This is a genomic window from Winogradskyella sp. (assembly GCF_025210595.1).
Taxonomy (GTDB): domain Bacteria; phylum Bacteroidota; class Bacteroidia; order Flavobacteriales; family Flavobacteriaceae; genus Winogradskyella.
Map to the genome: position 1 here is coordinate 1 of NZ_JAOARH010000067.1, position 57,671 is coordinate 57,671.

58 protein-coding genes (1 of these 58 running past the window's edge) are annotated in these 57,671 nt (G+C 31.1%); 31 read left to right on the forward strand and 27 right to left on the reverse strand.

All coding sequences use genetic code 11. The features are described from left to right. Positions 1-71: 71 nt before the first annotated feature. Entirely contained in the window at positions 72-2,543 is a 2,472-nt protein-coding gene (locus tag N4A42_RS07145; protein ID WP_294071940.1) for a zinc-dependent metalloprotease, read from the reverse strand. 134 nt (positions 2,544-2,677) lie between these two features. Here N4A42_RS07145 and N4A42_RS07150 point away from each other — a divergent pair, with 134 nt between their 5' ends. Both N4A42_RS07150 and N4A42_RS07155 read left to right on the forward strand, forming a co-directional pair. After that, a complete protein-coding gene (locus tag N4A42_RS07150) occupies positions 2,678-2,971 on the forward strand; it encodes a DUF3817 domain-containing protein (protein WP_294071943.1) in 294 nt (97 codons plus the stop codon). After that, the gene (locus N4A42_RS07155; RefSeq protein ID WP_294071946.1) at positions 2,964-4,205 is read left to right on the forward strand and encodes a mechanosensitive ion channel domain-containing protein; all 1,242 of its coding nucleotides are present in this window, start codon (positions 2,964-2,966) and stop codon (positions 4,203-4,205) included. The genes N4A42_RS07150 and N4A42_RS07155 overlap by 8 nt, the downstream gene beginning before the upstream one ends. Positions 4,206-4,608: 403 nt before the next feature. Here the strand turns inward: N4A42_RS07155 and N4A42_RS07160 are convergent, their stop codons facing one another. Beyond that, positions 4,609-6,609: a dehydrogenase E1 component subunit alpha/beta gene (locus tag N4A42_RS07160; RefSeq protein ID WP_294071949.1), complete on the reverse strand. Its 2,001-nt coding sequence runs from the start codon at positions 6,607-6,609 to the stop codon at positions 4,609-4,611. Between the two features lie 184 nt (positions 6,610-6,793). Here N4A42_RS07160 and N4A42_RS07165 point away from each other — a divergent pair, with 184 nt between their 5' ends. From N4A42_RS07165 to N4A42_RS07185, 5 genes are all read left to right on the forward strand, one after another. Continuing rightward, complete coding sequence (locus N4A42_RS07165) at positions 6,794-7,744, forward strand: 2-oxoglutarate and iron-dependent oxygenase domain-containing protein (RefSeq protein ID WP_294071952.1); 951 nt, start codon at positions 6,794-6,796, stop codon at positions 7,742-7,744. A 76-nt stretch (positions 7,745-7,820) separates the two neighbouring features. Next, on the forward strand, positions 7,821-8,150 hold the full coding sequence (locus N4A42_RS07170; RefSeq protein WP_294071955.1) for a translation initiation factor: 330 nt from the start codon (positions 7,821-7,823) through the stop codon (positions 8,148-8,150). Positions 8,151-8,153: 3 nt separating this feature from the next. Then, positions 8,154-9,095, forward strand: a complete 942-nt coding sequence (locus tag N4A42_RS07175) for a DUF1835 domain-containing protein (protein WP_294071958.1) — start codon at positions 8,154-8,156, stop codon at positions 9,093-9,095. Continuing rightward, positions 9,085-9,957, forward strand: a complete 873-nt coding sequence (locus tag N4A42_RS07180; RefSeq protein WP_294071961.1) for a nucleoside phosphorylase — start codon at positions 9,085-9,087, stop codon at positions 9,955-9,957. The genes N4A42_RS07175 and N4A42_RS07180 overlap by 11 nt, the downstream gene beginning before the upstream one ends. 90 nt (positions 9,958-10,047) lie before the next feature. Further along, complete coding sequence (locus N4A42_RS07185; protein WP_294072137.1) at positions 10,048-10,902, forward strand: substrate-binding domain-containing protein; 855 nt, start codon at positions 10,048-10,050, stop codon at positions 10,900-10,902. Positions 10,903-11,259: 357 nt separating this feature from the next. Here N4A42_RS07185 and N4A42_RS07190 read toward each other — a convergent pair whose 3' ends face one another. Further along, entirely contained in the window at positions 11,260-11,934 is a 675-nt protein-coding gene (locus N4A42_RS07190; RefSeq protein WP_294072138.1) for a uracil-DNA glycosylase, read from the reverse strand. Between the two features lie 139 nt (positions 11,935-12,073). On the opposite strand from N4A42_RS07190, the gene N4A42_RS07195 reads away from it, so the two are divergent. From N4A42_RS07195 to N4A42_RS07205, 3 genes are all read left to right on the forward strand, one after another. Further along, positions 12,074-14,239, forward strand: coding sequence for a DNA mismatch repair protein MutS (locus tag N4A42_RS07195; RefSeq protein ID WP_294071964.1), 2,166 nt, complete (start codon positions 12,074-12,076; stop codon positions 14,237-14,239). Positions 14,240-14,299: 60 nt separating this feature from the next. Next, positions 14,300-14,722 carry a thiol-disulfide oxidoreductase DCC family protein gene (locus N4A42_RS07200; RefSeq protein ID WP_294071967.1) on the forward strand — a complete coding sequence of 141 codons (423 nt, stop codon included), beginning with the start codon at positions 14,300-14,302 and terminating at the stop codon, positions 14,720-14,722. Positions 14,723-15,078: 356 nt separating this feature from the next. After that, on the forward strand, positions 15,079-16,983 hold the full coding sequence (locus tag N4A42_RS07205) for a DUF4139 domain-containing protein (RefSeq protein ID WP_294071971.1): 1,905 nt from the start codon (positions 15,079-15,081) through the stop codon (positions 16,981-16,983). Between the two features lie 267 nt (positions 16,984-17,250). Here N4A42_RS07205 and N4A42_RS07210 read toward each other — a convergent pair whose 3' ends face one another. The 7 genes from N4A42_RS07210 to aroC all read right to left on the reverse strand — a co-directional run bounded on the left by N4A42_RS07210 (position 17,251) and on the right by aroC (position 23,969). Beyond that, on the reverse strand, positions 17,251-18,411 hold the full coding sequence (locus N4A42_RS07210) for a flavohemoglobin expression-modulating QEGLA motif protein (protein ID WP_294071974.1): 1,161 nt from the start codon (positions 18,409-18,411) through the stop codon (positions 17,251-17,253). Next, complete coding sequence (locus tag N4A42_RS07215) at positions 18,411-19,241, reverse strand: N-formylglutamate amidohydrolase (protein ID WP_294071977.1); 831 nt, start codon at positions 19,239-19,241, stop codon at positions 18,411-18,413. The genes N4A42_RS07210 and N4A42_RS07215 overlap by 1 nt, the downstream gene beginning before the upstream one ends. Beyond that, complete coding sequence (locus N4A42_RS07220; protein ID WP_294071979.1) at positions 19,241-19,576, reverse strand: hypothetical protein; 336 nt, start codon at positions 19,574-19,576, stop codon at positions 19,241-19,243. Before N4A42_RS07220 ends, N4A42_RS07215 begins: the two co-directional genes overlap by 1 nt. A 1-nt stretch (position 19,577) precedes the next feature. Next, positions 19,578-20,384 (reverse strand): sulfurtransferase, encoded by an 807-nt coding sequence (locus tag N4A42_RS07225; RefSeq protein ID WP_294071982.1) that lies wholly within the window; start codon positions 20,382-20,384, stop codon positions 19,578-19,580. A gap of 8 nt (positions 20,385-20,392) precedes the next feature. Next, positions 20,393-21,430 carry a glutathione synthase gene (gshB, locus tag N4A42_RS07230; protein WP_294071984.1) on the reverse strand — a complete coding sequence of 346 codons (1,038 nt, stop codon included), beginning with the start codon at positions 21,428-21,430 and terminating at the stop codon, positions 20,393-20,395. Between the two features lie 66 nt (positions 21,431-21,496). Continuing rightward, positions 21,497-22,822: a dicarboxylate/amino acid:cation symporter gene (locus tag N4A42_RS07235; protein WP_294071989.1), complete on the reverse strand. Its 1,326-nt coding sequence runs from the start codon at positions 22,820-22,822 to the stop codon at positions 21,497-21,499. Positions 22,823-22,898: 76 nt separating this feature from the next. Further along, entirely contained in the window at positions 22,899-23,969 is a 1,071-nt protein-coding gene (aroC, locus tag N4A42_RS07240; protein WP_294071992.1) for a chorismate synthase, read from the reverse strand. Between the two features lie 208 nt (positions 23,970-24,177). Here aroC and N4A42_RS07245 point away from each other — a divergent pair, with 208 nt between their 5' ends. After that, positions 24,178-25,032: a UDP-2,3-diacylglucosamine diphosphatase gene (locus N4A42_RS07245; RefSeq protein ID WP_294071995.1), complete on the forward strand. Its 855-nt coding sequence runs from the start codon at positions 24,178-24,180 to the stop codon at positions 25,030-25,032. Positions 25,033-25,063: 31 nt separating this feature from the next. On the opposite strand, the gene N4A42_RS07250 is transcribed toward N4A42_RS07245, so the two are convergent. Next, positions 25,064-26,452 carry an FAD-binding oxidoreductase gene (locus tag N4A42_RS07250; RefSeq protein WP_294071999.1) on the reverse strand — a complete coding sequence of 463 codons (1,389 nt, stop codon included), beginning with the start codon at positions 26,450-26,452 and terminating at the stop codon, positions 25,064-25,066. Between the two features lie 111 nt (positions 26,453-26,563). Between N4A42_RS07250 and N4A42_RS07255 the strand changes: the two genes are divergently transcribed. The 13 genes from N4A42_RS07255 (at position 26,564) to N4A42_RS07315 (ending at position 36,454) form a co-directional block, all read left to right on the forward strand. Further along, a complete protein-coding gene (locus N4A42_RS07255; protein ID WP_294072002.1) occupies positions 26,564-27,031 on the forward strand; it encodes a hypothetical protein in 468 nt (155 codons plus the stop codon). 144 nt (positions 27,032-27,175) lie between these two features. Then, complete coding sequence (gcvT, locus tag N4A42_RS07260) at positions 27,176-28,258, forward strand: glycine cleavage system aminomethyltransferase GcvT (RefSeq protein ID WP_294072005.1); 1,083 nt, start codon at positions 27,176-27,178, stop codon at positions 28,256-28,258. A 27-nt stretch (positions 28,259-28,285) separates the two neighbouring features. Next, entirely contained in the window at positions 28,286-29,116 is an 831-nt protein-coding gene (locus N4A42_RS07265) for a sugar nucleotide-binding protein (protein WP_294072008.1), read from the forward strand. Positions 29,117-29,227: 111 nt separating this feature from the next. Beyond that, positions 29,228-29,512: a 4a-hydroxytetrahydrobiopterin dehydratase gene (locus N4A42_RS07270; RefSeq protein WP_294072013.1), complete on the forward strand. Its 285-nt coding sequence runs from the start codon at positions 29,228-29,230 to the stop codon at positions 29,510-29,512. A gap of 110 nt (positions 29,513-29,622) precedes the next feature. Beyond that, on the forward strand, positions 29,623-30,369 hold the full coding sequence (locus N4A42_RS07275; RefSeq protein WP_294072021.1) for a YebC/PmpR family DNA-binding transcriptional regulator: 747 nt from the start codon (positions 29,623-29,625) through the stop codon (positions 30,367-30,369). A 115-nt stretch (positions 30,370-30,484) separates the two neighbouring features. Next, the gene (locus N4A42_RS07280; RefSeq protein WP_294072024.1) at positions 30,485-31,033 is read left to right on the forward strand and encodes a hypothetical protein; all 549 of its coding nucleotides are present in this window, start codon (positions 30,485-30,487) and stop codon (positions 31,031-31,033) included. A 141-nt stretch (positions 31,034-31,174) separates the two neighbouring features. Continuing rightward, positions 31,175-32,020 carry a helix-turn-helix domain-containing protein gene (locus N4A42_RS07285; protein ID WP_294072027.1) on the forward strand — a complete coding sequence of 282 codons (846 nt, stop codon included), beginning with the start codon at positions 31,175-31,177 and terminating at the stop codon, positions 32,018-32,020. 71 nt (positions 32,021-32,091) lie between these two features. After that, the gene (locus N4A42_RS14555) at positions 32,092-32,493 is read left to right on the forward strand and encodes a DUF4345 domain-containing protein (protein WP_367172498.1); all 402 of its coding nucleotides are present in this window, start codon (positions 32,092-32,094) and stop codon (positions 32,491-32,493) included. Between the two features lie 11 nt (positions 32,494-32,504). Then, complete coding sequence (locus N4A42_RS07295; protein ID WP_294072041.1) at positions 32,505-33,428, forward strand: SDR family NAD(P)-dependent oxidoreductase; 924 nt, start codon at positions 32,505-32,507, stop codon at positions 33,426-33,428. A gap of 97 nt (positions 33,429-33,525) precedes the next feature. Further along, positions 33,526-34,119 carry a DUF3841 domain-containing protein gene (locus N4A42_RS07300; protein WP_294072044.1) on the forward strand — a complete coding sequence of 198 codons (594 nt, stop codon included), beginning with the start codon at positions 33,526-33,528 and terminating at the stop codon, positions 34,117-34,119. A 77-nt stretch (positions 34,120-34,196) separates the two neighbouring features. Continuing rightward, a complete protein-coding gene (locus tag N4A42_RS07305) occupies positions 34,197-34,718 on the forward strand; it encodes a hypothetical protein (protein WP_294072046.1) in 522 nt (173 codons plus the stop codon). Between the two features lie 130 nt (positions 34,719-34,848). Further along, positions 34,849-35,940 carry a heparan-alpha-glucosaminide N-acetyltransferase domain-containing protein gene (locus tag N4A42_RS07310; RefSeq protein WP_294072049.1) on the forward strand — a complete coding sequence of 364 codons (1,092 nt, stop codon included), beginning with the start codon at positions 34,849-34,851 and terminating at the stop codon, positions 35,938-35,940. 49 nt (positions 35,941-35,989) lie between these two features. Continuing rightward, positions 35,990-36,454, forward strand: coding sequence for a nuclear transport factor 2 family protein (locus N4A42_RS07315; RefSeq protein ID WP_294072052.1), 465 nt, complete (start codon positions 35,990-35,992; stop codon positions 36,452-36,454). Between the two features lie 110 nt (positions 36,455-36,564). On the opposite strand, the gene N4A42_RS07320 is transcribed toward N4A42_RS07315, so the two are convergent. From N4A42_RS07320 to N4A42_RS07340, 5 genes are read right to left on the reverse strand one after another with little or no spacing between them, the layout of a single operon-like run. Continuing rightward, positions 36,565-37,113, reverse strand: a complete 549-nt coding sequence (locus tag N4A42_RS07320) for a 1-acyl-sn-glycerol-3-phosphate acyltransferase (RefSeq protein ID WP_294072057.1) — start codon at positions 37,111-37,113, stop codon at positions 36,565-36,567. Position 37,114: 1 nt separating this feature from the next. Further along, the gene (locus tag N4A42_RS07325; RefSeq protein ID WP_294072061.1) at positions 37,115-38,197 is read right to left on the reverse strand and encodes an iron-containing alcohol dehydrogenase family protein; all 1,083 of its coding nucleotides are present in this window, start codon (positions 38,195-38,197) and stop codon (positions 37,115-37,117) included. 36 nt (positions 38,198-38,233) lie between these two features. After that, positions 38,234-38,944 carry an HAD family hydrolase gene (locus N4A42_RS07330; RefSeq protein WP_294072064.1) on the reverse strand — a complete coding sequence of 237 codons (711 nt, stop codon included), beginning with the start codon at positions 38,942-38,944 and terminating at the stop codon, positions 38,234-38,236. Then, positions 38,935-39,663 (reverse strand): 3-deoxy-manno-octulosonate cytidylyltransferase, encoded by a 729-nt coding sequence (gene kdsB, locus N4A42_RS07335; protein ID WP_294072067.1) that lies wholly within the window; start codon positions 39,661-39,663, stop codon positions 38,935-38,937. Before kdsB ends, N4A42_RS07330 begins: the two co-directional genes overlap by 10 nt. Positions 39,664-39,703: 40 nt before the next feature. Continuing rightward, positions 39,704-41,146, reverse strand: coding sequence for an AAA family ATPase (locus tag N4A42_RS07340; protein ID WP_294072070.1), 1,443 nt, complete (start codon positions 41,144-41,146; stop codon positions 39,704-39,706). Between the two features lie 123 nt (positions 41,147-41,269). On the opposite strand from N4A42_RS07340, the gene N4A42_RS07345 reads away from it, so the two are divergent. The 4 genes from N4A42_RS07345 (at position 41,270) to N4A42_RS07360 (ending at position 44,354) form a co-directional block, all read left to right on the forward strand. Beyond that, the gene (locus tag N4A42_RS07345; RefSeq protein WP_294072073.1) at positions 41,270-41,998 is read left to right on the forward strand and encodes a hypothetical protein; all 729 of its coding nucleotides are present in this window, start codon (positions 41,270-41,272) and stop codon (positions 41,996-41,998) included. A gap of 3 nt (positions 41,999-42,001) precedes the next feature. Continuing rightward, positions 42,002-42,811 carry a DUF3822 family protein gene (locus N4A42_RS07350; protein ID WP_294072076.1) on the forward strand — a complete coding sequence of 270 codons (810 nt, stop codon included), beginning with the start codon at positions 42,002-42,004 and terminating at the stop codon, positions 42,809-42,811. After that, entirely contained in the window at positions 42,811-43,344 is a 534-nt protein-coding gene (locus N4A42_RS07355) for an RsmD family RNA methyltransferase (RefSeq protein ID WP_294072079.1), read from the forward strand. Before N4A42_RS07350 ends, N4A42_RS07355 begins: the two co-directional genes overlap by 1 nt. Positions 43,345-43,571: 227 nt before the next feature. Further along, the gene (locus tag N4A42_RS07360) at positions 43,572-44,354 is read left to right on the forward strand and encodes a hypothetical protein (protein ID WP_294072081.1); all 783 of its coding nucleotides are present in this window, start codon (positions 43,572-43,574) and stop codon (positions 44,352-44,354) included. A gap of 99 nt (positions 44,355-44,453) precedes the next feature. On the opposite strand, the gene N4A42_RS07365 is transcribed toward N4A42_RS07360, so the two are convergent. Next, positions 44,454-44,951 carry a CAP domain-containing protein gene (locus N4A42_RS07365; protein WP_294072084.1) on the reverse strand — a complete coding sequence of 166 codons (498 nt, stop codon included), beginning with the start codon at positions 44,949-44,951 and terminating at the stop codon, positions 44,454-44,456. Between the two features lie 199 nt (positions 44,952-45,150). Beyond that, positions 45,151-45,801: a pyridoxamine 5'-phosphate oxidase gene (gene pdxH / locus N4A42_RS07370; protein WP_294072087.1), complete on the reverse strand. Its 651-nt coding sequence runs from the start codon at positions 45,799-45,801 to the stop codon at positions 45,151-45,153. 51 nt (positions 45,802-45,852) lie between these two features. On the opposite strand from pdxH, the gene N4A42_RS07375 reads away from it, so the two are divergent. Then, complete coding sequence (locus N4A42_RS07375; RefSeq protein ID WP_294072090.1) at positions 45,853-46,296, forward strand: hypothetical protein; 444 nt, start codon at positions 45,853-45,855, stop codon at positions 46,294-46,296. Here the strand turns inward: N4A42_RS07375 and N4A42_RS07380 are convergent. The 5 genes from N4A42_RS07380 to rpsA form a co-directional block, all read right to left on the reverse strand. After that, the gene (locus N4A42_RS07380) at positions 46,293-47,198 is read right to left on the reverse strand and encodes a ribonuclease Z (RefSeq protein ID WP_294072095.1); all 906 of its coding nucleotides are present in this window, start codon (positions 47,196-47,198) and stop codon (positions 46,293-46,295) included. The genes N4A42_RS07375 and N4A42_RS07380 overlap by 4 nt on opposite strands. A gap of 68 nt (positions 47,199-47,266) precedes the next feature. Next, positions 47,267-47,599, reverse strand: coding sequence for a ribonuclease Z (locus N4A42_RS07385; RefSeq protein WP_294072098.1), 333 nt, complete (start codon positions 47,597-47,599; stop codon positions 47,267-47,269). Between the two features lie 3 nt (positions 47,600-47,602). Next, positions 47,603-48,532: an aspartate carbamoyltransferase catalytic subunit gene (locus N4A42_RS07390; RefSeq protein WP_294072103.1), complete on the reverse strand. Its 930-nt coding sequence runs from the start codon at positions 48,530-48,532 to the stop codon at positions 47,603-47,605. A gap of 69 nt (positions 48,533-48,601) precedes the next feature. Continuing rightward, the gene (pyrR, locus tag N4A42_RS07395) at positions 48,602-49,141 is read right to left on the reverse strand and encodes a bifunctional pyr operon transcriptional regulator/uracil phosphoribosyltransferase PyrR (RefSeq protein WP_294072105.1); all 540 of its coding nucleotides are present in this window, start codon (positions 49,139-49,141) and stop codon (positions 48,602-48,604) included. Between the two features lie 124 nt (positions 49,142-49,265). Beyond that, entirely contained in the window at positions 49,266-51,101 is a 1,836-nt protein-coding gene (rpsA, locus tag N4A42_RS07400; protein WP_294072108.1) for a 30S ribosomal protein S1, read from the reverse strand. A 401-nt stretch (positions 51,102-51,502) separates the two neighbouring features. Here rpsA and N4A42_RS07405 point away from each other — a divergent pair, with 401 nt between their 5' ends. After that, positions 51,503-51,880 carry a LysM peptidoglycan-binding domain-containing protein gene (locus N4A42_RS07405; RefSeq protein ID WP_294072111.1) on the forward strand — a complete coding sequence of 126 codons (378 nt, stop codon included), beginning with the start codon at positions 51,503-51,505 and terminating at the stop codon, positions 51,878-51,880. Between the two features lie 48 nt (positions 51,881-51,928). On the opposite strand, the gene cmk is transcribed toward N4A42_RS07405, so the two are convergent. The 4 genes from cmk to lon all read right to left on the reverse strand — a co-directional run bounded on the left by cmk (position 51,929) and on the right by lon (position 57,046). After that, a complete protein-coding gene (gene cmk, locus N4A42_RS07410) occupies positions 51,929-52,612 on the reverse strand; it encodes a (d)CMP kinase (RefSeq protein WP_294072139.1) in 684 nt (227 codons plus the stop codon). A 10-nt stretch (positions 52,613-52,622) separates the two neighbouring features. After that, the gene (gene porQ, locus N4A42_RS07415) at positions 52,623-53,657 is read right to left on the reverse strand and encodes a type IX secretion system protein PorQ (protein WP_294072114.1); all 1,035 of its coding nucleotides are present in this window, start codon (positions 53,655-53,657) and stop codon (positions 52,623-52,625) included. A 73-nt stretch (positions 53,658-53,730) separates the two neighbouring features. Continuing rightward, a complete protein-coding gene (locus tag N4A42_RS07420) occupies positions 53,731-54,609 on the reverse strand; it encodes a LysM peptidoglycan-binding domain-containing protein (RefSeq protein ID WP_294072117.1) in 879 nt (292 codons plus the stop codon). Beyond that, positions 54,593-57,046, reverse strand: coding sequence for an endopeptidase La (gene lon / locus N4A42_RS07425; protein ID WP_294072120.1), 2,454 nt, complete (start codon positions 57,044-57,046; stop codon positions 54,593-54,595). The genes N4A42_RS07420 and lon overlap by 17 nt, the downstream gene beginning before the upstream one ends. Before the next feature lie 228 nt (positions 57,047-57,274). Here lon and N4A42_RS07430 point away from each other — a divergent pair, with 228 nt between their 5' ends. Continuing rightward, a protein-coding gene (locus N4A42_RS07430) for a sigma-70 family RNA polymerase sigma factor (RefSeq protein ID WP_294072123.1) crosses the window boundary here: on the forward strand, positions 57,275-57,671 show its 5' portion. Its footprint extends 155 nt past the window's final position; only the first 397 of its 552 coding nucleotides appear in the window; it begins with the start codon at positions 57,275-57,277; its stop codon lies beyond the right edge, outside the window.

Here is a 57,671-nt window from a genome sequence, read left to right on the forward strand (position 1 = left end):
GAAAAACTAAGTGTTGGTAATGCTAAACAAAAAAATACGGTTAGTGAGAGTAGTTTTTTCATGAGTAAAATTTATTTTGGGTCTAAGATAGTGTTAATTCTTTCAATACAATCGTTGTAGTGATATTTTGTATCTGTGTTTATACTTGCTCTTTTTGCAGTATTTAAAACACGTTTTAGTTGATTTAATTCACCTCTAACAATGGCTCTAACATCAGATTGATTAACATTAAAGTATTGTCTTGAGCGTCTTGGATCTAATTCTTCGGTCATAAGATATGCCATTCTATCTAAATATACACGTTGCAAATTACGTCTAAAAACAGACACATTAGATAAGTTTTTAGCTTCTGACCACAACCCTAAACGAATATCATTCAACATATCTAAAGCTGAATAGTTTTTTGCATCTATCATTTTATGATCAATAAGTCTTCCTATGCGTTCAAAGTTCAATAGGTTATTTAAATGGCGGCTTTGTAACCTTCTAATTCTATCTGTATAACCTGCATGATTTATATTTTTTAGAATATCTTTATCTACTAACCAAGTTGGAGTTGCAAAAGCATTTTTATGCAACCATTGCATAGCAGATTTCTGATAAGCTTTATCTACAGGATTGTAAACAACACCATCTTGCGATGGATTTTTTGTACCTTCTACTACTCCACCAACATGTGTTACTACATGACCAACATAACGACTCCATACACCTAACATTTCACCATATAACTCAGCTAAATCATCATAGTTATTGGTTTCATCACTTGTCCAGCTCGGTAAATTTTTAGCAACAATTTTTAAGTTTTTGAGTCCATAAGTACTTGCCAATATGCTATTGTTACCAATATCTTCGGTTTGTGCAGTTGGATCGAATCGGCTACTTTGCTTACCAAATTTATACATTGGATTTCCAGCTTTAGCCATAATCCAATTATTTAGCGTTTCTTTTTCATCATCAGCTGAGTTGGCTTCAGGTATAAAACGGTAACCATAGTTAATAGCATAATCGTCATAAGGTCCTAACTGTCTTACAAAACGAATATTGGTATCACCAGGCTGAGCTATATAATTATAACGTGCATAATCCATTATGGTTGTAGCAATACCATTCTTTTGAGTAAATGCTCCATCTCTATAACTTTCTACATCATAAGCATAGCTAGCACTCATATTGTGTGGTAAGCCTAAGGTGTGGCCTACCTCGTGTGCTATTACCATTTTCATCATTTCGCCAATCTCTTCATCTGGTGTATTTAAAGTTCTCGCAGAAGGGTTTGCTGCACCAGTTTCTAATAAATAACGATTTCTGTAAGAGCGTAGATGATTATGGTACCAAATTATATCACTCTCTATAATTTCTCCACTTCTAGGGTCAGACACACTTGGTCCCATAGCATTACGCGTGGTACTTGCCACATAACGCACTACAGAATATCTAATATCTTCTGGGCTAAATTCTGGATCTTCTTCTTTGGTTGGAGGATTTTTAGCGATAATAGCATTTTTAAATCCTGCAGCTTCAAAAGCCTTTTGCCAAAGCTCAATACCTTCCTTCATATAGGATCTAAATTTCATTGGAGTTGCAGGATCTAAGTAATAAACTATTGGTTTAATAGGTTCAACTAATTCACCACGTTTATAAGCTTCTATGTCTTTTGGAATTAACTTCCATCGCCTAATATAGGTTTTTTCATCTGCTTTAAGTTTATCACTTCCATAGTCATATTGACTTAAAGTAAACCAACCCACTCTTTCATCAAAATAACGTGGTTGCATAGGTTCTTCAGGCAATAAAATCATAGACTGATTTATTTGGACACTAATAGTTTGTGCACTGTAATTACTTGGCGGTTCAGCAGCATTATAAGTAAAGTCCTGAACTACTTCTATATTCTTCGGGTAACTCTTTACAGAATTAATAAAACTTCTAGATTTATCAAGACTTCTTACTTTGTATTGCTTTCTAAAATAAGATGGTAAACCACTTATAGACTTTACGTCAGAATTATAAAACTTAGTAACATCAACCACTATTGCAGAAGAATCTTTTGAGAATGCTACTATATCAAAAGCGTATAATGTTGGTTCGTAATTATTAGCTCTAACTGATACATGAATTGGCAAACTATCTGCAGCAATAGCACTTGAAGACTTTTCTTTGATTAAAATCTTATTTTTAAAACGCTCCCAATTAATCATCCTGGTATTAATTTTTGAGCCAGCATTAACATAACCACCACCTAAATTGGCAGGTAATTTAGACAGTCTACTTACCAAAAGCATATCTGTATTAAGATAAGATTTAGGAATTTCAAAATAATACTTATCACCTACAACGTGTACATCAAACAAACCTTTATCTGTTTTGGCATCTTTAGTGATTACCTTATCGTAGGGTTTTATCTTTCCTTTCTTCTTTTTTGGTGTTTGTGGCTTGGGTGCTTGTGTTGTTTGAGGACTTTTTGATTTTGAAATTTTATTAGCAGTAGCACAAGACCACACTAAACTTGCGCAAAGTGAAAGTAAAAGAATTTTTTTCATAAAGAAATTTATGTTTTTGATTGAAAGCCTAAAGATAACTAATAGAAATTTAGTGTGTAATTATTTCTTAAAAGCTGTTAAAAAACTATGGTTTTTCTTCATTTCTAGGTTATTTTTGCGAAAAGATATTTTGTATGTCAAAATTATTACCAACATTTAGAATTGTAGCATTATTAGAAGGTGTTTCATATATTTTGTTACTATTTATTGCTACACCTATTAAATATATTGCCGACGACCCTCAGTATGTAAGATGGCTCGGTATGCCTCATGGTCTTTTATTTATAGCCTATGTGATAATGGCTATTTTAATTAGTAGTGATATGAAATGGTCTAACAAAACACTATGGATTGTTCTTATAGCATCTATACTTCCTTTTGGAACTTTTTATATCGATAAAAAATACTTAAAAGTAGCAAATGCTTAGTATTAGGCACTATATATACGATTTACTTCTTGAGCAAGGGATTTCAGCAAATACAGCAAAATACCTTAACATGCTCATTCTTTTATTTGGACTTCTATTAATTGCATTTTTAGTTGATTTTATCACCAAACGTTTGCTCAGAAAGGTTTCAGCAAGTATTGCTAAACGCACCAAAACTAACTTTGATGACATATTAATTACTAATAAATTACCAAGAAACATTGCTCATATTATTCCGCTTATAATTCTAATAGAATTTGTGCCAGATGTTTTTTCAGACTTCACTTATATTGAAGATATAATAGAAAAAACACTAAAAATTATTGCCATAATTCTAACGCTTAGAATTATAAAAAGTTTTTTAGATGCTATTAAAGATTATTTAAAAACATTGGCTCGCTATAAGGACAAACCTATTGATAGTTATATCCAAGTCTTTATGATTTTTGCGTGGCTACTTGGTATCTTTTCAATTTTTGCGATTATCACAGGTATTTCCTTTTTAAAGTTTATGACAACACTTGGCGCTGCCTCTGCTGTTATCCTTTTAATCTTTAAAGATACTATTTTAGGTTTTGTCGCCAGTATTCAAGTCTCTATAAACGATATGGTGAGAATTGGAGATTGGATTACTTTTGAAAAATATGGTGCTGATGGTGATGTTACGGAAATTAATTTAGCAACTGTGAAAGTTCAGAATTGGGATAAAACCATAACAACCATACCAACTTATGCGCTTATATCTGATTCGTTTAAAAACTGGAGAGGTATGATTAATTCTGGCGGAAGACGTATAAAGCGATCTGTAATAATTAAAACCTCCACTATTAAGTTTTTGACTAATGACGATATAGAGCGTTTTAAAAAGATTCAATTAGTATATGATTATATTACCACAAGTTCAGAACTAATTAAAAGCTATAATTCAGAGCATGGCGCAGATAAATCTGTTTTAATAAATGGTCGTAATCTAACTAACTTTGGTGTTTTCAGAAAGTATCTTCAAACATATATGGATAATCATTCTGCCATAAATAAAGATATGACATTAATGGTTAGGCAATTAGAGCCTACTCCACAAGGTATTCCTATGGAGATATATGCTTTTAGTAGCGATATACGTTGGCAAAACTACGAATACATAATAGGTGACATCTTTGACCACGTTTTAGCTTCTGTAAAATATTTTGATTTGGAAATTTATGAGCTAGCTGTAGCTTCTTCTAATTCGTAATTTCTCTATTCTATACTTGTTTTTGCTTTTTACTTGAAATAGTTAAAAACTGTTAAACTGTAACACTTTAAAAACTAAGTGTGTAACATTTTGTTTTTATGATCGTCTATTTAGTGTAATCAATTAAAAAACAAATATCATGAGAACTTTAAACAGCAATCAATTAACAAGTACAACGACAGAAACAAGAAGTTACACTTGGAACAGCAAAAGACGTTATAGATAATAGCGTATCATTCATCAATCATTAAATCTTATCAATTATGAAAGTCTTATCAAAAATCGTCAATACATCTCACAGTTTAGATGATGACTTAGAAAACATTAAATTATGAATTGGAATAATCACCCAATAGCGTTAAAATAAAAAACCAACACTATAAAGTGTTGGTTTTTTTATTTGTTAATAATTTATCAGAGCTTTAAGAGCTTCTTCAAACTTACCTTTTGCTAGATATTGGGTTTCTAATTGAGGTGCAAAAGGTATTGGCGTTTGCATACTTGCCACACGCTTAACAGGTGCGTCTAAATACTCAAAGCATTCTTCCATAAGAATAGCAGAAATATCACTAGCTACACCTCCAAATATTGAATCTTCTTGAAGTATAATAGCTTTACCTGTCTTTTTTACAGAGTTTATAATGCTTTCTTTATCTAAAGGTTGTAGTGTTCTTAAATCAATTAAATCTGCAGATATATCAGAATTATATTCAAGCGTATCTAAAGCCCAATGTACACCAGCACCATAAGTAATTATGGTAACTTCCTCACCTTCTTTTATAAGAGACGCTTTACCAAATGGCAAAGTGTAATAATCTGAAGGTACTTCTTGACGAATACTTCTATATAAAGCTTTATGCTCAAAGAATAATACAGGGTTTGGATCGTTAACAGCAGTTGCTAACAAGCCTTTTGCGTCTGAAGGAAAAGCTGGGTAAACTACTTTTAAGCCTGGCGTTTTTGTAAACCATGCTTCATTAGTCTGTGAGTGAAAAGGACCAGCCGCTACACCTGCACCACATGGCATTCTTACAACAACATCTGCATGTTGTGACCAACGATAATGTGATTTTGCTAAATAATTTACCACAGGATTAAAACCAGAAGTTACAAAATCTGAAAACTGCATCTCTACAACTGCTTTCATACCTGCTATAGACAGTCCCATACCAGCTTCAACAATAGCAGACTCACAAATAGGTGTGTTTCTTATCCTCTCTTTACCAAATTGATCTAAAAAGCCTTCAGTAATTTTAAAAACACCACCATATTCAGCAATGTCTTGTCCCATTATTACTAAATCTTTATGCCTTTCCATAGATTGTTTTAAACCTTCAGAAATAGCATCTACCAATCTTAATTCTTTTGAATTCTTGCTTGGCGTAACTTCTTTATATTCAAAATGTTTATAAACATCATTTAACTCATTAGTTTCATTTGGAATAATATCCTCTTCTGCATAAGCAGATTTTAACGAAGCATCAATTTCTGCTTTAATTTCAGTAACATATTTTTCATCAATTTCTGCAGATAAGATTTGTTTACTAAATAAATAACTTCTAAAGTTATCTATAGGATCTTTAGTTTTCCACGCCTCCATTAAATTTTTAGGGACATACTTAGTACCACTAGCTTCTTCGTGTCCACGACGTCTAAATGTTTTAAACTCAATTAAAATTGGTCTTGGTCGTTTTCTTATGCTTTCTGCTAGTTTTTTTACTTTAGAATAGGTTTCTATAATATTGTTTCCATCTAAAATAAAAGACTCTATGCCATAACCTTTGCCTCTATCGGCAAGATGCTTACAACGATACTGCTCGCTTGTTGGTGTAGAAAGACCATAACCATTATTTTCTATACAGAAAATTACAGGTAATTGCCAAACAGAAGCCACATTTAAAGCTTCGTGAAAATCCCCTTCACTTGTACCACCTTCGCCTGTAAAAACAGCAGTAACCTGTCCATTATTTTTTAAAAGATTTGCTAAAGCAATACCATCTGCAACACCAAGTTGTGGTCCTAAATGCGAAATCATTCCTACAATATTATATTCTTGTGTTCCGAAGTGAAACGAACGATCTCTACCTTTTGTAAATCCACTTGCTTTTCCTTGCCATTGGCAGAATAAACGGTGCAATGGAATTTCTCGGGTTGTAAACACACCTAAATTTCTGTGCATTGGTAAAATGTACTCGTTAGGTTTTAATGCCATAGTAACACCAACAGAAATGGCTTCTTGGCCAATACCAGAGAACCATTTTGAGATTTTTCCTTGACGCAATAATATCAGCATTTTTTCCTCAATTAATCGAGGGCGTAACATGTTATAGTAAAGTTTAAGTAATATTTTATCGCTTAAATTGCGCTTATCGTAGCTTATATTGCTCTTAGTTATCGTTGGCATATTGTCTTAATATTATAAGGTTCAAAAGTACATGATTTTTTTTATTTGAAAGTTCCCAAAAGCCAAATAAAGTGCAACAATATTGTAAAATTTCTGCTTGTATTATCATAAATAGTTATTCAATAATTTAGCGCTATTTTCGTTACTTTTGTATATTGACTTAAATTTTAAATAAAATTTCAAAATGGATAGAATACCTAGCGTAGATTTAAAGGATTTCCTTTCTGAAGACCCAAATAGAAAACAAAAGTTTATTGATGAAATCGGTAAAGCATATCAAGATATTGGTTTTGTAGCTTTAAAAGGGCATTTTTTAGATGATGAATTAGTAGATAGACTATATGGTGAGGTTAAAAACTTTTTTAATTTACCACTAGATGTAAAAGAAGGTTATGAAATTCCAGGCATTGGAGGGCAACGCGGCTATGTTTCGTTTGGTAAAGAAAGTGCTAAAGGAAAAAAAGAAGGCGATTTAAAAGAATTTTGGCATTTTGGACAGTATGTTGAAGATGACGAAGAACGCAAAAAAGAATATCCTGAAAATGTTGAAGTAAAAGAACTTCCTAATTTTAATAAGGTAGGTAAAGAAACCTATCAAATGTTAGAAAAAACTGCAAAGTATGTTTTACGTGCTTTGGCTTTGCATTTGGGCTTAGAAGAAACATACTTTGATAATTTTATACACAACGGAAATTCTATTTTAAGACCAATACATTACCCACCAATTATTGAAGAACCAAAAGAAGCTGTAAGAGCTGCTGCGCATGGCGATATTAATCTCATTACATTATTAATGGGTGCGCAAGGTAGAGGTTTACAAGTGCAACGTCATGATGGTGAATGGTTAGATGCCATTGCAGAACCAGACGAACTTATGATAAATGTTGGTGATATGCTTTCTAGACATACAAACAACAAGTTGAAGTCTACAATACATCGTGTTGTTAATCCGCCAAGAGAACTTTGGGGAACATCTCGCTATTCTATTCCATTTTTTATGCATCCTATCAGTGAAATGAAATTAGATGTATTAGACAGTTGTGTAGATGCTGACAACCCTAAACAATTTGAAGATATTACAGCTGGTGAGTTTTTAAATGAACGTTTAGTAGAGCTTGGACTTATAAAAAAGTAATTAAGAGCAAAGTATAAAGTTTTTAATTTAGATTCAATACATTGACAGATTACTTTGCATTCATTCTAATAAACACATGGATTTACAAGACCAGTTAAAACATTTATTTCCAGATCATGTTTCTCAACCTTCAGAAGATGAAAACGTTGAAAAAAGCAGCATTTGGCTTCAAGATGATCCTATTATTTGTAAATACGAAAAACGAAAAGGTAAACCAATAACCATTTTAGAAGGTTATACAGGTGCAACCGAAGACTTCAAAAAATTAGCCAAAGAATTAAAAACCAAACTTAGTGTTGGTGGCAGTTTTAAAGATGATAAAATTATCATTCAAGGAGATTATCGTAATAAGATCATGGAGATACTAAAAGAAAAAGGCTTCAACGTAAAACGTGTAGGTGGTTAATTTATGGCTAAACAAGTCCTTCATATCACCAATGGTAATGCCCTTACGGAGTATTTAAGAGAATTAGATTTTAAAGACGACATCTTAACATGGCAGGAAATGTTGTGTGAAGGCCCAACGATACCTGCAATAGCTTCCGATAAGTTTTTTGAAATTAGAAGCAATTTCTTAAAAGAGTATTATGATATTGAAGTTGATAATTATGAGCTTCAGAAAGAATTATCTAAGCTAGATAATATTGATAAATATGACGAAATTCACCTTTGGTTTGAATATGACTTATTTTGTCATATTAACTTATTAGGTGTCTTAAACTTATTACATCAAAAAGAAAATAAAAAACCGCTTTATCTTATATGTAGTGGCAGAGTTGAAGGCGAAAAAAACCTTAAAGGCCTTGGTGAATTAACACCAGAACAATTACTAGATCATTATAATAAAAGAATTAGACTTACCAATAAAGATAAGGAATTGTCGATTACTCTATGGAGAACCTATTGTGGTAAAGATCATAATATACTTAAACCCTATATAGTTACAGAATCTAATTTTAAATATATGAGCAATTGTTTAAAAGCTCATCTTAAACGTTTTCCACACCAAAAAAGCGGCCTAAGTGTTTTAGAAGATAATATCCTTAGGATTGTGAGAGATAATGAAATAAAATCTAGGCATCATCTTTTAGGTTATAGCCTTAATTACCAAGGCTATTATGGCTTTGGCGACACCCAACACATAAGATTGATTGAAAAACTAAGCCTATTTTTTAACGAAGACGAAAAAGGCCTTAAACTCAATAGAAAAGGACATGAAGCTCTATTAAGGCAACATAATTTTGCTTCAGAAATAAATAACAACTTAGCCTATGGAGGTGTTGCTCGTTTAGGTTTTCAATTCAGTATAGATAAAAATAAACTTATAAAGACAATATTGCATGTCAATTAAAAATTCAGAATTAATATTAAATCCAGATGGTAGTGTTTATCATTTAAATCTAAAACCAGAGGATATAGCAGATACTATCATCTTTGTTGGTGATCAAGATCGTGTTGAAAAAATAACTAAACACTTTGATAGTATTGAGTTTAGTACTCAAAAACGAGAGTTTAAAACGCAAACAGGTTATTACAAAGACCGAAGAATTACAGTACTTTCTACTGGTATTGGACCAGACAATATAGATATTGTTCTAAATGAGTTAGATGCCTTAGTGAATATAGATTTAAAAACTCGTAAGCCAAAAACAGACCTTACTAGCTTAAATATTATTAGAATTGGCACATCTGGTTCCTTACAAGCAGATATACCTGTAGATGCTTTTGTTATGAGTACTCATGGTCTTGATATTAATGGTATGCTACATTTTTATCAAATAGACGGAATTAGTAATCCAGAAATAGAAGATGCATTTATAGAACACACAAATTGGGATAAAAACAAAGCAAGACCAATAATAATTAATAATAGCAAATACTTAGAAAAGTATTTTGATGGCAGTGAGGTTTTTAAAGGTATGACAGGTACAGCTGGCGGATTTTATGGTCCACAAGGTAGAGTATTGCGTTTGCCATTACATGATGCCAACTTAAATTCTAAATTAGATAATTTTAGCCATAAAGATTTTCGTATTGCAAATTTTGAAATGGAAACTTCTGTTATATATGGTTTATCAAAATTATTAGGTCATGAAGCTTTATCATTAAATGCAATTATAGCCAATAGAGCAACAGGAGATTTCAGTGAAAACCCAAAAAAAACAGTAGAAAAATTAATCATATATGCGTTAGAGCGTATTGTGAATATTTAAATAAAAACATGATAAAGCACTTAATTTAAAAAAAAAGATTAAGTGCTTTATCATATAAAAAATGAGATTGCTGCTTTAGTGGTAAATGTTATGAAAAAAGTAAATATAGGAGGTGTTCCAGAGCATTTTAATTTAGCCTGGTATTTAACCCTAAAAAATGGAGAATACAAAGCTGAAGGTATTAATTTAAGATGGCACGATTATCATGGTGGCACTGGTGCTATGTGCCAAGGTTTGCGCACAGGAGATATTGATATTGCTGTAATACTTACAGAAGGCATTATAAAAGACATTATAGCAGGAAATCCTTCTAGTATTGTGCAAACTTTTGTTGAGACACCTCTAATTTGGGGAATTCATGTTGCTGATAAATCTAGTTTTAAAACGATTGAAGATATAAAAGGGACTAGAGCAGCAATAAGCCGTTACGGTTCTGGTTCGCATTTAATGGCTTATATCAATGCTAAGAATAATGCATGGAATCTAGAGAAAGACTTAAATTTTGAAGTCATTAAAAACCTTAATGGCGCAGTTGAAGGATTAACTTATGGTGCTGCCGATTATTTTTTATGGGAAAAGTTTACCACAAAACCTTTAGTAGATGATGGTGTTTTTAGACGCATAGGAGAATGCCCATCACCTTGGCCGTGTTTTGTAATTGCTGTAAGGAATGAGTTTATAGAAAACAATGAAGAAGATCTTAAAACCATTCTAGAGACTATAAATTTAACCACTTCTGAATTTAAATCTATACCAAGTATTGATAAAACAATCTCTAACCGATACGATCAAGAACTCGAAGATGTACAAGAATGGTTATCACTAACGGAATGGTCTCAAGAACTCATAGATGAAAAAACCGTTACTAACGTACAAGAAGAACTTTTAAAACTTGATATTATACCAAAAAAGGTAGCATACTCAGAGTTAATCTATAAGGTTTAAGCCTAAAATGACGTCCATTATCAACAAAAAAGTAGATGCTTTAAATAATAAACAAACCACCCAAACATCAATAAACATAGACAAAAGGCATTAGGTTCTTTTTTACAGCATAAAAGTTATTCCTACTCTTTCTGTTGATAACTTTCAGTATTTCAAAATTTTAGTTACATTTGTTTTAACCACATCAATGCTATTAACACTAGAAAAAGATTAATATGATTTTAACAATTACTCTGATTCTATCTTTTTTAGTTGCTATTAACTTTTTATTATTAAAATTTAGTTGCAACAAAACTTCTAAAAAAGTTGAACTTGTAGATCAAAAACCACATAGAATACGGGTTAAAAAGCCTACTCCTACTCTAGTTTCCAATCAATTGCCTTCAAGCCCTCTTGCTGCAACTGGCAGTTAGTTGTACTAAAATGCTTATTACCAAACCAATACCCTCTATTGGCACTTAAAGGCGAAGGATGACCTGTTTCTAATACTGTATGCAAATCTGTATTAATGAGTTTCTTTTTCTTTTTAGCAAATCCTCCCCAAAGTAAAAAAACAATATTTTGTTTTTTTTCGCTAATAAGTTGAATCACTACGTTTGTAAACTGCTCCCAACCTTTGTTTTGGTGACTACCAGCTTGATGAGCTCTTACTGTTAATGTAGCATTTAAAAGCAACACTCCTTGATCTGCCCAAGGCATAAGATTACCACTTTTAGGATATGGAATACCTAAATCTTGCTCAATTTCTTTAAAGATGTTAATTAATGAAGGTGGATGAGTAATACCATCATTAACAGAAAAGCATAAACCATTTGCTTGACCAATACCATGATAAGGATCTTGACCAATAATAACCACTTTAATAGCATCAAATGAACAATAATTAAAAGCATTGAAAATCTCAGAACCCATAGGGAAACATTTATGATTTTTATATTCAGACTTTACAAAATCAGTTAAATTTTTAAAATATGGTTTTTCAAATTCTGTTTGTAAATGAGGTTTCCAACTAGGATGAATATTAACATTCATAAGTTCATAATTTTCATCAAAAGTAATAATTAGCATCTTATTTTCATCAATTGATATTAACCTAAATAGTTTCTATTTTCAACAAAATTTCATGTGAAAAATTTCATATACTTTTGCATCTCAAAAATCAAAACAACACGTGATACGTATTCATGAAAAAACCTTAAAAGACCTCGAGTATTTTTCGGTTTTAGAACAAATAGCAGAACATACTATAACAGCTCTAGGAAAAGAAGCTGTCTTGGCTGTGCTTCCTATTGAAGTTGAAACTCAGCTTATTCGAGAATTAGATTATGTTAATGAGTATTTATCTTCTTTTGATAATGACAATCGTATTCCTAATCATGGTTTTGAACCCATTTCTAAAGAAATAAAGCTTCTCAATATTGAAAATACATATTTAGAAGTTAAGAGTTTGCAAAAGCTCGTTAGTATTTCTTTAACTAGCAATAGCATTGTTAAATTCTTAGAAAAATTTAAGGAATACTACCCAAAACTTCAACAATATAGTGAGCATATAGAAATTACTACAGCCATCATAGAACAGGTTGATACTGTTATTGATCGCTTTGGTGATATAAAAGATGATGCCTCGCCGCAACTCTCCGAATTACGCCAAGAAATTAATAAGCTAAAAGGAAAAATAAATAGTAGTTTTTCTTCGGCTTTAAACAGATATCATGGTCTAGATTACTTAGACGACATTAGAGAATCTGTTGTAGACAATAGACGTGTTTTGGCAGTAAAAGCAATGTATAGGAGAAAAGTTAGAGGCGCAATAATGGGAGGAAGCAAAACAGGTAGCATAGTTTATATTGAGCCAGAAACAACGCTTCAGCACACCAGAGAACTTAATAATTTAGAATACGAAGAAAAAGAAGAGGTTATTAAAATCCTAAAAGAACTAACCGATTATATTCGATTATTTCTTCCGCTTTTAAATGATTACCAAGCATTTTTAACTAAAATAGATGTTATTTCTGCGAAAGCAAAATATGCAAAAAGCATGAATGCTATTTTGCCTAAACTAACCAACGAACGTAACTTATATCTTAAAGATGCCTATCATCCATTACTCTATTTAACCAATAAAGAAAAAGGTGAAACCACCTTTCCGCAAACCATAGAATTAAGTAGCGACAACAGAATAATTGTAATTTCTGGACCCAATGCTGGTGGAAAAAGTATAACACTTAAAACAGTAGGTTTATTACAAGTAATGCTGCAAAGTGGTATTTTAATTCCTGTGCATGAGCGAAGTACAGTTTGTTTATTTGATCGTGTGGTAAGTGATATTGGTGATAATCAATCTATAGAAAATCATTTAAGCACATACAGTTATCGATTAAAGCAAATGAATTACTTTTTAAAGAAAGTAAATAACAAAACACTTTTTCTAATTGATGAATTTGGTACAGGTAGCGATCCTGAACTTGGTGGAGCGCTTGCAGAAACATTCTTAGAGGTATTTTATGACCGTAAAGCATTTGGTATTATAACAACGCACTATTCTAATTTAAAATTATTAGCAAACGAATTGCCGTATATGCAAAATGCAAATATGCTATTTAATGAACGTAGTTTAGAGCCTATGTACAAGCTCGTAACAGGACAAGCTGGTAGTTCTTTTACGTTTGAAGTAGCTCAAAAAAATGGAATTCCGTATAGTTTAATCAATAAGTCTAAAAAGAAAATTGAACGCGGAAAAGTTCGGTTTGATGCTACTATAGCAAAGCTTCAAAAACAAAGAAGTCGATTAGAAAAAACGCAATTATCACTTAAAGAAAACGAAAAGAAAAAACAATCTGAAGCAGAAAAACTCGAAGAAACTAATGCTAAGATTCAAAAGAAATTAGAAAACTTTCAAGAATTATATGATAGCAACCAACGCTTAATATATCTCGGTCAAAAAGTTAATGACTTAGCTGAAAAATTTCAAAATAATAAGAAAAAGCGAGAGTTAATGGCTGAGTTATTTAGATTGGTACAAATTGAAAACTCTAAGCGAAAAAAACTTTCTACTAAGCAAAAACGTGCCGAAAAAGCTAAAGAAGCACAAATTAAAAAAGAAGCAGAAAAGAAAGTTGAAGTTATTCGTAAAAAGAAAAAAGCTGCAAAACAAAAAGAAGTTGTTGTAGAAAAGCCAAAACCAGTTTTAAAAGTGGGTGATCGTGTACGTATGCACGATGGTAGAGCTGTAGGAAGTATCGATACTATTGAAAAAGGTAAAGCCACTGTAAACTATGGCATTTTCACAACCAATGTTAATGTTGATTTATTAGAATTGGTTGAAGCTAAAAAGTAAACTTTTCTAATAACTTGTTAATAGTTTTATCAAAAAAGCTTGATATCATATCTTTGCACTGTGACAAATAACATACCCAAAAACAAACAATTAATACTTTTTGATGGTGTTTGCAATCTCTGTAACAGCAGTGTTTTATATGTTATAAAGCGAGATACTAATAATGTCTTTTTATTTGCTCCTTTACAAAGTTCAGTTGGAAAATTGATAACTAAGAAGTACAATATAGATACTAATAAAATAGATTCAATTCTACTTTACAAACCAAGCCAAGATAAAATCTATCAAAAATCTAGCGCAGCATTACATGTCGCTAAAAAACTAACATTTCCTACTAGATTAATGGTGTTATTTTTTATCGTACCAACATTTTTTAGAAATTGGGTATACGATTATGTTGCAAAGAATAGGTACAAATGGTACGGTAAAAAGGACGCTTGTATGATACCTACTCCAAAACTTAAAGCGAAATTCTTAGAATAAAAAAAGCCTTGAATACAAGTATTAAGGCTTTTTTAAATTAACAACTTACTTAAAACTAATTTTTATAGTTAAACAAAACTTATTTGTTAGGTGAGGGTAATAACAAATTGTTTAATAATATAAATTTTGTTTGTTCTAAAATAGCTCATCATTTTTTATAGAGTAAAAAAACTCGATATAAACCCATATTAATTGTTTTAAAAGTTAAAAATGTAAATAATATCATTCAGACAGCTTTTATATTTTACTAATTAAACAGCAAATTTTACTAAGTAAATTTTATAGTACACTCATTGGTGATTTGTTTCCATTATGATTAAAAATAGTTTTGAAAGTAAACAAAACACAAAACTATTATGAAAACCTTATCTCAATTACTATTCTTTATATGCACAGTATTCGCCTTTGCTCAAGAGGCAAGCAAGATTAAAAATGTTACTGTTTATCTTGATGGTGCAGAAATAACCCGAACAGCACATGTAACTTTAAATGCAGGAACTACAGAATTAACGTTCAATAAATTATCCTCTCATATAGAAGAAAGTAGTATTCAAATTTCAGGTTTAAAAAACACATCAGTATTATCCATTAACTATGGTATTAATTATTTGTCTAAACAAAAACAAAACGACTCAATAATAGCTTTAAAAGAAGTATTGAATAATCTAGATGATAAAATTCAGACCGAATACCATCTAATTTCTGGGTATAATGAAGAAATAAGTCTCATACAAAACAACAAACAATTAGGAAACGAAGCCAAAGTTGTAAGCTTAGAACAACTTAAAACCTTTGCAACCTATTATAGAACTCGTATTACTGAATTAAAAAAGGCACTACACAAGTCTAATAAAGCAATTATTGATTTTGAAAAAAGCAAAAATGACATTAAACAACAATTAGCAGAATTTAATGTTGATGACAAAGTACAAACTGGTGAAATTAAGTTAAAGCTTAATAGTGATAAGCCAGAAAATTTAGATTTAAAGATATCATACAACATAAAAAATGCTGGATGGTTTCCGATATACGATTTAAAAGCAGATAAAATTAATAGTCCTATAACTCTTGAATATAAAGCACATGTATTTCAAAATTCTGGATGCAATTGGGATGATGTAAAATTAGTTTTATCTACCAGCGACCCAAATACCAATAACGAAAAACCAATTGTTAATCCTAAATACTTAAATTTTATAAGTGCCTATAGTAATTACCAATCACATCGTGCCACAAAAAGTTATAATTATAAATACAATCCCCTAGTAAAAACTGTAACAGGTGTTATTACAACTGCTTCTGACGGATTGCCGTTACCTGGAGCATCAATAATAGAAAAAGGAACAACTAATGGCACACAAACCGATTTTGATGGTCGTTATTCCCTAAAAACCACTTCAGGAAACACTCTAGTGTATTCTTATGTTGGTTTGGATTCAGAAGAATTACCTATTCATTCTAGTATAATGAATGTGGCTTTAAATGAAGGAAATACTTTAGATGAAGTAGTTGTGGTTGGTTATTCAGTTAAATCAACATCTAACGGAATGGCAAATCGAGTACAAGGCATGATTGATAATGATTCTTATGATGATGAAGAACCTTATGAAGAACCAATTGACTACATAGCTACAGGAAATATAGTTGAAACAGGTATAGCCAACACACGCTTTAAAATTGATAAATCCTATTCCATTCCTTCAGATGGTGATGTTACTGTAATAGAAATTGACAAATTTAACTTACCTGCTAAATATGAGTATTTTGCTGCACCAATACTTAACGAAAATGTGTTCTTAACTGCTAAAATTGGAAACTGGGAGCGCTACAATTTATTACCAGCAGAAGCCAATGTTTACTTTGAAGGAAGCTATTCTGGTAAAACCAATATTAATCCTGGTGCTACCACAGATAGTTTAACAATTTCATTAGGTGTAGATCCAAATATCATTGTAAAACGAAAACAACGAAATGATTTTAAAAAGACCACTTTTATTGGTAACAATAAAGTTGTTTATAAAGGTTTTGAAATTGAAATACGAAATAATAAACCATCAGAGATAAAATTAACATTAATAGACAGAATACCTATAACACAAAATAAATCTATTAAACTTGATGATATTGAAACTGGCTCATCAGATTTCGATAAAGAAAAAGGACTCTTAAAATGGATTATAAACCTAACTTCAGGCGCAACAGAAAAAGTGAATCACTCCTACTCTGTTAAATACCCTAAAGGCAAACGTATTAATCTTTAACTCATTGAAATATTACTTTCACTTACCCTAAAAACCAATACACTCAGTATTGGTTTTTTTGGCTTTTAATTTAAAGTAACTTTGAATAAGAGCTTATTTTAAGTAATGGTTTTTAAGCTTAATAATACAACAAACCTCAAAGCAAAATGATGTTAGTTTGACCCTAACTTCTGTTAGTTAGGAATGAGTCAAATTCTATATAGAAGCATGTCTAACTTCTTTATGGTGTTCATACAAATGGATAGACTAATATTTAGCTTTGAGGTTTTATTTTAAGCTTTTCAAAATAAAATCTAAATTAGAATCTTTATTATCATTAGTGATATAAGCATCAGTAAAATACTTAGGTTTAACAGCTAACCCTAAATCTATGAGCTTATTTATTGTTGGTATATATTCTTGGCTTACTTTACCAGTCAATAAAACACCTAAATCCTTATCTGCATTTGCATATTTATAGATATTTCTAATGCCTCTAAGATATAAATGGTCTTTTGTAAAACCACCTCCTCTGTGTACACGCAAAGTAATTGCAAATGCTTCGTCTCTATTTAACTTATATTGGTTGTGTAATAGGTGAAACGTATCCGAAAAACTATAACCTTTATTTAAGCTATCTACCGCTATTACTCTAAAGGCTAATTCTTTTAAGCGTTCTATGGTTAAGCATCCGCTCATAAATTCAGAATATACCGCCAAACCTTCTTGTGTTTCTACATTGTTTGGCAAACCGTTAGAGAAAATCTTTAAAGGTTGTTCTAAGCCATTAAAAGTCGTTACCAAATGCACACCAATTTCATGATTAGCTAATACTTTAAGCTGATTTAAACTGTATTTATAGCTCTTTTTTAACACCAAAGTTTGTGTGTTATTTAAAACCATTGCAGCAGCAGAAAGGTTGTTAGATATTTTTAAGTTGTATTTAAAATCATAACGCTTAGAGAATTCATCAAAATAATCTTTTGCTTCATAGGCACTATACTTCGGAAGCATAATATCATCTTCTTCAGAATCCTCAAAACGTAAAATAAACTTAGCGTTTTCTATATCTTTTTCAGTTGGTGTTCCATAGCTTTTAAGACTATTAAAGTAAAACTTACGACCTTGGCCTATGGTTTCTATACATTCTATTAAACCAGAATACTCATAGATAATGTCTTCATATAATTGTCTTATATCTTCATCATCTATACGTTCTAAACGTTGCGAAAAAAACAAGCGATGCAATTTATAGCCATTAAATCGCATCTTGGGATATTTAAATTGTGGCTCGTAATTGTATTTTGAAGAAAAGAATTTTTTCTTTTCGGCAGCAATATTTAAAGGGTTTATGTAATTGAGTAATTCAATATTTTTAACTAATCGATTAAGATTAGCATCAATATCAAATAAATCTTGAAACTCTTGTGTGGTCTTAATTTGAGACATTAGGCTTTAAAACTCTTATAAAATTCGTTAGCGTGCTTTGGTAAAAGTGTTTGCAATTGTTGCTCTACAGCACTAACAACTTCTGGGTAATTAATCTGCTTATATTCATCACAGTACACTTTTGCAATTTCGGTTGCCAAAACTAAGGTATTCTTAAAGTTTTTAGTAATGTATTTTAAAAAATATCCATTACCTTGAAATGTATCATTAACTTTAGCTGTTTGCTTTATTTTATTAGGTAATACAATACTTTCTAACGATTGTCTCCAAGATTCAATTGAATTACCAAAACGCATATTATCTATATTAGAAGTGCCTAAATTCCAAGTTGGCACTTCCCTATCCCAACGTTGCCAATTATAACTATGCATATCATAAACTACACATACTCCAAACTTTTCTTCTAATTTTGAAATTAAAGCATGTACAACTTTATAAAAATTTAAGTGTTTTTGAAGACTTAGTTCTTTTTCTTTATCTGGTAAAGGTTGCCTCCATAATTGTTTTCCCCAAGCGGTATCAAAAACTGCATTTTCTGGATCGCGATTTAGATCATATTCAAAACGAGAGTCACAACCAGCAATAACAATAGGATGCGATATTATCATATTTTTGGTTTCAGGATCTTCTTCGTACCAACGCTCATATTCGGTATGCAAACAATTGCCCCAAAGCGATTTTCTAAACTGATGCCCATCATGTACTGCACCACAAGCATAGTGCACATATTTATCAATCTTTATTGTAAAAGAATAATCTTCAGTAACAGCATGAAACGTTTCTTCGGTTTCAATTTTAGAAATAATAGATTTTATAGAGAGACGTTGCATTATAGAGATTTAAATAAGCGTTCTAAAGATTTAAGCATATTTCTTTCATTAATACTGAAATTGCCATCAGAAAAAAACAAGGTTTTTATGTCTTTCAGAAGTGTCTCAATATCATTTTTTTGGTAATTGTGTTGTTTTAAACTGGTCATTATTTTTTGAATACTTTGATAATCATTGTCTTTATCAAACTCATTATGTATTTCTTGAAAGGTGTTCATATTAACCTTAGAAATAATGATATTTCGCTCATTGTTGTCTTCTTTAAAATCTGAATGAGCAGCAAATAATAATACATAAGCTATAAGTTGTTCTCTAGTCCAATTCTTTGTTTTCATATTAATTTATTAGAGTTCCATATTCTGTCCATGAGCCATCATAAACAACAAGATTATTAAAGCCACATTGTGTAGCTCCTAAAGCTAAAATACATGCAGTTATACCAGATCCACAACTAAATACCATCGTTGTTGTTTCACCTACTAATTTATCAAAGATTTTTAAAAGTTGATCTTTAGATTTTAGAATATTGCCATTAAATAATTCTGTATATGGTAAATTTTTAGAATTTGGAATGCTTCCTCGTCGTAAGCCTTGCCTTGGTTCATCTATTAAGCATTTAAATCTAGCTTCAGATCTAGCATCTAATATTAAAGTCTTAGAATCTTTTGAAAATTGATTAATGCCTATAAAATTGGTCATTAATTCTGGCCTAAAAACTGCCTTAAAGTTTCCTTTTGCTAGGTGTTCTTTTTTATAAGGTTCAATTGAAAAACCATGTTGTTTCCATTCGGGCAAACCACCATCTAAAACTGCTACATTATTAAAACCAAAAGTTTTAAAAACCCACCAAGCTCTAGCACTAGAATATATACCTTTATCATCATAAACCACGATAAAAGAGTCGTTATTTATTCCTAAAATTTTAGCTTCTTTTTCAAACTGTTCAATACTAGGCAATGTGCTTGGAAATCTAGCACTAGTATCGCTAAACTTATATTTTATATCAAAAAATCTGGCATTAGGTATTCTTGTTGAATTACTGTCAATAGCCTTATTGATAGTAGCATCAAGTATAACTACATTCTCAGCTTCTTTGTTAGCATATAACCATTCTACAGAAACTAATGATTTATTGAAAGACATTCAATTTATTATGCTTCTTCAACCGTTTTACGTAATCTTGCACGCCTATCAAAAGCTTGTAACTGGTCTAATACTTTACTTTCTAAAAAGTCAATCACTTTCTCTTCAACTCTAGTTTTAGATTTATAAACTTTATTGATATACGTAATACCACCTGGCGACATAACATTGACTTCTACTAACTTTCCGCCAATAACATCTATACCTACAAAATACAACCCATCTTTAACCAGTTTTGGTCCTATTTGTTTGCAAAGTGCTTTTTCTGCTTTTGTTAAGGAGTGCTTTTGAACACTACCGCCTGCTGTAACGTTAGAACGATGGTCATCAGATCCTGGAACGCGTTTCATAGCGCCTACAGGTTCACCATTAAGCATTAATATTCTTACATCACCTTGGTCAGCACCTTCAATATAATCCTGTAGAATAACATAATTGGAAGACCCATCAGAACTATTAATATAAAAATCTAGCAGTGAATTAATATTACTCATCGCAGATTTTTCTATAAGGATAACTCCAGATCCACCAAAACCATTCAATGGTTTAATAATCATTTTATCTGCTTTAGATTCCTTAATCTGCTTAATGAGATAATTTTTGTTTTTTGACACATGCGTATTAGGAATAATATTACTGTGTGCATCACCAAAAGCAGCTGTATATAATTTATTATTAGCCTCTCTCATACCTTCGAGAGAATTTATAATAAAAACATCATCCTTAACAGAATCTAAGAAGTTAAGCATTATAGGATCTAAAGGTGGGTTTGCTCTAAAGAAAATAGCATCAAAACCTGCTAAGGGTAACATCTCTTCTCTAAGCTTTGCTTTGTTATAAAATGATTTTAGTGAAGAAGGTACTTTATCCATACGACCAATAACATTACAAAACGCATTGGTAACACTATCTCTTATTGTAAGATTAGCAGGTATACATGTTGCAACGCCATGACCTCTTTTTACACATTCTTTTATTAAAGCTAAACTGGTATCATTTTCTGGGTCTATTGATTCCCAAGGATACATTATAAAACAAACATTCATTTCGGTAATTTTTGGTTAGTTCTATGAATTTGTTTAAAATTAAAAAATAAATCGATTTTTATAAATTTATTTTACTTCGTCATAATTATCGTCCCATTCTTTGGGTTTTGGATTATCATGAAGCTTTCCTATAGATTTTGCTACTATCATAGATACTGTAGCATCTCCAGTAACATTTACAACGGTTCTGCACATATCTAGAGGACGATCTACTGCAAATATTAAAGCCAATCCTATTGGTAATAATTCCGCAGGAAATCCAATAGATTCTAAAACAATAACAAGCATTACCATACCTGCACTTGGCACAGCTGCACTACCAATAGAAGCTAAAAGTGCTGTTAAAACAATAACTAATTGGTTTGTAAACGTTAATCCATCTGGCCAAATTACCTGCATAATAAATACTGCTGCAATACCTTGATAGAGGCTCGTACCATCCATATTTACGGTTGCACCAACAGGTAATACAAAACCAGATACTTCTTTGTCTACACCAAGATGTTCCTCTACACGCTCCATGGTTACAGGTAAAGTAGCAGCACTACTACTAGTAGAAAATGCTAATAATTGTGCTGGACTAATTTTGTTTAAAAACCACATTGGAGACTTTTTGGTAAAGACCTTTACAAGAATTAAATAAAAGCAAATCATTAATATTAGGCCTCCAACAACACAAAATGCATATTGTAATAGTTTGAGTAGTATTTCAGTATCATCAAAAGCTATAATAACATTTGCCATAAGTGCAAAAACGGCATAAGGTGCAAAAAGCATAATTAGATCCACCATTTTCATGACGACTTCATTGAGTGAATCAAAAATATCTATCATAGGTTTGGCCTTCTTTTCTCCAATTAAAAGCAAACAAATACCAACAAAAAGTGCAAAGAATATAACCTGAAGCATTTTAGCTTCACCCATAGCTTGAAAAATATTACTCGGAAAAATATCTACTAATGCTTGCAAAGGACCAGCATCTTGTTGTGCACTTGCTTTAGCCAATTTATCGGTTACACCAGCATCGTTGGCGTATTTCATTTTTATTTTAGCAATAGTCTCTTCTGGCATACCAGTACCTGGTTTTACTACATTAACAATAGATAAACCTATTACTATAGCCACAAGTGTTGTTCCTATATAAATAGAAATGGTTCTTAAACCCATATCTCTAATCTTTGAGATATCTTTTAGGTCTGATATACCTTTAATAAGTGAAGCCAAAATTAATGGAACTGCAATTAATTTTAGAAGATTAATAAATATTGTACCAAAAGGCGCAATCCAATCTGTTACAAACTGTTGTCCATTAACGGAGTTCATAACAAATCCAAATACGATACCGAGTACCATACCTATAATAATCTTCCAATGTAGTGCGAGTTTTTTCATAATATTTGCCGCGAATGCGTTAATCTTTTAATTTTAATTCAAGTGTTATAAATTCCTGCTTCCACAGGAATAGCGTTTACCAATCTTTAGACTCCTGTCTACGTAGAAGTGAGTAATCCGCTAAAACCAATGCAGCCATAGCTTCTACAATAGGAACAGCTCTCGGTACTACACAAGGATCGTGTCTGCCTTTACCTTGCATTTCTACAGTTTCTCCTTTATTATTTATTGTTTCTTGCCTTTGTAATGTAGTGGCTACTGGCTTAAAAGCAACTCTAAAGTATATATCCATACCATTGCTAATACCACCTTGAATACCACCAGAAAGGTTGGTTTTTGTGCTTCCGTCTTCATTAAAGGCATCATTGTGTTCGCTACCCATCATTTTGGCACCACAAAACCCACTACCATATTCAAACCCTTTTACTGCATTTATAGATAACATAGCTTTGCCTAATTCTGCATGCAACTTATCAAAAACAGGCTCTCCAAGTCCTATAGGTACATTTTGTAAAACACATGTAATTGTTCCACCTATAGTGTCACCTTGTCTTTTTACTTCTTTAACTTTAGCTATCATTTTTTCCGCTGAAGCTTCATCTGGACATCGAATTGCATTTGACTCAGTTTTATTGAAATCTAATTTCTGATAAGGCTTATCTATAAAAATATCACCAACTGAAGATGTAAAAGCATTAATCTTAACTGAACTAAGCATTTGCTTTGCAATAGCTCCTGCTACTACTCTACAAGCCGTTTCGCGTGCAGAACTTCGTCCTCCTCCTCTATAATCTCTTACACCATATTTTTTATCATAAGTATAATCGGCATGGCTTGGTCTATAAACATCTTTTATATGTGAATAATCTTTTGATTTTTGATTAGTGTTTTTAATAACAAATCCTATAGGAGTTCCTGTTGTAGTACCCTCAAAAATACCAGATAAAAATTCGACTGCATCTGATTCTTTACGCTGAGTTACAATTTTTGATTGCCCTGGTTTTCTTCTATTTAATTCATTTTGAATAGCTTCAAAATTTAATTTTAATCCAGAAGGACAACCATCAATAATTCCGCCTATTGCTTCTCCGTGCGATTCACCAAAAGTGGTGAGTTTAAATAATTTTCCGAAGGAATTTCCTGCCATTAATTCTTATTTTACGCTAATGTAAATTTATTATTACAGAAACCAAAATGCGTTTTTTGTTTTGTAAGCGCTTCTATAATATTAACCCGTTTCATCAGCACTATGCACCATAACAATATGGTAACATTCTCATTATAAATTATTAATTCTATAGTTACAGTAAGTTAACACTAATTCTAGTTATTTGTTACGACTTAATAACTTGATTTTGAAACTAAAACGTAAGGTTGAAATAGCAGTTATTTCTGATGTTCATCTTGGGACATTCGGTTGCCATGCAAAACAATTATTAACCTACCTTAACAGCATAGAGCCCAAAAAACTCATTCTTAATGGTGACATTATAGATATTTGGCAATTTAAGAAACGTTATTTTCCTAAGTCGCATTTAAGTGTTATTAAAAAAATAATGGATTTTGCGGCTAATGGCACTGAGGTTATATACATTACTGGTAACCATGATGAAATGTTAAGAAAGTTTGCTGATACCGAAATCGGCAACATTTCTATAGTTAACAAAGTAGTTTTAAATTTAGATGGAAAAAAAGCCTGGTTTTTCCATGGAGACGTTTTTGACATCTCTATACAAAATGCCAAATGGCTTGCAAAGCTTGGTGGTTGGGGCTACGATTTACTAATTCTAATTAACCGATTTGTAAATTGGTGCTTAGACAAAATGGGTAGAGAACGTTATTCGCTTTCTAAAAGAATAAAAAACAGTGTAAAAAGTGCTGTTAAGTACATTAATGATTTTGAAAATGTAGCCGCAGATCTTGCAATTGAGAATGGATATGACTATGTGATTTGTGGTCATATACATCAACCAAAAATGCTTATAAAAGAAAATAAATTTGGCAAAACAACATATTTAAACTCAGGTGATTGGGTTGAAAACTTTACTGCTTTAGAATACCAGTTTAAACGTTGGAAAGTTTATAATTACAGTAAAGATAAGCTATCTCCATTCTTTGCAGACGAAGATCTTAAAGACATGGATGTTAAAGATTTAATTGCTGCAATAACTATTGTGGAGCAACCAAAGAAAAAGAAAACTAAAGGATAAGGTTTTGAGTTTAGATTTTTCAACTACATATTTACATGTCCAACACCTTACCTCTATTCAGTAAGTTCTTTGGATCTAAAGCCATTTTAAGTTGTTTCATTAATTCAATTTCTTCTGTGGTTCGGCAAAGTTTTAAATAATCTTTTTTATGCAAACCTATGCCATGTTCTGCTGAAACAGATCCTCCTAAAGCTTTTAACGGCTTATAAACTGCTTCGTTTATTTTCAGTCTTAATTCATCTGACTCATTTTCTTTTCCAATAATAAAATGAATATTTCCATCTCCTATATGACCAAAAGGAAAAATATGTGTTACACCCTCAATTTTACTAATATTTTTAGAAATATCTGCTATAGTTATTCCTATAGCATTAATAGGTAAACTAATATCAAAATGCTGATCGAATTTACAAACAGCAACTAGAGCATCTACATTCTCACGAATATGCCAAAATCTATTCAAATCTGTTTTTGAATAAGCAGGTGCTGCATCTAATATTAAACTATCATTTAAGGCTTTTTCTAGAAGCTGTTCTAGTCGCTCCTCATCTTGCTGTTGATTGCTCCCAAGACCTTCTAACAATACATAGTAATTATATGTATCTGGTAAAGGTGATCTATCAACCGATGGGTCATTTGTTAGAGTTATGTAAGAATCTTTCCAAATTAACTCATAGCTACTTAAAGTGCCAGCTAAACCTTGATCCATGTAGCGCATAAATGCTACAACTTTATCAAATTCATTAATGCCTACAAATGCACTAACTCTACTTTTTGGCAACTCTACTAGTTTTAAAACGGCTTTTGTAACTATTCCCAATGTGCCTTCAGAGCCGATGAACAATTGTTTAAGATCGTAAGCAGAGTTGTCTTTTATTATTTTTTTTAGCGATGATAACACTGTACCATCAGCAAGAACTGTTTCTAAGCCAAGGACTAAATATCTAGTCATCCCGTAGCGGAGTACTTGTAAACCACCAGCATTAGTAGAAATTGCACCACCAATTTGAGCAGAACCTTTTGCTCCATAATTAAGTGGAAAAAGTAGCCCTTTATCTAAAACTGCTTGTTGCACATTTTCTAAAATTGCACCAGCTTCAGCAGTAATAGTTCTACTTTGCAAATCTGGTTCTTCAATTTTATTCATACGTTCCATAGAAATAACCACTTCATCTCCTGAAGTTTCAGTACTACCAACCAAGTTTGTTAATCCACCAAAAACAATAACTGGCTGACTGTTTGCATTACAAATCTTCATAATGGCTGCCACTTCTGCAGTAGACTCTGGTATTAGCAGAGCTTTTGCTATTAATGCTTTATCCATGTGCCAAATATGATGATAACGAGATTGGAGAGAATCTTCTACTAATATTTGATCGGGTCTTAAAATCTCTGAGAATGAATCTATGAGTGTTTTCATTATATAAAAATACGTGTGTCAGTATAGGTTTCAGTTATAAAATCAAATATAATTACATTTTTGGCGTTATTTTTGTCTGATTAAATGAAATCAATAAAAAACGAAATAATTATGAAAAAATTAATTTTAGCAACTTTTACAGTTTTTGCAGGATTTGCATTTATGAATGCTCAAGAAATTGCTGATAATGCCATTGGATTAAGACTAGGAGATAGTGATGGTTTTGGTGCCGAAATATCTTACCAACGTGCCCTTAAAGATAATAATAGACTTGAAGCAAATTTAGGTTGGCGAAGTGGTAAAGATTATGATGGCTTTAAGCTAACAGGATTATACCAATGGGTTTGGGAACTTGAAGGAAACTTTAATTGGTATGCTGGAGCTGGTGGTGGTTTTGGATCATATGATTTTGATGAAGATGATGAAACTTTTTTCTTTGTAGCTGGTGATATTGGTATAGAATATCGTTTTGATATTCCTTTACTATTATCATTAGATTTTAGACCAGAATTAGGGTTTGGTGATTTTAGAGATGATGTCGATTTTGATATAGCATTAGGCATTAGATATCTATTCTAAAATTGAAAAAGATAATAAACAAAAGCCACTTTATTACAAGTGGCTTTTTTATGTATTTATGCCACAAAATTTATTTAAATTAGCGCAACCAAAAATTAATTTTAATGAGATTTCCGCTTACACGGAAATGAAAATAAATTTTCAATGAAAAACACAGCCTTAACAGAAACACATATAGCCTTAAATGCCAAAATGGTACCATTTGCTGGATATAATATGCCAGTACAATACGAAGGCGTAACTATAGAACACGAAACCGTAAGAAAAGCCGTAGGTGTTTTTGATGTGTCTCATATGGGAGAATTTTTAATTGAAGGCCCAAATGCTTTAGCGCTTATCCAAAAAATATCAAGTAATGATGCGTCTAAACTAGAAATTGGTAAAGCACAATACAGTTGTTTACCAAATGATGATGGTGGTATTGTAGACGATCTTATTATTTATAAAGTAAAAGAAGAAACATATTTACTAGTTGTAAATGCAAGTAATATAGAAAAAGACTGGAACTGGATAACCTCTAAGAATAGTGTTGGTGCAGATATGCGCGATTTAAGTGAAGAATATTCATTATTAGCTATACAAGGTCCAAAAGCTGTAGAAGCAATGCAATCGTTGTCTAGTCACGATTTGTCTGCTATAAAATTTTACAACTTTGTTGTTGGTGATTTTGCAGGTATAGAGCATGTTATTATTTCTGCAACTGGTTACACTGGTAGTGGTGGTTTTGAAATTTACTGTAAGAATTCTGAAGTAAAACAAATCTGGGATAAAGTTTTAGAAGCTGGTGCAGATTTTGGTATTAAACCTATAGGATTGGCAGCAAGAGATACACTTCGTTTAGAAATGGGTTATTGTTTATATGGTAATGATATTGATGATACGACCTCTCCTATTGAAGCTGGACTAAGTTGGATTTGTAAATTCAATAAAGAATTTACTAATAGCGAAGCTTTAAAAGCCGAGAAAGAGCGTACACCAGAACGCAAATTAGTTGCCTTTAAGTTAGACGAAAGAGGAATTCCACGTCAAGGATACGATATTGTAGATAATAACGGAAACACAATTGGTAATGTTACATCTGGTACCATGAGCCCAAGTTTAGGCATTGGTATTGGTTTAGGATATGTACCAAAAGTATTCTCTAAAGTAGATAGCAAAATTAATATTCAGGTGAGAAAAAAAGCGATTCCGGCTACTGTTATTAAGCTACCATTTTATAAAGGTTAACCCCTTTTAAAAAGTGTTGATGGATTAATGAAGAAGAGTTTAATTAAACACAGAATCCTAATACTTGGTGCTAGTGGTTATATAGGCAATGCTATTTATAAAGAATTAGCGCCTTATTTTAAAACCTTTGGCACCTACAGAGTACCAAAGAAAGAGTTTGAAAACAATAAACAATTCTTTCAATACAATGTAGAAGAAGATGATGTTTATGAAATTCTTGAGGCTACAAAACCCTCTATCATTATTTCTGCATTACGAGGCGATTTTAATGCACAGGTAATTGCGCATCATCATATAGCAGAATATGCATTAGAGTTTAATTGTAAAATCATTTTTTTATCCTCAGCAAATGTTTTTGATGCTTATAGTAAATATCCAAGTTACGAGTTAGATAAAACTTTAAGTCTTAGTGTTTATGGGCATTTTAAAATTAAGATAGAAAACATGCTATTACGCTTGCCAAAAAAGCACGTAGCTATTTTGAGATTACCAATGGTTTTTGGTAATAATTGCCCAAGAATTCAAGAAATGAAAACTCTAATTTCTGAAAATGAATCGGTTGAAATTTTTCCTAACCTAATAATGAATGTTACATTAGATAAAAAGGTAACACAACAAATTCATTATATCATTAATAGAAATAAATACGGAGTTTTTCATTTGGGTAGTACAGATTTAGTACATCATGATGAATTTGTAAAACATATTTTAGAAATTATAAGCTCTAAAAAAGCACTATTAAAACACGTGTTTACTACTAATGACGATCGTTATTTGGCAGTTTTGCCAAAGTTTAATAAGCTACCAAAACACCTTCAAATTACTAGTGATGTAGTTTTAGAAGCGCTTCAAAATTAAAAACTCCTGCTAAATAATTTTTAGCCAATTCTTGTATTAAACACTTAGAGTGAATTAATTCTTTTATAGCCCATTACTATTTTGTAATTTTCAGTAAATAAATTCAATACCATGAAATTAGACGATACTATAATCGAAAAAAAACTACTTCATTTTCCGGAATGGGATTATTATGATAATGCCATTCATGTAGAACTTGAGTTCGAAAATTTTAAAGATTGTTTTAGTGCTATGAGTAGAATAGCTTTTGAGTGCGAAGCACAAAATCATCACCCAAATTGGAGCAATGTATTTAATGTTTTAAAAATATCTCTATCAACACATGATGCTGGTGGAGTTACCCAAAAAGACTTTGATTTAGCAGAAGCTATAGAGTCTATTGTAGAAGAGGAATGAATTAATTTGTATAAATTATCAAAAGAATTATATTTGAAATCATCTGACAAAACAGATGCTAAATAGTTTAATGAGATTTCCACTTATACGGAAATAAAAATACAATTTTAATGGGAAGAGCTTTTGAATTTAGAAAAGCAAGAAAAATGAAACGTTGGTCTGCCATGAGTAAAGCCTTTACTCGTATTGGTAAAGACATTGTAATGGCTGTAAAGGAAGGCGGACCAGATCCAGACAGTAACTCGCGCTTAAGAGCAGTTATTCAGAATGCCAAGTCGGTAAACATGCCTAAAGACAACATAGAACGTGCCATAAAACGTGCTAGCGATAAAAGCCAAGGCGACTATAAAGAAGTTCTTTTTGAAGGTTATGCACAGCATGGTATTGCTGTTCTTATAGAAACTGCTACAGATAACAACACACGTACCGTTGCAAATGTTAGAAGCTATTTCAATAAATGTGATGGTAGCTTAGGTACACAAGGCTCAGTGGTTTTTATGTTTGATCATACTTGTAATTTTAAGATAAAAGGAGAAGGATTAGATTTAGAAGAACTAGAATTAGAGTTGATTGACTTTGGTGTTGAAGAAATTTTTGAAGATACTGACGAAGATGCTGATGGAAACGAACAAACAAGCATTATGATTTATGCACCTTTTGAAAGTTTTGGTAACATTCAATCCTATTTAGAAGAAAATAATATTGAAATTATTTCTTCTGGCTTTGAGCGTATTCCACAAGTGACAAAAAAGCTTTCAGCAGAGCAAATGGAAGATGTAGAAAAGCTTATTGAAAAGTTAGAAGAAGATGATGATGTACAAAACGTTTATCATACTATGGAAGAAGTTACAGAATAATTTTTATATAAATATTGAATATTTATAGAGGGCTTCTGCCCTCTTTTTTTTATCAAAACATAAACATTTAACGCAACCATTGCACCGTTAACTCATCATAAAAAAAAGTAATACTATGAAAAAAAAGATTTTGGCTCTATTTTTCTGCTTAAATCTCACCTGTTTAATAAACTGCTTTGAACATTGCAAAGATTATGAGTTTTTTGATTATGAAGGTATTAAAACTGTAGTCCAAAACCCATACGTAATGGAAAATGATAGTCTTTCATTTGGTGCTAGTTATATTAATATAGAGTATTTATCAGGTGTAAAATTCAATTTTAATTTTGGAAACAAATTATATGCAACCGTTGATTGTGATAAAGGTTATGGAGGTGAAAAATATCCATTAAATAGAATTACAATAACTAGTGACTCTGACTTTAATACTGATTTTCCTGCAAATTCTGAATTAAATGAAATAATTTCAGTTAATGGAACAAACTCAAATGGTGATTATGTTATTGGTAAAATTATTGATTTTGAAGCCTCTAATGTAAATCTTAGCAATATGTACTTATCAATGAGACCAAATAATAATGAAAGCCATAAAATCACAATAGAAATAGAAAAATCAAACGGAGAAGTTTTATCAAGCACAACAGAAGAAATCATATGGGAGTAAAACTGTATGAAAAAAATGAATGAACAATCACAATTTAAAACACTCATATTGCTTAATAAAATTTATGTAACTTGCATTTATAACAGCAATAATAAACCTTCTGCTTTACTTCACGTAGTAATATCTTTGATTATAATTTGAATGAGTTTTCAAGAAAAAGTCATAACCTATAAAGAAAAAATAGTTTTCATTAAACTATCTATGCCATTTTTTAACAGAACGCTAAAAAGTTATGTCGAAGATGAAGCTTGTTTTATGTTTGTTAATAAAGGTGAAGTTGGTGTAAGAACTCCAGAAGATTATCTTACACTTAATCAAAATACTGCAATGATTGCTAAATGTCTAAACTACTTTTTTGAACCAACTAACAACCAAAAAATATCGAGAGAAGGAGTTGAGTCTGTAGGAGTATTTCTTTATCCTTCTTTAATCAAAGATTTATTTGATTTAGATATTACAACCTCAAATCACAAAAATGATTACAATGTAAAACAAGTACAAGTAGATTTAATGCTAAATAATTTTAGACAAAGTATTGACATATTGTTAGAAAACCCGGAATTGGTTGATAATAATATGATAGAAACTAAACTGAAAGAGTTTGTTCAATTGCTTGCAAAATCACAAAATGCACCTTCACAATTAGATTTTTTAGCAGCTCTATTTAAGCCTAATGAAACTGAATTTAAAAAAGTAATTAAACAAAACCTATATGCAAATCTTTCCATTAAAGAGCTTGCATTGTTAACACATTTAAGCGAATCTTCATTTAAAAGAAAATTTAAAGAAATTTTCAACGAAAGCCCAAAAAAGTATCTTACTCAAAAGAAATTAAAACAAGCTGCAGTGCTTTTAAAATCAAACTCAAATCGTATATCAGATATTGCTTATGATGTTGGCTTTGATTCCGTATCTACTTTCAATAGAAATTTTGTTACTTATTATGGCAAATCACCTTCCGAATATCGTTTGACCCAAACTGAGTAGTCTTTGGCCTAAACTGCATTTAAAACTGAATTAAGTGTCATCACCTTTGTACCAACAAAAAATACAAGGTTATGAATACTTCAAAAATTTTAAAAATCTACTTATTTATTTCTGGGCTAATTTTAACAGTCATTGGCACTTTAACTACGTTCAATCCTGTAAATATTAAGGCTAATGAAGGAATAGAAATCGCAGGAAATTCAAGTGCTTTAAATGATGTTCGTTCATTTGGAATGCTTTTGTTAGCTACAGCACTACTTTTATTTTTAGGAAGCTTTAAAAGCTCATTAAGAAAATCGGCTTCAATATTATCATTTCTTCTTTTTCTGTCATTAGGAATAGGTAGATCATTAAGCATTATTTTAGATGGTGCACCTTCAGATGGAATGATTAAAGCGACAGGATTGGAACTCATTTTAGGTATAACCGGACTTATCCTATTTATATCAAACAGCAAAAAACAAACTTTTTAAATTTTATCAAGATGAACAAATCAATATTAATTACAGGAGCCAATGCAGGAATAGGTAAAGAAACCGCAAGACAGTTAGCGTTAATAAAAGAAACAGAAATTATCTATTTAGCATGTAGAAATCTTGAAAAAGCAGAAACTGCAAAAAAAGAACTTATCCAAACTACAGGAAGAGATATTTTTAAAATTGTAATTCTTGATGTATCCAAAACAGAAACAGTTAAACAAGCTGTTTTGCAATTGCAAGAGCCTATTGACGCTCTAATAATGAATGCTGGTGGGACAGGTGGTAAAACGCCAGAAAAATTAACTAAAGATGGTGTTACAATATTAACAGCGAGTAATTTATTAGGACACGTAGTACTTGTAGATGAACTAATAGCACAAAGTAAATTAAACAAAGTAGCTTTATTTGCTAGTTCTGAAGCAGCAAGAGGAGTGCAAAAAGTAGGTATGAAACGTCCAGACTTAAAAGATAACTCTATAGAGGAATTTGTTTCAGTTTTTGATGGCAGCAAATTCAAAGGAAACTTTGATGCTTATCAAATTTATGGGTGGATTAAATATGGAGGCACACTTTGGATGAGTAACATGGCTAGAAAATACCCTAACATCAAATTCATAAGTATGAGTCCTGGTGGTACAAGAGGCACAAATGGAATGAATGATTTACCTTTTCTAAAAAGATTATTTTTAAAGCATATTGGAATGAAATTAATTATGCCACTAATGAAAATGTCTCATTCAGTAGAAAAAGGTGCAAAACGTTTTGTTGATGGCATTAATAATCCTAAATATATAAGTGGTGTTTTTTATGCAAGTAAAGAAAATGTATTAACAGGACCTGTAATAAACCAAAGTAGTATTTGGAAAGATTTAGACAATCAAATATTTCAAAACAACGCAGATATTGCAATTCATAAGTTTACACAATAACTTAGTCAATAATATGTAGCCTAAATTAGCCTTATAATGTTATTCTTGCTTATAACTGGTTTAAGCTACATATAGTGCAAAAATTACGATACTTTAAATGAAACTCTGGACAATTCAACCTTTAGAATTTTACAACAAACTCATTGCTGAAGGTGAAATACACACAACAGAAACATATGCTGAACCCGATTATAAAAATGCATATAAATGGATGATTAATGAAATGGAAAACAGACTAGGAAAAAGACCTCATAGAAAGGTTTATCCTATTTGGGCTTGGTATCAATATAAAAACATAAAGTCTAGAAAACCCGATTTAAGAAATAACGGTTTTCTAACAAGAGGAACAAAAGGTGTACGTATTGAGTTTCAAAAACCAAAAAATCAAGTTTTACTTTCCGATTTTAATTTATGGCATTTTCCACTTAATAATTGGTACATAGCTGATGATGAAAAACAAGAATCTGAGTTTAAAGAGCTACTTAAAGTATCTAAAGCAGGAATCATAAAAAAAGACAATAAGATTTTAAAAATAAAGCAGATTACAGAACAAAGCTGGAAAAAAATTTTTGATATGAATTATGATTGTGACTATGTTACAGATTCTTTTAATGATAAAAAAATTCAAGCCACGTTTTGGAATTTAAAAAATAGTGAGATTACCAACGTAGATTATTTTATTGCTAAATAAGTAGCGATGAGAGTATATAATTTAGCTTTATCCTATTTGTACTTTTTATTTTGTAACTTACGTTTTAATAATTTTAAATGAAACAAAACATTAAAATCAGAATAGTTTTGGTTTTACTTTTTTCAGTTATTTTTCTACTAAAAATATCTGATTATTATGATTTACTTTCTGGTTTTATAGTTTTTATTCTCCTCGCATTTGATTTATTTGAAAGGAATCATACAAATGTAAAAGAACATGAATTAATCTATTATTTTTCATGGATATTAATTGGACTTATAACAACTACTGTTAGAAGATGTAACATCGTTCCTTATACACCAATATTTTTAGTTTCAATAATGAAATTAATTCTTATTATTGGTTATCTATTTAGATATAAAAGCTTTAAAGTTACAAGAACATTATTATCAAAAATAACTTTGATAGTAATTGCTTTGTATATAATCGAATTAATAGTTAATTCGACTCACGGATTCTCTTCAATAACATTATTGTGGACTAAAGTTTCAACTGTCGAACTAATATTATTATTAATCATAAATAAGAACAGGATAGATTTCAAAATATCTATATTAGAATTTTTGTGGAAAAAATAACTTCATACAATAATAATTATAACTCATTATGAAGAACTTCTTCTAATAATCTGTTATAAATTGTATTTTGTTAAAAAAGCAATAAAATACTACCTCTAAACCCTATATTTGTTGTTCAACCAATCAATAATTGAATAAAACACGCCTTTATTTTATAGATGCTGTAAGAGCCTTTGCTATTTTAATGATGCTACAAGGGCACTTTATAGATACCTTATTAGATGTGTCTTATAGAGATGAGTCTAATATGTTTTTTAAATGCTGGCAGTATTTTAGAGGTATTACAGCTCCAACTTTTTTTACAATTTCTGGCTTAATTTTTTCTTATTTATTAATAAAAGCTAAGCAAAAAGGCCAAGTAAAAAAAAGAATGCGAAAAGGGGTAATGAGAGGTCTTATGCTTATTGGTATTGGGTATTTGCTTCGTGTGCCAATTTTTGAATGGCTTTTTGGAAAATTCAGTTCTTATTTTTTAATTATTGATGTACTACAGTGTATTGGTTTATCTTTAATTCTTGTGGTTGGCATCTATAGATTAACATTCAAAAAAAACTTGGTATTTTCAATGTTAATGTTTGTACTAGGCGTTGTAACTTTTTTAACTGAACCACTCTACCGATATATAGATTTGCCTAATATTCCTAAAGTTTTCGCTAATTGGCTAACAAAAGATTACGGCTCTGTTTTTACCATTTTGCCTTGGTTTGGTTATGTAGCTTTTGGAGCTTTTATTGCCACATTATTTTACAGATTTGTAGAGCAGCCTAAGTTTAAGCCTTCTATTATTATTGGGTTTATAACTGTTGGTTGTTTTTTAATATTTAAGTCTAGTTGGTTGTTAATGCGATTGCATTTTATTACTGACATTGTACTATTTAAAGATGTTGCTTATTATAATTATCTGTTTACTAGATTGGGTAATGTATTACTGCTTTTCGCTTTATTTTATTCCTTAGAACGCTATATAAAGCAACCATTGTTTCTTAAAATCGGACAAAAGACATTGTCCATATATGTTATTCATTTCGTTATAATTTACGGTAGCTTTACAGGTATTGGACTTCATCAACTTATTGGTAAAACACTATTACCTTGGCAAGCTATAATTGGTGCTATTGTGTTTCTTAATTCGGTATGTTTTATATCGTTTTATTATGCTAAGACAAATGCTTTTGTTTATTCTGTAATTCGACGCATTATTGATAAGGTAAAATCTCGCTAGTTTTATTTAACTTTAATACTAATATATTTTGATATTTTAATAAGCTATAATGAAAAATACTATAACTCGTTTTTACGAAGCCTTCAATAACTTAGACGCAGATACGATGTGTTCTTTTTATCATAATGATATTGTTTTTGAAGATCCTGCGTTTGGTATATTAAAAGGCGAACGCGCTAAAGCCATGTGGCAGATGTTATGCAATTCTCAAAGAGGTAAAAACTTTAGGGTTGAAGCGTCTAATATTAATGATAATTCTGCGCATTGGGAAGCATATTATAAGTTTAGCAAAACAGGAAGAAAAGTACACAATAAAATAGATGCCAAATTTGAATTTAAAGATGGTTTAATTATTAAGCATACAGACAATTTTAATTTGCATCAATGGGCTAAACAAGCTCTAGGTTTTAAAGGATTATTATTAGGAGGTACACGATTTTTTAAAAATAAGCTACTAATACAAACCAATACATTGCTTAATAAATATATTGCAGAAAAAAAGCTATCAGTATAAAATTGATAGCTTTTTGAGGCAATGTTTCTTTTTAGGGACTTTATAAGTTTACTTTATGTTTCATTGCATAATGTTAGAAACAAATCTTATGCCAAACTACTGTGATTTAATTAGCTATAAGCTTTTATCTTACCTTCTACTCCATCATAAAAATCTTTCATAAATTTAAAATCTGCATTTATATTGTCAGTTGGATAAAAAGGTAGTGATATTTTATTTTGCTTATTTTTAAAATCTAAGGTAAACATAATGATTGGTACATTAGCTGCTTTTGCTATGTAGTAGAATCCTGTTTTCCATTTATCTACTTTTTTTCTAGTTCCTTCTGGTGCTAATGTTAATCTAAATTCTTTTTCATCATCAAAAAGTTTAGCTATGGCTTCAACTTTATTTTGCCCAGATGTTCTGTCTAATGCTTTACCTCCAATGGCTCTGAAATAATAACCAAAAGGCCAACGAAACAACTCTTTTTTTGCTATAAAATTAGTTTTAACACCAACAATTTTTCTTAGTAATACACCAATATAAAAGTCGTGCCAACTAGTATGAGGTACAGCAATAATTACAGCTTTCTTAACAGTATCTATTGAAAAATTAGTGTTACCAACTATTTTCCAACCCAAAATTTTAAAGTAAATAAGTTTAGCCAGCCAACGCATCTTACATTTTTTTGTAGAGCTCTAATAACTTCTGTCTAGTTATTACAGATTTCCAATTCTTTCCGATAGCGTTTTCCCATAAAGGTTCTAAACTTAGGGCTACATCTATCATAGCATCAAATTGCGCGTCATCTAAACCTGCACAAACATCTTTTGGTAAAGTTATGCCATGCTTTTCTTTCATTTGTTTAAACATTGCTACTCCTTCAGGATAAAATTCTTCTAAATGATCAAATACAATACAATTTCCTATGCCATGCTTTACACCTAGAAGATAGCTAAGTCCGTAACTCATAGCATGAGCTACACCTACTTGAGAATAAGCAATACTCATACCTCCATGCCAAGATGCCATCATTAACTTATCTTGTGCTTCTTTTTTACTTAGTGTGTCATCTAAAAATATTTCCTTACATAACTCAAAAGCTTTTTCTCCATAGCTCTGACTAAATGCATTTAAGAATGTACCATTAAGAGACTCTACGCAATGTACAAAACAGTCCATGCCAGTATAAAACCATTGATCTTTTGGTACGTTTCTTGTCAATTCTGGGTCTAAAATTACCTGATCAAAAGGTGTATAATCGCTATTAATGCCTAATTTTCTTTCTGGTCCTGTTAAAATTGTAGTTCTGGATACTTCTGCGCCAGTACCAGAAATGGTTGGTATGCCTACATGATAAATCGCAGGATTTTTAATTAAATCCCAACCTTGATAATCTTTAGATTCTCCTTTATTAGTAAGCATTAGCGATACTGCTTTAGCAATATCCATAACTATACCTCCACCTATACCTATAATACCAGAAGGTAACTCACTATGTTCAAGAATAATATCTTCTACTAATTGGTCTATCTGAGACGTTTTTGGCTCTTCTTTGGTAGAAATGTAAATGATCTTATCCTTATAAGACAAACTAATTCTTGAAGTTAACCAATGATTGCCTTTAAAGACATCATCAACATAAAATATAAATGGTGCATTACGTCCTTTTCGTTTTGGCGCTAAAATTTCATCTAACTGATTGAAACTTCCGCGTCCAAAAACAACTCTAGACACCATTGGATAATTTTTATATATCATTTACTCTTTAATCTTTAACAAAAATAAAAACTTAGTTTATTTAGTTTTTATAAAATTTAAAATTTCATTTAGATTATTAACAGTTTTATATTCTAAACCGTTAGTCTCATTTTCGTTTACTTTTTCGTGCTGCCATGTAGTATGAAATGGCACATGTATTGCTTTAGATCCTATATTAATTAGAGGTAAAACATCTGATTTTAACGAATTACCTATCATTAAAAATTCTGAAGGATTAATATCTAAATGGTTTAATAATTTTTCATAATTTGTTTCTTGTTTTTCACTTAAAACTTCAATGTGATGAAAGTATTGTAACAAACCAGATTTTTCTAGTTTTCTCTCTTGATCTAACAAATCTCCTTTTGTAGCTACAATTAATTTATAATTCTTTGATAAAGTTTTTAAAACATCTTCTACTCCATCAAGTAGTTCGATAGGTTTATTTATCATATCTTTTCCGATATTCAATATTTTACCTATAATGTCGTTTGAAACTTTACCATTAGATAATTCTATTGCAAGCTCTATCATAGACAATACAAAACCTTTTACACCATAACCATAAATAGATAGGTTTTTCATCTCCATTTTAAAAAGCTCTTGATCTATTTTATTAGGCGTCTCATAATGAGACAATAATAAACCGACTTGTTCTTCAGCCTCTCTAAAATAGGTTTCATTTACCCAAAGCGTATCATCTGCATCAAAGCCTATGACTTTTATGTCTTTATAATCTATTTCCACAATTTTTTAGCTCTTTCTAAATCTTCTGGTGTATCAATTTCTACTCCTTGCACTTGGGTTTCTACCATTTTAATTTTCTTCCCATATTCTAAATAGCGAATGCATTCTATTTTTTCTGTTGCTTCAATAAATTGCATTGGTAGCACAGTGAAATCTAGTAATGCTTCTTTTCTAAAGGCATAAATCCCTTTATGTTTAAAGTAACGTGCTCCAGCTTCTTTATCTCTAGGAAATGGAATTGGACTTCTTGAAAAATACAGCGCAAAATTATCTTGATCTACAATAACCTTCACCGTATTTGGATTATTAATTTCATCCCAATCTGTTATTTCTACCATTAGAGACGCTAAATCTATTTTTTTATCTACATCGTCCTTAAAAACTTCTAAGACTTTATGCAAACTTTCGCGCTCGGTAAATGGTTCGTCTCCTTGCACATTTACTACAATATCACAATCTATATCTGCAACAGCTTCAGCAATTCTATCACTACCAGACTCGTGCTCTTTTTTGCTCATTATAGCTTTACCGCCATGGTTAACTATTTCATCATAAATAATTTTACTGTCTGTAACTACATATACCTCACTAAAGAGTTTTGTAGCTACAGTAGCTTCATAAGTTCTTAGAATTACTGATTTTCCGGCTAAATTTTGCATTAATTTGCCAGGAAAACGAGATGCACTATAACGTGCAGGAATCATGGATATAATTTTCATGTATCTAATTTAGATAAAATCAAAAATAAAGTTTTCTGTTTTAATCTGCGTTCTTTTCTACAAACATTTCATCTTTAAAACCGATAAGGTATAATTTTTCTTTTGCGCGAGTTACAGCTGTATATAACCAACGTAAATAATCTTTGTCCATACCATTTGGCAAGTAAGGTTGCTCTATAAAAATGGTATTCCATTGTCCGCCTTGGGATTTATGACAAGTAATAGCATAAGAAAATTTAACTTGTAAGGCATTAAAATACTTATTGTTCTTAACACCTAAAAATCGTTTGTAATTAGATTTCTCATTGACATAATCTTTAGCAACTTCTTGATATAATCTATTAGAATCATCGTAACTTAAAGAAGCACTTTCCGCATTTATTGTATCTAAAAGCAAAACGGTTTCAAAAGGTCGCATACGAGGATAATCTACCATTTTAACTTTAACTTCGGCAAACTTAAAGCCGTATAACTCTTTAATATTAAAAATCTCTAAAACTTCAATAATATCTCCGTTTGCAATAAATCCGGCTTCAGTTGTAGGCTTAATCCAAAAATAATTGTTCTTAACTACCATGAGATAATCGCCTGCAGATAATTCACTTTCATTAAATAAGATGCGTTCTCGTATTTGTTTATTATATAGATTAGCGCGCTTATTACTACGAACTATAATAGCAGTTTCTTCATAACCTTCATTACTATAGGCATCATTAATGGCATCCATAATTTCATGACCATCAATTAATCTTACAATATCTTTAAAAGGAGCTACATTAAATTTAAAACTTTCATAAAATCCTGTTTCTAGCGTTGCTCTAAGTTCTGTTGCGTTTTCTAAAATTCCTGAATTTTGTTCTTGCCTTACAACTTCATCTAGTTCTAAACCAGTTACATCTTTATTATAGTTTAAACCAAGCTTATCTGCATTTAAAGCTGGACTTAAATCTGACTTTACAGGTGGTAATTGTGCTTTATCTCCTATTAACAATAATTTACACTGATGGCCAGAATATACATACTGCATTAAATCATCTAAAAGTGATCCGTTTTCAAAAAGCTTAGAATCTGAAGGTACATCTGGTACCATTGAAGCTTCATCAACAATAAAAATGGTGTTTCTATGTTTATTGGGCTGCATTACAAACTTTACTCCTCCTCCTTTGTCCTTTTTAGGGAAATATATTTTTTTATGTATTGTAAAGGCTTCCTTTTTAGAATAGTTAGAAATGACTTTAGCAGCTCTTCCTGTTGGTGCCAATAGTACAGCACTCTTTTTAGCATGCCATAAATTATTAACAATTGTACCTATAATACTTGTTTTACCAGTACCTGCATACCCTTTTAATAGATAGATAGAATTAGATGATTTATTAAAAATAAACTGTGACAATTGCATGAGCACCATATCTTGTTTAGATGTTGGCTCAAAAGGAAACTTAGATTTTAAAAGTGAGTAAAATGCTGATGCATTAGTAACCATATAGAAATAAATAAATGGCAAGATAACATTATTATAAATTGAAGTTTATTTTTTATTTAGATAGTTTTAAGCAATAAAAAAAAATTGTAGATTTGCGTGAGACCTAATTAATAAAAAAATAAAATGTTAAACATAATTATTGCTATTGTAGCCATTATAATTTCAACCATTGCTATTGTATGGTTAATTGACAAATTTGTTCCTAGAAAAATAAAACCATTAATCAATATAGTACTTTGGGGACTTATTATTTTTCTTGGATATATAACATTTAACTCTGTATATGATGAGATAAAATTCAACAAATTAAAAGTAGAGCGCTATAAAGTTGTAATTGATCGTTTGGTAGACATTAGAGATTCTCAATTAGCATATAAAGAAGTTAACGGTGAATATGCTGGTAGCTTTGATAAGCTTATCGATTTTGTTGAAAACGGAAAAGTTCCTATTACTCAAAGAAGAGATACTTTAGTATTAGATGAAGAGAGAACTCGTGCTTTTGGTGGTGTAGAAACCATGAAAACCATTACACTTATTGACACCTTAAGTTATTATACTGTAAAAGACTCAATCTTTAAAGGTAACAACCGTTTTAAAACTATGGATGATGTTGGTGTTGGTAAATCTGGCGCTAAATTCAAATTAGAAGCTGGTAAATTAGACCAAATCCCTGTTTTTGAAGCTAGTGTAGATAAAGCTATAATATTAGATGACCAAGAAAAATATCTTGTAGAAAAAGAAAAACAAGCAGTTTCTATTGCTGGTGTTAAAGGTGAATCTGTAAAAATTGGTTCTATGGAAGAAGTAAACACAAGCGGAAATTGGGGTAAAGATCTTTCAACTAAGGAATAAATTTTGAATAATAATAACATTAAAGAGCTGTCCATTCAAGTTAATTTGAATGGGCTTTCTTTTTGCATATTAAACAGAACTACTAATACTATTGAATACCTTAATAGTATTTTGTTTGCAAATAAACTTTCCCCTTTTGAAGTGCTTAATAGTTTAAAAAATGAGTTGAGTACAAATGCTATCTTTTATAATGATGATTTTAATACAGTTGCTGTTATTCATCAAAATGAATTATCTACTCTAGTACCAAAAGATCTGTATGATGAAAATCAGAAAGCTGATTATTTAAAATTTAATACAAAGATTTTAAAGACCGATTTTATTGCGCATGATGAACTTGTGGTAAACCATAGCGTTAACCTCTATATTCCATATGTAAATATTAATAATTACATCTTTGAAACCTTTGGTGAGTTTACCTATAGACATTCATCAACAATTTTAATAGATACGGTTTTACAAAAGGTAAAAACGACTAATAATACTCAAGTATATCTTCATGTTAATAGCTCTACGATAGAAATTATGGTCGTAGAAAAAGGACAATTACAATTATTTAATGTTTTTGATTATTACAGTAAAGAGGATTTTATCTATTATGTACTGTTTGTTTTTGAACAATTAAACTTGGATGTAGAAACTAGCATTATCTACTTAAGTGGTTGTATAGAAAAAAACGATACCCTTTACGACTTACTTTATACCTACATAAGACATGTAGAACTTATTGATATTAATTTTACATATCATTTTTCAGAACGTGCAAAAGCTTTAAATCTTCACCATCATTATTTGATTTTAAATTCGTTTTAATGCGTATTATCTCAGGCACATATAAAGGCAGAAAAATTGTAGCACCTAATAAACTACCCGTTCGTCCTACTACAGACATGGCAAAGGAGGCTTTGTTTAATATTTTAAATAATCAATATTATTTTGATGACATTTCTGTATTAGATTTATTCTCAGGTACCGGAAACATCTGTTACGAATTTGCATCGAGAGGTACAGAACACATTACCGCAGTAGATGATCATTATGGTTGTATAAAATTTATTAATGATACTGCAGCTTCATTTGAAATGCCTATTAATACCATAAAAAGTGATGTCTTTAAATTTTTAGAAAATTTCAGACAAAAACACACCATAATTTTTGCTGATCCACCTTACAACTTCGATATAGATTTATTCTCTAAAATCCCAGAATTAATATTTCAAAATAACCTATTAGAAGAAGACGGTCTTTTAATTATAGAACATTCTAAACATACCGATTTAAGCCATTTAGATCATTATTCGCACTCAAAAAAATATGGAGGTAATATGTTTAGCTTTTTTGTTTAAAAACCCTATTTATTTACTTTAATTTTTCATCTATTAATATTGTATTTACTACAAAACTGATTTGTAGTATTAATCCCAAATCAAAATTTTTAGTAACTTAATTATCTGTAAATCTACCTATTACAGAAAAATTATAGTAATAACACGTCCCTTTTTATTCATGAGTTGATTAACCTAGTTGGTACTTGCTATTAAACATTTTTACTAACCAATTAAAACAATTAATTATGAAAAATTTTAAAACGGGATTATTAAGCTTATTTATTATAGCTTTTACTTTCAATTTTGCAAACTCACAAGACAAAGAAAAAGAAGAAGACGCTCAACCAACCATGTTTGTTGTTCATACAGACAATGTAAAGTTTGAAATGATGCCTAAATACGAAGAGTTAGCTCTTAAATTAAAAAAGAGTTGCGAGGAAAATGATATTGAAAATATGAGCTGGACAGCTATAAGTATTGAAGACGGTCGCTATGTATATGTATCACCAATTAAGAATATGGCTGAATTAGACACAAACCCTATGGCAGACTTAGCAGAAAAAATGGGAAAAGAAGAAATGGGAGAAATGTTTGAAGAAATGGATAGTTGTTATGACTCTCATGGTGATGAAATTGTACATTATATACCCAAACTATCTTATATGCCAGAAGGGTATTCAACTAAAGATAAAAACGAAAGAGAATATCACTTTTTATATTATTCACCTAAAGATGCTAAAGAAATGAAAAAAGCCATGACTGATGTTAAAAATTTGTTTGAAACAAAAGGTGTAAAAAATGGTTATAGTGTCTATCATAGTGGATTTGGTAGTGAAGAGAGCTACTATATGGTTTCTATAGCTGGTGAAAGCGAATTAGAAATTGTCAAAGGTGGTGAAGAAAATGATGAAATTTTAGGTGATGATAAAAAAGCTGTATTTTGGAATGTCATTAAACTCACCACCAAATACGATCAGTTAGAAGCTAATATAAGACCAGATTTAAGTTATTACCCGAATAAAGAATAACTCGTTAGTAGTTATCTATATTAATTTATAAATTAAAAAAGCTGTCACAATTTATGATGAGACAGCTTTTTTTCGCTATTAATCAACTTTTAGTGCGGTTTAACGCTTAATGAAGATATTAGTAAAATACCACTTTCCTTCATTGTTTTGTTCGGCTGAGATGTCAAAATCTGTATAATCGCCTTCAATATTTTCTTTATGGCTTGGACTGTTTAACCAAGCATTAACTACCGATTCTGCTGAACTAAATCCGTATGCTACATTTTCTGACACAATATTAGCACTCGCATTTGTTTGTAAACTTTGTTTTCTCTGAAAAAAATTATCGTGAGAAACATTATTTACCTCTATCATATAGTCTGTATGTGTATAAGCTACAGCTTTAACAGTATTATGATCGTTTAAAGGATTTAGACCTTCTGTAATTCTATGAGCATTAATAAGCTCCATTATTTCAATTTCAATCTGTTTTGCTTGTGGCGCAACAGGTACGTCTATAGAATTAATTTCATCCTTAGCTACACTGTCTGTTGTGCAAGATGATAAGCCTAAGAGGGCAACAATAGCCAGTAAAGGCAATAGCTTTATAGCTTTCATAAGTAGGTTAAATTTAGGTTTGGGATTACTAATTTAACAGCCTACTTTTGCTTAATTGTTAAAAAAAAGTTAAAATCGATTAAAAACGTGTGTTTTGTCGATTTTTATTGTAAAACATCGACAAAGTGCAAGTTTGAAGGTGAAAAAAGTGAATTTAAACGTTAAAAAAGGTGTTTTATCGTAAATATAAATTTAAAAATTAAGGAGATAATCGGTCTATTTTCCAGTTGTAATCTTCTTGTAATTTATACCGAATTCTATCGTGCAATCGGTTAGGTCTTCCTTGCCAAAACTCAATTTCTATTGGTCTTACCATATATCCTCCCCAATGTTGAGGCCTTAAAATATCCTTACCATCATTATACTCTAGCTCTAATGCTTTTAATTTATCTTCTAATGTTTTTCTATCTTCTAAGATTTCGCTTTGATTAGACGCTATGGCTCCAAGCTGACTGCCACGAGGACGAGATTCAAAATAACCATCACTTAAATTCTCAGCAATTTTTTCAGCTTTTCCTTTAATAATTATTTGTCGTTCTGCAGAGTGCCAAAAAAAAGATAAGCAAACATTTGGGTTAGCTTCTATAGCTTTACCTTTTTCACTATTATAATTTGTGTAGAATATAAAACCTTCAAAGGTATACTTCTTAAGAAGCACTACTCTACTCTTTGGGTAACCATCTAATCCTATTGTAGAAACTGTCATAGCATTAGCCTCATCTACATTAAAATGCGTATCTACTTCTACAAACCAATCTCTGAATAATTCAATTGGATTGTCTGGTACATTGGTTAATAATAACTCTCCTTTTTCGTAAGATTTTCTGTAATCGCTTAGGTCTTTTTCCATGATTTTACGAAGTTAAATCAATATTTTGTTTCTATCAAAAAAAGTGTAGATTTGATAAACTTAACCTATTTATACCCTAACATGCACTTTGAAGAATCATCCTTTTCAAAATCATTGAGTTATAAAAAAATTACTCTAGATTTTGGTGTTTATTATATATGTGACGACTTTTTTATTCTTGAAGTAAACGAAGGAGTACATTTTAATTGGGATAAGTTAAGTATACTTCTAGGCTCTCTTAGAAACTATTTCGGAAATCATAAAACTATAGCTTACATTTCTAACCGTATTAATTCATATTCTATAGACCCAGTGCTTTGGTCCTATTTTGACAAAGATGATAGTATTTTAATAGCAGCATCTATAGTAAGCTACAGAAGTAGTACTATTATAAATGCTAATATCGAAAAAGAAATGGCTTCAATACCTATAAAGCGTTCACGCAGCTTAGAAGAGGCTGTTAATTGGGTGCAACAGCTAAAAGAATTTAACTAAAACTCAAATGACCTACCGTCTTTTGCTAAAAGTACATTATTAAATTCTTCTTTAGCTTCGTTTTCAAATTCTTCGTAACCATTGTAACGTGTGGAAAAGTGCCCAAGTATTAAGTTTTCTACATTAGATTTTTTAGCAATTATTGCAGCATGCCTTGCTGTGCTATGCTTAGTACGTTTACAAAGGTCTTCATTCTTATCTAAAAAGGTAGATTCGTGGTAAAGAACTGTTGCATTCTTTATAATAGGAATAATGTCTTCATTATAAACGGTATCACTACAAAATGCATAACTTTTGGGTGGTAAAGGATCTTTTGTAACTAAAGCATTATCTATTAATACTCCATCTTCATTTTCTACATCTGCTCCTTGCTTTAATTTTCTATAGTAAGCTACATTAATATTAGCGTTTAAAACAGCATTTATATCTAGCTTACGTTCGTTTTCTTTTTCCTTGAATAAAAATCCGTTGGTATATACTCTATGCTTTAGAGGAATGGTATAAACTTCTACTTTATCATCTTCAAAAATTAATTCAGATTTTTTTGAAGTTAACTCATGAAAAACTAACGAATAACTAGTCCAAGATTCTGAAAGCTTAAGCTGAAGTAAAATAATGTCTTTAATTCCTTTAGGGCCATAAATATGAAGCTCAGTTTCTCTGGTTAATAATTGAAACGTACTTACTAAACCGATTAAACCGAAATAATGATCTCCATGAAGATGAGAAATAAATACACGCTTAATTCTAGAAAACTTTACCTTATTACGTCTTAATTCTACTTGTGTACCTTCACCACAGTCAATTAAAAACATATGGTTCTTAATTTCTAAAACCTGAGATGTTGGGTTGGTATTAGTGCGTGGTGTAGCGCTATGGCAGCCGAGTATGGTTAGTTTCATAAATTTGTCGTTTAGTTGTTACTTTCAATTCAACTTTACCGACTAAAAGCACAACAGCTAAATATTGATTAAAAGCCTAAATCGCGTTCAATCTCTTCCATTTCAATAATATCGTAGGCTTCTTGTATAGTAGGCACCACTACTATTTCATCTGGCATTTGATCTAAATCGACCTTATCTGTAACAATAACAAAAGATTTATTATCGCTACGATGGTTATTACTTAATCGAAGAAATTCAATAATATCTTCTAAATTAATTTTGTCTAAACTCGTTAAATTAACAATTAAATGATCGTTTTTATACGTATCATAAGCTTGCTCAATAGCATTCACTAAAGTCGTTATAGAAGCTTTTTCTTGAGTTATTATTGTAATATTTCCATCTCTATCTACAATCATAGCTTATTGTTTTATTTTAGAAGCTAAAAGATATATTACGGCCATTCTTACAGCAACACCATTTTCTACCTGATCTAAAATTATGGCTTGTTTAGAATCTGCTACATCACTTGTAATTTCTACACCTCTATTTATTGGTCCTGGGTGCATTATTACAATCTCCTTATCTAAACTATCTAATAATTCTTTGTTAACTCCAAATTGTTGGGTGTACTCTCTTGTTGTTGGAAAATAACTTATATCCATACGCTCATTCTGAACTCTAAGCATATTTGCTACATCACACCATTCTAATGCTTTACGAAGGTTTGTTTCAACCTTTACTCCAAGCTCTTTGATATATTTTGGAAGAAGTGTTTTTGGTCCGCAAACCATAACATTTGCACCTTGTAATTGTAATGCATAGATATTAGAAAGCGCTACTCTACTATGTAATATATCTCCAACAATAACTACATTCTTCCCTTTTACAGTGCCTAACTTCTCTCTTATTGAATAAGAATCTAATAAAGCTTGTGTAGGGTGTTCGTGTGCTCCATCACCAGCATTAATAATACTTGCATTAACGTGTTTTGATAAAAACACACCTGCTCCTGGATTAGGATGACGCATTACTACCATATCTACTTTCATAGATAGTATATTGTTAACTGTATCTATAAGTGTTTCTCCTTTTTTTACTGAAGACTGTGATGCAGAAAAGTTAATGACATCAGCCGAAAGTCTTTTTTCAGCAAGCTCAAAGGATAATTTGGTACGTGTAGAATTTTCAAAAAATAAGTTGGCTATGGTAATATCTCTTAGAGAGGGAACCTTTTTAATTGGCCTATTAATTACCTCTTTAAATTGATCTGCGGTTTCAAAAATCAATTCTATATCTTGTTTTGTAAGATATTTTATTCCTAATAAGTGCTTAACACTTAGCTCACTCATTTACTTATTATTTGGCTTTAGGCTATTGCTAAAGCATTATTCTTTGCTATTGTACTAACCTTACGCTTTTTACTTATCAATTAAATATACTGCATCTTCTCCTCCATTCTCAATCCAATTCACTTTTACCTTTTGATGATCGATAGCATCTACTTGCCTTCCTTTATAATTGGGCTGAATTGGTAAATGACGACTAAAACGCCTGTCTATTAAGGTTAATAACTCAATATTTTTGGGTCTTCCAAATGATTGTACTGCTGTTAATGCAGATCTTATACTACGTCCAGTATATAAAACGTCATCTATAAAAACAACATTTTTACCTTCTACTATAAAATCTATCTCTGTAGTATTGGCTTCTAGAGGTTTATCACCTCTTCTAAAATCATCTCTAAAAAACGTAATATCTAAATGCCCTAACTGAATGTTCTTAATCTTATAAGATTCTGTTAGCATTTGTGCCAAACGATCTGCAAGATATTTTCCTCTTGGCTGTATGCCAATTAATACTGTTTCAGAAAAATCGTCGTGATTTTCAATAAGTTGGCAAGCCAATCTGTGCAGTGTTATATTGACTTCTTTAGAATTGAGTAATACTTTTTGACTCATGTAGTATCCAAACGTAATTGATTAGCAAAGTTAAGGTAAAATATTAGAGTATCAAACACATAATTTACCATAAAAAAAGCCTCTTGAAAATCAAGAGGCTTTATACAGTTATAATGTAAAGGAATTATTTCTTCCCATCCATTTTATCTTTAAGTGCTTGTAAAGCATCGTTTGCATCACCTAAAGTTGGTTTAGCTTCTGCCGCTTGTGCTTCTGCTTTTTTAACAGCTTGCTTAACGATCTTAGCTTCTTCTTCTCTAAATACTGCTGTATGAGATGCTACTACACGCTTGAATTCTTTATTGAACTCAATGATCTTAAATTCTGCTTCTTCACCTTTCTTAAGTTTAGAACCATCTTCTTTTTCTAAGTGACGAGATGGAATGAAAGCAACGATATCTTCATTAAACTCAATAGTTGCACCTTTATCAACAACCTCTGTGATAGCAGCTGTATGAGATGTACCTAAAGCAAACTCTTTTTCGTACTTATCCCAAGGATTTTCTTCTGTTTGCTTATGACCTAATGATAATTTACGTCCTTCAACATCTAGTTCTAATACAACAACTTCTAATTTATCACCTACGTTACAGAACTCTGAAGGGTGCTTGATTTTCTTAGTCCAAGATAAATCAGAGATGTAGATTAATCCATCAATACCTTCTTCTAATTCTACAAATACACCAAAGTTAGTAAAGTTGCGTACTACACCTGTGTGTCTAGAACCAACAGGATATTTAGATGTAATATCTGTCCATGGATCTGGTGTTAATTGCTTAATACCAAGAGACATTTTACGATCTTCTCTATCTAATGTTAAGATTTGTGCTTCAATTTCGTCACCAACAGCTACGAAATCTTGAGCTGAACGTAAATGCGTAGACCAAGACATTTCAGAAACGTGTACTAATCCTTCTACACCTTCTTCAACTTCTACAAAAGCACCGTAATCTGCAATAACAACTACTTTACCTTTTACTTTATCACCTACTTTTACGTCTTCACCTAACGCTTCCCAAGGATGCTTAGATAATTGCTTAAGACCTAATTGAATTCTAGATTTGTTTTCATCAAAGTCAAGAATTACAACATTTAATTTCTGATCTAACTCAACAATCTCATTTGGATGGTTGATACGAGACCATGATAAATCTGTAATATGAACTAAACCATCTACACCACCTAAATCTATAAACACACCATAAGAAGTAATATTTTTTACAATACCTTCTAATACTTGTCCTTTTTCTAACTGGCCAATGATTTCTTTCTTTTGCTCCTCAATATCAGCTTCAATAAGTGCTTTATGAGAAACAACAATGTTTTTAAATTCGTGGTTAATCTTAACAACCTTGAATTCCATTGTTTTATTAACGTACTGATCGTAATCTCTAATTGGCTTAACATCGATTTGAGAACCTGGCAAGAATGCTTCAATACCAAATACATCTACGATCATACCACCTTTAGTTCTGCATTTTACAAAACCATTAACGATCTCACCTGTATCGTGTGCATTATTTACACGATCCCAAGCTTTAATTACTCTTGCTTTTCTGTGAGATAATACTAACTGACCTGTTGCATCTTCGCGTACATCAATTAATACTTCTACTTTGTCACCAACTTTAAGATCTGGATTGTAACGGAACTCATTAAGAGAAATTACACCTTCAGATTTAGCATTGATGTCTATAATAGCATCTCTGTCTGTAATATGAATTACTTCACCAATTACAACTTCATCATCTAAAGTATCTACGAAATTTTCAGATACTAATTTTTCAAATTCTGCAAGCTTGTTGTCCGCTACTTGCTCAATTCCTTCTTCGTAATTGTGCCAATCGAACTCTTTTAAGAATTTTTCTGGATTTGCTTGAGCTTCAGAGATTACTGGAGCTTCAACTTTAGTAGCTTCAGTTGTTACAACTTCAGCATCTTTTGCTTTATTTTCAGCCATTGCTGATTAAAATTTGTATTCTGTAGTTTTAGAAAGCTTTGCGGAAAAACCTACAGAAGTATATTATGGTTTTATTTACAATTCCTTTTCCTCTTTCTTATATCCGCCAAAAAAGGTGTGCAAAATTAATCATTTTCAATCAATTAACAAAAAAATCATATTTTTTAATTTTTTAAATCAAAAAGCAATATTTATTTTATTAGCTACTCTAAATGAAAGAGATATAAACTATTTGCACTCCTAACTCTTTATTTAATATTAAAAGTTTCATTTTAAAGTGACCAGCAACATATTTTATGTGTCATATATACAAATACGAATTTGATGCTTGTCTTATCAGAAAATCGGCATATAAATTGGTATATTTACAATACTATTAATACTTAAAAAATCACACAATCATGGTTAAAGCAAAATACCAAGACGTATTAGACTTAGGAGAGCAATTAAACATTCAAGATGGAAGAGTTGAAGAAGCGGATGGACAATTGAAAGTTTGGGGAACTGCTGCTACGCAATACGAGAAAAATTTACTTTGGGATAAGATTAAAGAAATTGGTGGAGATGAACCTGCTGATATTATGGCAGACATTAAGGTAGCTGATGAGTCTGTATATGCAAGACACACTGTTGCTTCTGGTGAAACTTTAGGGAAAATTGCAAAACACTATTATGGAGATGCAATGAAGTACAAAGAAATCTTTGCTGCTAATACAGATATTCTTAAAAACCCAGATGTAATTCATCCAGATCAGGAATTAGTGATTCCTAATCTTTAATTAGAGAGATATTTACAAAATAAAAAAGCGACCTAAATGGTCGCTTTTTTATACTTTAGTTTTTGCAAACTTTAATAAAGTTTCTAATTGTTCTTCTATTGTGAGGTTAGAATTATCGATTTCAATCGCATCTTCTGCCTTTACCAAAGGAGAATCTTCCCTTGTAGAATCTATACGATCTCTGGTTGTTACGTTTTCAAGAACTTCATCATAGCTTAGATTATGGCCGCGTTCTAATAATTCTTTATAACGTCTTTGCGCTCTGGTTTCAGCAGAAGCTGTCATAAACACTTTTAATTCGGCATTTGGAAATACAACAGTACCAATATCTCTCCCATCCATTACAATGCCTTTATCCTTACCCATTAATTGCTGTTGCTCTACCAATTTTTGACGAACTTCAGATATGGTTGCAATTGGACTAACATAGCTAGAAACCTTTAGTGTTCTTATGGCTTTTTCAATATTTTTTCCATTTAAATAGACCTCAGCAAAACCTAATGCTTCATTAAACTTAAATGTTATATGAATATCATCTAGCTTATCAATTAATTTTTCTGAATGAAAAAAGCCTTCTCCTATTAAATTATTATCTAATGCAAAATAGGTTACTGCTCTATACATAGCACCTGTATCTACATAGATATAGTTTAATTGTTTAGCTAGTTGTTTTGCAATGGTACTTTTTCCTGTAGATGAAAATCCGTCAATTGCTATAACTATTTTGTTCATTTTATTAAGGTTATCTTCTTCTTCTCCCATCTAAATCTATTTGAAGCCCAAAAAAGCTTGTGTTTGATGCACTTGTATATCTTGCATGTGTATAACTAAATCGCATTGAGTTTAACCTTATACCTACTCCTACAGAAAGTCCTGAAAAGTTTCTTTGATCAATTATTCTTAATTCTTCGGCACGTCTAAAGTTATAGCCAAACCTTAAATTAAACCCACGCTCTGGCCATAATTCTGCTCCCAAAATTAAATGGCGTAAGGCTTTATTAAAGAAACCTACTTTTTCTTGTGTTTGATTGCCATCTAAATCTGTAGTTGCTCTTGCTGGATTTGCTACACCTATTGGCCATTTTTGTAAGTTCTCTAAAGTTAAATGCCAACGAATAGGCACATTCTCTAATGTTTGAGACATTCCAAAATTAACTTCAAAAGGTAAAGGTTCGTTCTGTCCAGCGTAAGTAGAGAATTGGGTTCCTATATTCCTTACTGTTAATGCTGCATGAAAATCTAACTTTTCATTAATGTACATTAAACCTATATCTACTGCTCCACCAACAGAGTTGTACTGCTCTAATAAAGACGTTATTATTTTTACATTAGCACCTACATAAAAATCTGTAAAAGGAATATTATAATTGTAGCCAGCAGAAATTGCAGCTTCATTACCTTTAAATGTTCCTGTTGACACACCATTAACATCGTATCCATCAAATGTACCATAATTAATATAGGTCACACCAAAATGAAAGGTTTGTACATGTCTATCCCAAGTATAAGCATAAGCAGCAGTACCATAAGTAATACCACCTAAATAACTAGATACATTTACTGCCAACTGGTTGTGCATTTGCCAATTTAATGACGCAGGATTGTATAATGCCTCCGTAACGTCATGATCAAAATTGGTAATGATTTTTCCACCTAACGCAGCTTGTCTTGGTGAAGAAACTAAATTAAGGAATTGATAAGTAGACTCACCACCCAATTGAGCAAACATTGGCAATGCTAAAAGTATAAAACAGAATTGGGTAACCCTCTTTATCATAGATTTTGCAAAATAAATAAATCTATCTTAAAACGATGATATGATTTTTTTATTTTTTGCTTAAAGTTATTTTCTATTTTAACTTTAATTTTTGACCAACTATTATGAGATTATCTGGAAGATCATTTAGATACTTTAACTCTTCTACTGTAGTACCATTATTCTTTGCAATGCTGTATAAAGTGTCACCTTCAGAAACGACCCAAACAGATAAATCTCCTTGTGAATTGTGTGAATCAAAATTAGCAATACGCAACTCTTCACCTGTTATAATAAGATTAGAATTTAATCCGTTTTGATATTTTAACTCATCAACAGTTGTTTCATAAAGTTTTGCCAAGCTGTATAAGGTTTGTCCTTTTTGTACTAAATGATAATCTGTTGTGCTTTTTATGTACTCTACTTGTCCTGAATAATTTTCTGCAATGTCAGCTTGTGTCGTGCCAACATTAGAACTATACTCTGAAGCGTTATCATTAATGCTTTCTGAGTTAGAACTATTTTCAGCAATAGTATCATTACCACTTTCTGATGCAACATCAGTAAGCTGGTCTCCATAATTGGTAATAGCTCTAACCTGAAGTTTTTGCCCAACATTAACCAAAGTTGTTTCTAATTTATTAAGTCGCTTTAACTCTGTTAACGTTGTGTTGTAACGATTTGCGATATCTAAAAGTGTTTCCTTTTCCTTTACAGTATGAAAATCTGAATATTTATCGGAAATCCTAGAGTCATTAGTTGCTTTATTTGAGCTTTCAACTGCATCACTTAATTCTACAGATTTAATTTTATCCTCAGGATTTACTAGAGTAATTTCTCCAGTATTAACATTAAGTTTTGCTGGTTTTCCATCTAAAATAACGTCTTTAAATTCTGCCTCTTGCCCAAACGCAAAAGCTCCTGATAGTAATACTACTATTATGGAAAGAATCAATCTATAGTTTCTTCGCATTTTTTACTTTTTGATTTGTAATCGCAATATCTAAAACATCGCTCATGTCTTTTACGTAATGAAACGTTAAGCCTTTTAGATATTCTGGTTTTATTTCATCAATATCTCTCTTATTGTCTTCGCACAATAATATCTCTTTAATTCTAGCACGCTTTGCAGCTAAAATCTTTTCTTTTATTCCGCCAACAGGTAACACTTTCCCTCTTAGTGTAATTTCACCAGTCATTGCTATGCTCTTTTTCACCTTTCTTTGAGTGAATAAAGATACTAAAGATGTTAACATAGTAACACCTGCACTTGGACCATCTTTTGGAGTTGCTCCTTCTGGCACGTGAATATGCACATTATATTTGTCAAAAACTAATGGATCTATACCAAATCTTTCTGCATTAGCTTTAATATACTCCATAGCAATAGTTGCAGATTCTTTCATTACCTTACCTAAGTTACCTGTAATAGTAAGACTTCCTTTTCCTTTAGATAAGATAGATTCTATAAATAAAATATCTCCTCCAACTCTTGTCCAAGCCAACCCTGTTACAACACCAGCAACATTATTATTTTCATATTTATCGCGCTCTAATCTTGGACTTCCTAATACTTCAATAACGTCTTCATTAGAGATTTTCACATTATAATCCTCTTCCATTGCAATATTTTTGGCAGCATAACGCACCATTTTCGCAATTTGTTTTTCTAATCCTCTAACACCAGATTCTCGTGTATAACCTTCAACTATTTTTTCTAACTGCGGTTTCCCTATTTTAAGTGCTTTATTATCTAAACCATGCTCTTTTAGTTGCTTAGGTAGTAAATGACGCTTTGCTATTTCTACCTTTTCTTCAATCGTATAACCCGTAACGTTAATAATTTCCATACGATCTCTTAGAGCTGGCTGAATCGTTGCCAAGCTATTTGAAGTAGCTACAAACATAACTTTAGAAAGGTCATAACCCATTTCTAAGAAATTATCGTAAAACTCGTTGTTCTGCTCAGGATCTAATACTTCTAACATGGCAGACGACGGATCACCTTGATGACCTGCAGACAACTTATCTATTTCATCTAATACAAATACAGGATTTGATGTGCCAGCTTTCTTTAAACTCTGAATAATTCGGCCTGGCATTGCGCCAATATAAGTTTTACGATGCCCACGAATTTCAGCTTCGTCACGTAGTCCACCTAATGAAATCCTTACGTATTCTCTACCAAGAGCTTCGGCAATAGACTTACCTAATGATGTTTTACCAACACCTGGAGGGCCATACAAACAAAGTATTGGAGATTTCATATCGTTACGAAGTTTCAATACCGCTAAGTATTCAATAATTCGCTTTTTAACATCATCTAAACCGAAATGATCGCGATCTAAGATTTTCATGGCATGCTTAAGATCAAAACGATCTTCGCTAAACTCATTCCATGGTAGATCTAAGAATAAATCCAAATAATTACGCTGAATAGAATATTCAGCCACTTGCGGATTCATGCGTTGCATCTTTGCTAATTCCTTTTCAAAATGCGCATTTACCTTCTCATCCCAATTCTTTTCCTTAGCACGTGCTTTCATTTCTTCAATTTCTTGACCAGAAGACATACCTCCACCTAATTCTTCTTGGATGGTTTTCATTTGTTGATGCAAGAAATACTCACGTTGTTGTTGGTTCATATCGCTTTGAACCTTGTTTTGAATATCATTTTTTAATTCTAATTTTTGATATTCAAGATTCATGTATTTTAAAGTCTGAAGCGCACGTTCTTTTAAATCATTAATTTTTAAAAGCTCTTGCTTCTCTTCTACTTTAAGATTCATGTTAGAAGATACAAAGTTCACCAAAAACGAATTACTTTCAATATTCTTAATGGCAAAAGTAGCTTCGGTAGGTATGTTTGGACTTTCTTTAATGATTTCTAAAGATAAGTCCTTTATAGAATCTATAATGGCAGTAAACTCTTCGTTTCCTTTTTCTGGTTTTGATTCAGCTATATCAGAAATAGTTGCTGTTAAATATGGTTTTTCTGAAATTACCTCATTAACCTGAAAGCGCTTTTTTCCTTGAATGATAACTGTAGTGTTACCATCTGGCATTTTTAAAACTTTTAAAATTCTAGCTACAGTTCCTGTTTTATAGATATCTTGAGCTGTTGGTTTTTCTACTGATTCGTCTTTTTGGGCTACAACACCAATTACTTTTCCGCCTTTATTAGCATCGTTTATTAACTTTATAGAAGTGTCTCTTCCTGCTGTAATAGGGATAACAACACCTGGAAATAAGACAGTATTTCGTAAAGGTAGAATTGGTAACGATTCTGGGAGCGATTCACTATTAATTAATTCTTCATCTTCAGGTGTCATTAATGGAATTAATTCTGAATTTTCGTCAAAATCCTGAAATGACAAACTGTCAAGACTTAAAAAATTTGATTTCTTCATATTATTTTTAAGCCATTCTGTCATTAAAACATGCAGAATAGCATTGGTTTAAATGTATTAATAATTAACTTCATATTGAATATCAATGCATTATAAGATATTCAAAGTTATTCACACTAGTGTAAATTCAATTGTTATGCCATTACCTTTATAAAAAATAAAAGTTTTTTTAGTAAAACTGTAACACTTAATAAAACCTTTCATCTATATACCAAAGCAATTGTTTTTTTGACATCAACCAATCAAAATATCGAACAGTTACTGTTGCTTTGTAAATCTTGTAACCAACGTGCGCAGTTGGAAGTTTACAATAGATATAACAAAGCCATGTATAACACAGCATTAAGAATTGTAAAAGATTCTTATAAAGCTGAGGACATTATGCAAGAGTCATTTTTAACGGCTTTTACAAAACTAAATACACTAGAGGATACTAAATTATTTGGTGCATGGTTAAAACGAATTGTGGTGAATAATAGTATTGCTCACTATAATAAAATTACCAAACATAGCGAAGTGCCTTTAGATACTGTAATGTATAAAGTTGAAGATGATAACGGCATCGAAGAAGGTGACCACAATACAGATAAAGTAAAACAGATAATACGTGTAATGAAAACCTTAA

Bases quoted from the DNA above. Each gene is read 5' to 3' on its own strand.
- N4A42_RS07145 (WP_294071940.1), bottom strand. From the start codon at position 2,543: ATGAAAAAAATTCTTTTACTTTCACTTTGCGCAAGTTTAGTGTGGTCT.
- N4A42_RS07150 (WP_294071943.1), top strand. From the start codon at position 2,678: ATGTCAAAATTATTACCAACATTTAGAATTGTAGCATTATTAGAAGGT.
- N4A42_RS07155 (WP_294071946.1), top strand. From the start codon at position 2,964: ATGCTTAGTATTAGGCACTATATATACGATTTACTTCTTGAGCAAGGG.
- N4A42_RS07160 (WP_294071949.1), bottom strand. From the start codon at position 6,609: ATGCCAACGATAACTAAGAGCAATATAAGCTACGATAAGCGCAATTTA.
- N4A42_RS07165 (WP_294071952.1), top strand. From the start codon at position 6,794: ATGGATAGAATACCTAGCGTAGATTTAAAGGATTTCCTTTCTGAAGAC.
- N4A42_RS07170 (WP_294071955.1), top strand. From the start codon at position 7,821: ATGGATTTACAAGACCAGTTAAAACATTTATTTCCAGATCATGTTTCT.
- N4A42_RS07175 (WP_294071958.1), top strand. From the start codon at position 8,154: ATGGCTAAACAAGTCCTTCATATCACCAATGGTAATGCCCTTACGGAG.
- N4A42_RS07180 (WP_294071961.1), top strand. From the start codon at position 9,085: ATGTCAATTAAAAATTCAGAATTAATATTAAATCCAGATGGTAGTGTT.
- N4A42_RS07185 (WP_294072137.1), top strand. From the start codon at position 10,048: ATGAAAAAAGTAAATATAGGAGGTGTTCCAGAGCATTTTAATTTAGCC.
- N4A42_RS07190 (WP_294072138.1), bottom strand. From the start codon at position 11,934: ATGAATGTTAATATTCATCCTAGTTGGAAACCTCATTTACAAACAGAA.
- N4A42_RS07205 (WP_294071971.1), top strand. From the start codon at position 15,079: ATGAAAACCTTATCTCAATTACTATTCTTTATATGCACAGTATTCGCC.
- N4A42_RS07210 (WP_294071974.1), bottom strand. From the start codon at position 18,411: ATGTCTCAAATTAAGACCACACAAGAGTTTCAAGATTTATTTGATATT.
- N4A42_RS07215 (WP_294071977.1), bottom strand. From the start codon at position 19,241: ATGCAACGTCTCTCTATAAAATCTATTATTTCTAAAATTGAAACCGAA.
- N4A42_RS07220 (WP_294071979.1), bottom strand. From the start codon at position 19,576: ATGAAAACAAAGAATTGGACTAGAGAACAACTTATAGCTTATGTATTA.
- N4A42_RS07225 (WP_294071982.1), bottom strand. From the start codon at position 20,384: ATGTCTTTCAATAAATCATTAGTTTCTGTAGAATGGTTATATGCTAAC.
- gshB (WP_294071984.1), bottom strand. From the start codon at position 21,430: ATGAATGTTTGTTTTATAATGTATCCTTGGGAATCAATAGACCCAGAA.
- N4A42_RS07235 (WP_294071989.1), bottom strand. From the start codon at position 22,822: ATGAAAAAACTCGCACTACATTGGAAGATTATTATAGGTATGGTACTC.
- aroC (WP_294071992.1), bottom strand. From the start codon at position 23,969: ATGGCAGGAAATTCCTTCGGAAAATTATTTAAACTCACCACTTTTGGT.
- N4A42_RS07250 (WP_294071999.1), bottom strand. From the start codon at position 26,452: ATGAAAACACTCATAGATTCATTCTCAGAGATTTTAAGACCCGATCAA.
- N4A42_RS07255 (WP_294072002.1), top strand. From the start codon at position 26,564: ATGAAAAAATTAATTTTAGCAACTTTTACAGTTTTTGCAGGATTTGCA.
- gcvT (WP_294072005.1), top strand. From the start codon at position 27,176: ATGAAAAACACAGCCTTAACAGAAACACATATAGCCTTAAATGCCAAA.
- N4A42_RS07265 (WP_294072008.1), top strand. From the start codon at position 28,286: ATGAAGAAGAGTTTAATTAAACACAGAATCCTAATACTTGGTGCTAGT.
- N4A42_RS07270 (WP_294072013.1), top strand. From the start codon at position 29,228: ATGAAATTAGACGATACTATAATCGAAAAAAAACTACTTCATTTTCCG.
- N4A42_RS07275 (WP_294072021.1), top strand. From the start codon at position 29,623: ATGGGAAGAGCTTTTGAATTTAGAAAAGCAAGAAAAATGAAACGTTGG.
- N4A42_RS07280 (WP_294072024.1), top strand. From the start codon at position 30,485: ATGAAAAAAAAGATTTTGGCTCTATTTTTCTGCTTAAATCTCACCTGT.
- N4A42_RS07285 (WP_294072027.1), top strand. From the start codon at position 31,175: ATGAGTTTTCAAGAAAAAGTCATAACCTATAAAGAAAAAATAGTTTTC.
- N4A42_RS14555 (WP_367172498.1), top strand. From the start codon at position 32,092: ATGAATACTTCAAAAATTTTAAAAATCTACTTATTTATTTCTGGGCTA.
- N4A42_RS07295 (WP_294072041.1), top strand. From the start codon at position 32,505: ATGAACAAATCAATATTAATTACAGGAGCCAATGCAGGAATAGGTAAA.
- N4A42_RS07300 (WP_294072044.1), top strand. From the start codon at position 33,526: ATGAAACTCTGGACAATTCAACCTTTAGAATTTTACAACAAACTCATT.
- N4A42_RS07305 (WP_294072046.1), top strand. From the start codon at position 34,197: ATGAAACAAAACATTAAAATCAGAATAGTTTTGGTTTTACTTTTTTCA.
- N4A42_RS07315 (WP_294072052.1), top strand. From the start codon at position 35,990: ATGAAAAATACTATAACTCGTTTTTACGAAGCCTTCAATAACTTAGAC.
- N4A42_RS07320 (WP_294072057.1), bottom strand. From the start codon at position 37,113: ATGCGTTGGCTGGCTAAACTTATTTACTTTAAAATTTTGGGTTGGAAA.
- N4A42_RS07325 (WP_294072061.1), bottom strand. From the start codon at position 38,197: ATGATATATAAAAATTATCCAATGGTGTCTAGAGTTGTTTTTGGACGC.
- kdsB (WP_294072067.1), bottom strand. From the start codon at position 39,663: ATGAAAATTATATCCATGATTCCTGCACGTTATAGTGCATCTCGTTTT.
- N4A42_RS07340 (WP_294072070.1), bottom strand. From the start codon at position 41,146: ATGGTTACTAATGCATCAGCATTTTACTCACTTTTAAAATCTAAGTTT.
- N4A42_RS07345 (WP_294072073.1), top strand. From the start codon at position 41,270: ATGTTAAACATAATTATTGCTATTGTAGCCATTATAATTTCAACCATT.
- N4A42_RS07355 (WP_294072079.1), top strand. From the start codon at position 42,811: ATGCGTATTATCTCAGGCACATATAAAGGCAGAAAAATTGTAGCACCT.
- N4A42_RS07360 (WP_294072081.1), top strand. From the start codon at position 43,572: ATGAAAAATTTTAAAACGGGATTATTAAGCTTATTTATTATAGCTTTT.
- N4A42_RS07365 (WP_294072084.1), bottom strand. From the start codon at position 44,951: ATGAAAGCTATAAAGCTATTGCCTTTACTGGCTATTGTTGCCCTCTTA.
- pdxH (WP_294072087.1), bottom strand. From the start codon at position 45,801: ATGGAAAAAGACCTAAGCGATTACAGAAAATCTTACGAAAAAGGAGAG.
- N4A42_RS07380 (WP_294072095.1), bottom strand. From the start codon at position 47,198: ATGAAACTAACCATACTCGGCTGCCATAGCGCTACACCACGCACTAAT.
- N4A42_RS07385 (WP_294072098.1), bottom strand. From the start codon at position 47,599: ATGATTGTAGATAGAGATGGAAATATTACAATAATAACTCAAGAAAAA.
- N4A42_RS07390 (WP_294072103.1), bottom strand. From the start codon at position 48,532: ATGAGTGAGCTAAGTGTTAAGCACTTATTAGGAATAAAATATCTTACA.
- pyrR (WP_294072105.1), bottom strand. From the start codon at position 49,141: ATGAGTCAAAAAGTATTACTCAATTCTAAAGAAGTCAATATAACACTG.
- rpsA (WP_294072108.1), bottom strand. From the start codon at position 51,101: ATGGCTGAAAATAAAGCAAAAGATGCTGAAGTTGTAACAACTGAAGCT.
- N4A42_RS07405 (WP_294072111.1), top strand. From the start codon at position 51,503: ATGGTTAAAGCAAAATACCAAGACGTATTAGACTTAGGAGAGCAATTA.
- cmk (WP_294072139.1), bottom strand. From the start codon at position 52,612: ATGAACAAAATAGTTATAGCAATTGACGGATTTTCATCTACAGGAAAA.
- porQ (WP_294072114.1), bottom strand. From the start codon at position 53,657: ATGATAAAGAGGGTTACCCAATTCTGTTTTATACTTTTAGCATTGCCA.
- N4A42_RS07420 (WP_294072117.1), bottom strand. From the start codon at position 54,609: ATGCGAAGAAACTATAGATTGATTCTTTCCATAATAGTAGTATTACTA.
- lon (WP_294072120.1), bottom strand. From the start codon at position 57,046: ATGAAGAAATCAAATTTTTTAAGTCTTGACAGTTTGTCATTTCAGGAT.